Raw genomic sequence first — 54,278 nt, 5'->3', positions numbered from 1 at the left:
CGTGAGGGTGTGGGAGAGTAGGACACCGCCGGACAATCTTCCAGAAAAGGCCACCCCAATGGGGTGGTCTTTTCTGCATTCCCCGATCCGGTGTCGGCCGCCGGTGAACGGGTGCCTGGCCGACAACTCCAACGTCAATTGGCCTCGGCGTGGACGCGGCTGGGGCGGATCGCGGTGCGATACGTGGTGACGGTGCAGTTGTGGACCGGACCCGACATCATGAGGAGCGTGGACTCTTCCCTCGGCACCCTGCCCAAGATCGGTGCACCAGCGACGCGGGCCTTGAACAACGTTGGTTACACGGCTCTGAGTGAGCTTGCCGGGGTGCCGCGTACTGAGCTGGCCAAGCTACATGGCATGGGGCCGAAAGCCCTCGAGATCATCCAGAGTGCGCTTGAGGAGCACAACCTGAGTCTGGGTTAGCAGTCCACCGTCACCTGGCTCCGGCGTCGGGCGTGGTGTGGGCGTGCAGACGGCCACTAGGCTCGGTCGCGTGGATGACCTCCTGATCCTCCTGGTCTTCGCCTGCTGCGTTGCCGCGGTACTGGGTGCGTTGGCGTGGCTGGGCGTCCGTGGTCGTCGCCGCGGTGTCGGTGGCGAGGTCATGGGGCCGTTCGAGGAGATGTGGCACCCGGCCGCGACCCGGTACCGGGCCGAGATCCGAGTACAGGAAGAGCGCTTGGTCCCGCTGCCGTCCGCCGATGCGAAGGGTCAGACCGCGTGACCGGAGATGTCGATGCGGGGACGCCCCCGAAGCGACCGATGCCCACTCAGGACGACGTGCTCGGATACTTCGACACGCTGTCGAACTGGGGACGGTGGGGTGACGACGACGAACTCGGCACCCTGAACCACATCACCGACGACGTCCGGCTGGCAGCGGCGCGGGCCGTACGCCATGGCCGGAGCGTGTCCTGCGCGTGGGAGGTCGCCGTACCGGAGGAGATGGAGCGGGCGACGATGTCGTGCCCGTGCGCCGCCGACATGCCGGGCGCGGAGAACATGCCGGTCGCCGCCTTCCACGCCGACCGGCGGTGGGGCTTCTCGTCCGAGCGACTCGGCATGACCTTCCACGGCAACACCATCACCCACCTCGACTCGCCGTGCCACCTCTTCTGGGACGGCACGATGTACAACGGTCGTTCGCACTCGCTGGTCGACGCCGCGACGGGATCGGCGTGGGCGGCCGTCACCGCCGCGGCGGACGGGATCGTCACGCGTGGCGTGCTGCTGGACGTCGCGGGGGCCCGCGGTGTGCGGTGGTTGGAGCCGGGCCAGGGCGTCGTTCCCGAGGACCTGGAGGAGGCCGAGCGCCGCCAGGGTGTCCAGGTGCGTCCCGGCGATGCGGTACTCCTGCGGACCGGCTACGGCCGCTTCCGGCACGAATCCGGTGCGGCCGGCGGTTTCACCCAGGCCGGCTGGCACGCGTCCTGTCTGCCGTGGCTGCACGAACGGCAGGTCGCGCTGATCGGCGCCGACAGTCCGCAGGACGTTCAGCCGTCGGGGTACGACGACGTGCTGATGCCGGTGCACGCCGTGAGTCTTGTCGCGATGGGTCTGTGGCTGCTCGACAACTGCGACCTTGAGGCGTGCACGGCGACGGCCGCCGAGCTGGGCCAGTGGGACTTCCAGCTCGCCGTCGCGCCGGTCCGCTTCGCCGGCACATCCGGCAGCCCGGTCAACCCGATCGCCACATTCTGACCACGGGGTGCGGACGGCCGCCCAGGCTCAGGAGGGCTTGGGACCGCAGACGTAGCGGGGCTCCGCGTCGTAGCGCCAGGTGAACTTCTCCCGCTTGACGACCACGCCGCCCTTCTTGATGACCCGGAAGGCGTCCTGGGCGAAACCGTTGATGCCGTTGCTCGGAATGCACGTCGGGCCGGGTTCGAGGTGGATGACCTTCGGCGTGGTGATGTTGCGCCGAGGGCCGTACTCGGTCTTGACGCTGTCGTAGATCTTCGTGCTCCAGATCGAGACGGTCACCGAACTCGACGTGTACGAGGTGTCGATGAGCAGGCCGTACTCGGTGTTGTTGCGGAACTTGAAGTCCAGACTGGGCCAGAAGATTGTCGACTCGATGACGGCCGGGTACCTGTCGAACCAGTACGAGTGCGGCTTGTGCTCGACGTCCTCCAGGCCCGCGTAGTAGGTGGCGTTGAACAGGGTGGTGGTGAACTGCGAGGTGCCGCCGCCGACGCCCGGCACCAGCTTGCCGTCCAGGATGACCGGCGCGTCCCGGTAGCCCTGCTCGTAGCCGCGTTCGCCGGTGTGCCCGTTCAGGGAGAACGTCTTGCCCGGCAGCACGACAGTGCCGTCCACCTCCTTGGCGATGGTGGCGATGTTCTGGCTGCGGGACGACGCCATGCCGCCGGTGAACCGCGTGGTGAAGGTGGAGACCCGCTCCTTGATGCCCAGGCCGGCCAGCTTCTCCGCGGTCAGCTCCGGCGGGGTGGCCTTCAGCTCGCCGGTCACCTCGCGTCCGTTTGACTTCGGCAGCACTGCCAACAGGTCACGGCCCAGGGCCGCGCTGTCGAGCTGCTGGCCGGGACGACCGTCGGTGGCCTTGGGGCGGCCACCGGAGATGGTCATCGACGCGTTCTTCGGCGGCACCTCGATCGCGAGCAGGTCGTCGCCGAGGGCTGCGCGCAGCCGCTTGACGTCGACCGCCGGGGTGAGCTTGCCGGCCTTGTCGGCGGTGAACCGGAGGCTCTTCGCGATGGCCGCCGGTGGCACCCGCACGGAGCCCTTGCCGGTGCGCAGGGTGACCGGCGCGGCGACCGCCGGCCTGGCCAGCTCGGCGACGAGCCGGTCCAGCTCCTCGGCGGTGGTCGCCGGCTGGCTCTCCACGAGCGGCACGGTGACCGGGGTGCCGGCCAGCCATCCGGTGCGGACGGCGTCGGCGGAGCGCTGCGGGTCGAACGCCAGGCCCGGCTTGGGGCGTACGACCTTCGGGGTGGTGCCCTGGTAGGTGATCGCCGGCATCGTCATCGGGCGGACCTGGTCGCCGAGCACCTTGCGCAGGGCCGCGTCCAGCCGGGCGGTGTCGATGGTGACCACCGGGTCGACGGTGCGAGAGCCGACCAGCCGGCTGACCGGGTGCGCGTCGGCCTCGGCCGCTGCGGCCACGCTGGCCGCCACGTCGACGCCCAGCCCCACATCGGCCGGGTTGATCTCGGCGGTGCGCTCCCCGACCGTGACCCGCAGTGGCGCGGCGAGGGCCGCCGCCCGCCGGGCCAGCTCGGCCCGCAACTCCCGGTCGGCGGCGCTGCGGCTGCGGCCGCCCAGCTCGGCGCCGAGCACGCTGGTGCCCCGGGGCACGTCCCCGGCGTACGCCCAGGCGCCGGCGCCCGCCACGGCGGCGAGGACGCCGCCGGTGACACCGGCCGCGAGCAGCATCCGCACCCGGCGCGGACGGCGTCCACCGGTGTCCGGCTCGCCGGTGACCGTGGGCGGCGTGACCGCCTCCGGTCCGTCGTCCGGCCAGGTGACCGCGGTGACCTGCACGGTGGGTCGGTCGTCGGCGGGTGGACGTTTGTCGCCGTACAGCGTCACTGCAACCTCGATCGCCAGGTGCCACGGGAGGTCCCCCCTCCCGGAGGACACCACGGTAACCAATGCTCGGCCGTCCGTGCCGGCTGCGCCCGCTCTGCGCTGCCACCGCGTGTCGTTCGGCGTGTCGCTTGGGTCGGGAGGGACCCGGAGCCGGGGTCGGTGCCGACGCCGGGTCGCCGCCGTGGCACGGTGGCGGGGTGGACGCTGCGGAGCGGGTGTTGGCGTACGGCGGCGGTTGGTTGGACCGGGCGGGCGCGGTGCGCACCGACGCGGCGCGACTGGACGCGTTGCTGACCGATCCGACGACTGTGGTGCTGCCGCTGTGGCGCGACCGCTGCCTGGTCGACGGGGTCGGGCCGGTCCGGTTGACGGCCGAGCGCGCGTCGCTCGTCCGGTCGGCCGCCGCCGAGACCGTCTTCCTGGGGCTCGACAACGACGTCGCGGTGTTCGCCGTGGACCTCTCCGGGCTCAGCGAGCCCGCCGCCGTCGAGATGGCCGGCGCGACGCGGGCGGTCGACGTACGGGCCCTGGTCGGGCGGCTCGACCCGGCGGGCGCGGCGGTCCAGGCGTACGCCCGGGGGTTGCTGCACTGGCACCGGCAGCAGCGGTATTGCGGCACCTGCGGCGCGGCGGCCGTCGCCGGCGGCGGCGGGCACGTGCGGACCTGTTCCGGTGCGGATTGTGGTCGGCTGCTGTTTCCCCGGATCGAGCCGGCGATCATCGTGCTGGTCGAGGCGCCCGGCTCGCCGGAGCGCTGCCTGCTGGCCCGGCACGCCGGCGCTGCCCAGGACTCCTACTCGACGCTGGCGGGCTTCGTCGAGGTCGGCGAGAGCCTGGAGGACGCGGTCCGCCGGGAGATGGCCGAGGAGGCGGGGATCACCGTCACGGACGTGACCTACCAGGGGTCGCAGGCGTGGCCGTTCCCCGCCGGGCTGATGGTGGGCTTCCGGGCCACCGCGACGTCCGACGAGGTGTGCGTGGACGGCGTGGAGTTGCTGGAGGCGCGCTGGTTCACGCGGGCGGAGCTGCGGGAGCGGGTCGCGGCAGGTCGTCGGCTCGGCCGGGTGGACTCGATCGATCACCACCTGCTGGGCCGGTGGCTGACGGCAGGCTGAGGATCATCACCAGCGCGGTCGCCGCGGCGGTGCCGAGAGCGCACCACATGATCCCCTGGAACGTGCGGGGTGCGACGGCCATGGTCAGGACGGCCAGGACGGCCGCCGCGACCCACAGTGGCGCGGACGGCCACCGCGCACCGGCCGCGATCTTCGCGTTGACGACCGCGAAGACCAGCGCGTAGAGCGCGCCGGTGGCGGCGAAGAACGGGGCGTACTCGCCCAGGGAGGCGTAGTTCTCGCCGCCCACCAGGCGGAACGCGAGGCCGCCGGCCAGGGCCGAGGCTGCGACGAGCACGGCGCCGCAGGCCGCGACGATCGCGAGCACAGCCGTGCGGACGCGGTTGTCCCCGACGGCCAGGCGGGGAAGGGCGAGCACCACGATCACCTGCGGCGCCCAGAGAGCCCCCTTGGTGAGCACGGTGCCGACGGCGTACGCGCCGGAGTCGGCCGGCGACAGCAGTTGGCGCGCGAAGATCAGGTCCGCGTACGACACGGCGAGCATCGCGAGCGCGGCCGTGCCGGCGCTGGTCACCTGCCGGATCCGTAGGGCGGCACCGATGGCGGCGGCCCCGTCCGGGCTGGCGTTGCGGGCCGGTCGGGCGATCCAGACCAGCGCGGGCAGCACCAGGTATGCGGTCACCATGCCGGCGACCAGGGTGTCGACGACATCGGCGCCGAGGACCAGCGCGACGATCATGCCGCCGTACCGCCCGGCGGCGACCACGCCCATCGCCCACGCGAGACGGAGGAAGCGCTGCTCCCCCTGCAACTCGCCGAGCCACCGGGCGGACAGGACGACCGCGACCGTGGTGCCGGCGACCAGCGCCACGACCGTCAGCGACAGCCGCAGGGCGGTCATCATCAGCGGCGCGGCCACGACGACTGCGCCCGCGGCGACGGCGGTCGTGACGAGGGTGACCCGGTTGGTCGGTGCGCCGGGATGCCGGGCCCGGTGCACCGCGACCGCCATCTGCAGGCCGACACCCGCGACGCCGGCGATCGCGACGAGGGCCGCGACCGTGGCCAGGACGCTCAGGCCCTCGGCCGCCAGGTGCCGGGCACCGAGCATCGGGAGCAGGTAGGCCAGCCCGTTCGTCACCATCGCGGCACCGGCCACCGCCGCGCCCGCCGCGGAAAGTCGGCCCGCGCCGGGGCCGGCCGTCGTCTCTGTCATCGCGCCTCATGTCGGTTCCGCCGGGGACCGGTGCACGCCCCGAGCTTCGCGTCGTCGTCACGGAGTCGCGCGTCGACGTAGTCAGGCAAGCTACCGCCCGCGCCCGCCTGTGCCTAGAGTGCTGTCCGGAGCCCCGGGAGCGACGTCGGGCCCGCTTCCCGTCCAGGTCTGTGGGGGTCCGTGTGCGCCGAGGATCACCGGAGTTCCGACCGGCGCCGCCGCGGGCCGTGATCGTGCTCCGTCGGTGGTGGCCGGAGGTGGCGCTCGGCGTCGGGGTGGTCCTCGCGATCCTCGCGCCGGTGCTGGGCCGGGGTTACGTGCTGCGGTACGACCTGGTGTTCGTGCCGGACCCGCCGTTCGGCGCGATGGTCTGGGGCAGCGGCACGGAGCTGCCCCGGGCGGTGCCCAGCGAACTGCTCGCGGTCGGTCTGGCCCAGCTGCTGCCCGCCGACGTGGCGGAGAAGATGCTGCTGGTCGGTTGCCTGGCCCTGGCCGCGCTGGGCGCGGCCCGGCTGGCGCCCGTCAGCCACCCGGTGGCGCGGGTCGCGGCCGGGCTCGCGTACGTCTGGAATCCCTGGGTGTACGGGCGGCTGCATCTCGGTCAGTGGGCGGTGATCGCCGGGTACGCGGCCCTGCCGTGGGCGTACGCCTGGGTGCTCGGGGTGCTGCGGCCGCCGGGTGGCGGCATCAGTCCGGGTCGGCGGTGGTCCGTCGCCGGTGGGCTGGCGGTGGTGCTGGGCGGTCCGGCGCTGGTGCTGGCGGCGGTGGTCTCCTGCGCTCCGGCGTTGGCCCTGGCGCGGCGGTGGCGGGCGTTGGTCGCGGGGGCGGCGACGCTCGCCGGCCTCACCGCGCCGTGGCTGGTGGCGTTGACGAACCGGGGTGGTGTCGTCGATCTCGACGAGCGGGGCGTCGCCGCTTTCGCCGTCCGCGCGGACACACCGCTCGGTGTGCTCGGCAGCGTCGCCACCCTCGGTGGGGTCTGGAGCCGCCATGCCGCAGCCATCGGGCGGGACCGGTGGCCGGTCGCCCTGCTCGCGCTGGTGCTGGCCGCGGCGGCGGTCTGGGGGTACGCGCTGGTCCGTCGCCGGTGGCCGTCGGCCGCGTGGTGGGGCCTGCTCGTCGGAGCGGCCGTGGGCACCGCGATCGCCGTTCTGCCGGCCTGGCCGGTGAGCGCCCAGTGGATGGTCGCGCTGGTCGAGCACGTTCCGCTGGCCGGCGCCGTCCGGGACGGTGCCCGACTGCTCGCCCCGCTGGCGCTGGTGCAGGCGGTCGGCCTCGGCATGCTGGTGGAGTCGCTCGTGGCGGCTGGTGCCCGGCCGCTGGCCCCGCTGGTGATGATCGCTCCGGTGGCGTTGCTGCCCGGCCTGGCCTGGGGGCTCGGCGGCCAGCTCGACACGGTCCGGTACCCCGCCGAGTGGTCGGACGTCCGCGAGGTGGTGAACACCGATCCGGCCGGCGGCAGCCTGGTCTCACTGCCGTGGGCGTCGTTCCGCGCCTACCGCTGGGCGGGCAACGTCCCGATGCTCGACCCGGCGCCGCGGGCGTTCCGCCGGCCGGTCATCGGGGACCAGGACGTGCTGGTCGGCCGCGACCGGATCCGTGGGGAGAGCCGGGACGCCGACCGGGTGGCGCAGGCGCTGGCGGTGCCCGGTGACCCGGTCCCGGGCCTGCGTCGGCTCGGCGTGCGGTACGTCCTCATCCAGACCGATCAGCCCGGCGCGGCCGAGGTCGAGGGGCGTTTCGCAGGTGCCGAGGTGGTCCAGCGGGACGGGACGCTGATCCTGCTTCGCCTGCCTGGTGCCGGTTCTACCGGCTCGACGGGGAGTGTCGGTATTGGTCCGGCGTTGGGGTATTCGATACTCGGGGCCACCCTGTTGATCACCCTTTCGCACACGGCCGCACGCCGACGACGCATGTTACTGTGCGGTCACTTAAGACGAAGGGACCGTCAATGAAGGCAACCTTCAATCCCCTCCTGATCGCGGTCGTCGCCGCGGCGGTGGGTGCCGTGCTGGGCATTGCGGCCGTCTCGATCGGGACGTCCACCATTGCCAACACCAACACCAAGCCGGCGAACGTCGAACAGCCCATCATCGTGTACGGCGAGCGCTGACGGCCTTTCATGGAGGTCCTCCCTCCTGACGTGTCGTCAGATGCGGTAGTACTCGACGTCGTGGTGCCCGCGTACAACGAGGCACTGCGGCTGCCCGAAACCCTGGTCCTGCTCCGGGCGGCGCTGGCCGACCTCGGTGTGCCCTGCCGGGTCACCGTTGTCGACAACGCCAGCACCGACGGAACCGCCGAGGTGGTGACGGGCGCCCCTTGCGGCCCGGTCCCCGTCCGGCTGCTCTGGTGCGCGGAACCGGGCAAGGGCTTCGCGGTACGTACCGGTGTGCTGGCGAGCGACGCGCGCTTCGTCGGCTTCTGTGACGCGGACCTGGCCACCGCGCCGGACACCCTCGGCCAGGTGCTCAGCCTCCTGGTCGAGGGCGCCGACGCGGTGGTCGGTTCGCGGGCGCACCCCGAGTCGGTGGTGCAGGAGCGGCACAGCCTGCTCCGGCGCTGGGGAGCGGTGGCGTTCCGCGGTGCCGTGCGGCAGGTGGTGCGCGGCGTGGGCGAGACGCAGTGCGGGTTCAAGTTCTTCCGCAACGACGTCGCGCGGCGGTCGTTCGCACCCCTGCGGTGCGGCGGCTTCGCGTTCGACGTGGAGGTGCTGGGCCGTGCCGAGCGGGCGGGCGCCCGGTTGGTGGAGATCCCCGTCAACTGGGTGGACGTGCCCGGCTCGCGCTTCTCCCCGGCCCGCCACGGCTGGCAGAGCTTCGTGGACGTCGCGAAGATCAGTTGGCGGCTGCGCCGGGCGGAGGTCGCCCCCGCGATGCCGCTGCCGGTCGTCGCCCTGCCGGTCGGCACGGACGTGACCGGGGGCGCTGCCGTTGGATTGCGGCCGTGAGTGTCGGACACTCTCCGGCGGCTGCGGCTCCCACCACCGACGCGGTGGTCGCGGGTCGACGGATCGCGGTGCTCAACTGGAAGGACCCGTGGCATCCGGACGCCGGCGGCGCCGAGGTCTACGCCTGGCAGGTCGCCCGCGACCTGGTGACCGCCGGCGCGGAGGTCACCTTCGTCACCGCGCGCCCGGACGGCCAGCCCGGCGACGAGACCCGCGATGGCATCCGGATCGTCCGGGTCGGTGGGCGGTGGAGCATCTACCCCCGGGTGCTGGGCTGGCTCGCGCGACGCCGCCGTCAGTTCGACGCCGTCGTGGACTGCCAGAACGGCATTCCGTTCTTCAGCCCGGCGGTCCTGCCGGCTGACGTACCGGTCGTCTGCGTGATCCACCACGTGCACGACCGCCAGTTCCGGCTCTATTTCGGCCCGCTCGTTGGTCGCTTCGGGGCGTGGTTGGAGGGGCCGGTCGCCCGACGGGTCTACCGCCGGGGGGTGACGCTCGCCGTCTCACCGTCGACGGCAGTGGCCGTACGGGACCGGCTCCGCTGGGCCGGCCCGGTGGTGGTCGTACCCAACGGCGCGGACGCGGCGACACCGCCGGTCGTCGGCAGTGGCGTTCGCGACCCGCGACCCCGGGTCGTCTGCGTCGGCCGGGTGACCCGGCACAAGCGGGTGGATCTGGTGCTCGACGCCGTCGACCAGCTCCGGGCGCAGCGGCCCGACCTGCGCCTGGACGTCGTCGGTGGCGGGCCGGACGTGGCGACGATCCGTCGGCAGGTCGCCGAGCGTGGGCTCGCCGACGTCGTCACGGTGCACGGTCACCTGCCCTCCACCGAGCGGGACGCGCTGCTGGCCAGCGCGTGGTTGCACGTCTCGGCCTCGTGGGGTGAGGGCTGGGGTCTGGTGGTCGTGGAGGCGGCCGCCGCCGGACTGCCCACCGTCGCCTTCGACGTCGACGGGCTGCGCGACGCCGTACGGCCGGGCCGGACCGGATGGCTGGTCGGTGAGGGCGACGACCCGGCGGGCAACCTCGCCGTCGGCCTCGACCGGGCGTTGGACTCCCTCGCGGCTCCGGGCGAGGCCGAGCGGATGGCCGCCGAGTGTCGACAGTGGAGCGGGGCGTTCCGCTGGGCGGACACCGGACGGCGGGTCCGCGCGGTCCTCGGCGACCTGCTCGCGCCGCGCCGAATGCCGTGGGCGGCGCGTAACGCGTCCCTCCTGGTCCGGACGGACGAGCCGGAGAGCCTCCTGGCCCGGGTGTCCCCCCTCCTTCCTTACACCCGACACGTGGCGACCGACGAGCACGGCCTGTGGATCCTGGTGCCGGCCGCCGCTCCGGCGGCGGTCCGGCAGGTGCTCGTCGAGGCGGGCGTCGCGCCCGAGCACATCAGCGAGCGGGACGCCAGCGGCGACGAACTGCTCACCGGAGTTCCGGTACGGCAGTGCTGACCGCCTGGTCGACCGCTCGCCGCACCGCCGGTATACCGTCCGCGACGGTGTCCCTGGCGGTGTGGCGCCTGCGTGAGCTGCTGGTCTGCCTCGCGCTGATCGGTCTGTGCGTCACCCAGGAGCCCGGGCTCATCGTGCCGGACACGAAGCTGGACATGGCCCTGGACCCGGGCGGCTTCCTCGCGCGGGCGGCGCACCTCTGGACGGCGGACTGGCAGTTCGGCACGCTCCAGAACCAGGCGGTCGGCTACTTCTTTCCGATGGGGCCGTTCTTTCTCCTCGGCGAGGCGATGGGCCTGCCGGCCTGGCTCGTGCAGCGGCTCTGGATGGCCACCCTGCTCTGCGTGGCGCTCACCGGTGTGGTGCGCCTGGCGCGTGCCCTGGACCTGGGCGGCCCGGCGTCACGGCTGATGGCCGGCGTGGTGTTCGCGCTCTCGCCCCGCGCGCTGTCCCTGGTCGGCACGGTCTCGCTGGAGCTGCTGCCGTACTGCGTCGCGCCGTGGGTGCTGCTGCCTCTGGTCAAGGGGGCGGCGGGTGGCTCGCTGCGGCGGGCGGCGGCGCTCAGCGGGCTGGCCGTGCTCTGCATGGGCGGGGCGAACGGGGCGGCCGCCGCCTGCGCCGTGCTGCCGGCGTTCCTCTTCGTGGTGACGCGTGCGCCCGGCTGGCGACGGATCCGCCTGCTGGCCGCGTGGACTGTCGCGGTGGTCGCGGCCACCTTCTGGTGGCTGGTGCCGTTGCTGCTCCTGCAGCGCTACGGGTTCCCGTTCCTGCCGTACACCGAGAGCGCGGCGGTCACGACGAGCGTGACGTCGCTCCCCTCGGCCGTGCGCGGCGCGACCCACTGGGTGGGTTACCTGGCCGTCGACGGTGTGCCCTGGTGGCGCTCCGGGTGGGCGCTGGTCACGACGTCCTGGATGGTCGTGCTCACCGGCCTGATCGCCTGCCTCGGGTTGGCCGGGCTGGCCCGTCGGGACCTGCCGGAGCGTCGCTTCCTGCTCGTCGGCGCACTGGTCGGGCTGCTGACCCTGACCGCCGGGAACCTGTCCGACGGCGGCGCGGCCTTCGCCACGACGGTCCGGGAGGCCCTCGACGGCCCGCTCGCCGCGCTGCGCAACCTGCACAAGTTCGACGTCGTGCTCCGCCTGCCGCTGGCCCTGGCCACCGCGCACATGCTGGACACCGTCGGCCGGATCGCGATCATCCGTCGGTTCACGCGACCCACCAACATGGCACCCCGGCGGGTGGCGCTGGGCGCCACCGCCGTCGCGCTCCTCGCGGTCACCAGCGGCGCGGCAAGCGCGGGCCTCCCGGCCGGCGGCGGCTTCTGGGGGTTGCCCGAGCACTGGCGGCAGGCGACCGGTTGGCTCGACCGGCACGCCGGACCCGGTACGACGTTGCTCGTGCCCGGCAGCAACTTCGCCGAGTACGACTGGGGGCGCTCGCTGGACGAGCCGGTCCAGCCTCTGCTGGATTCGCCGTGGGCGGTGCGGTCACTGGTGCCGGCCGGATCGGCGGGCAACGCCCGTCTGCTCTCCGCGATCGACGAGCGGCTCGCCGCCGGTACCGCCTCCCCCGGGTTGGCGGACGTGCTCGGTCGGCTCGGTGTGCGGTACCTGCTCGTCCGCAACGACCTCCGCCAGCCGGTCGGAGGCTTCGCCTGGCCGGTCCTCGTGCACCGGACGCTGAACAGCGCGCCCGGACTGTTCCGGGTCGCCGCGTTCGGCCCGAGCAGCGGCGTGCGGCCGGACCTCGCCGGAGCGTGGGACTACGGGCTGCACGAGCCGTACCGGGCGGTGGAGATCTACCAGGTGGACCGGCCGACCCCCAGGGCCACGCTCGCCGACGCGGCGCAGCCGCTCAACCTGGTCGGCGCACCGGAGACCCTGCTGGACCTCAGCGACGCCGGCGTGCTCGGCGACCGGCCGGTGATCCTCGACGGGGACGCTCCGGAGGCCGAGACCGGAGGCACTGTCCTCGCCGACAGCCTGCGCAACCGGGAGGTCGACTTCGGGCTGGTCCGGGGCAACACCTCGCGGACGTTGACCACCGAGGAACGACCGGCCTCGGCCCGGACGGCCCACGACATCCTCGACCCGGCATGGCGCTCGGCGATCACCTCGTCGGGCTACGCCGGGATCGCCGACGTCCGGGCGTCCACAAGCGCGGCGGACGTCACCGGCCCGGCCGGGCTGCGCGACCCCTCCGCCACGCCGTTCGCGGCAGTGGACGGCGACAGCGGCACCTTCTGGCTCTCCGACGGCGCGCGCAAACCCGTGGGCCAGTGGATGGAGGTCCGCTTCGCCGAGAAGATCCAAGCCGGGTCGGTGGAGGTGCAGGTGGTCGACGACGAGGTCGTGGGCGCCCCGGTCACCAGGATCCAGGTCAGCACCGCGGGCGGGACGTACGTGCACTCGGTGGTCGACGCCGGGCGGACGCCGCTGCGGTTGGCGCTGCCGTCGGGGCGTACCAGCTGGGTTCGGGTGACCATCGACGGCGTCGCGGGTTTCGACGTTCCGGGACGCCGCGCGGGCATCCGGGAGTTGCGCGTGCCCGGGGTGAGTCCCCAGCGGTACCTGCGGCTGCCGGCGCTGCCCGACGCCACCGCGACCCCGGAGGTCGTCGCCCTCGCCCGCAAGGCCGTGGACCGGCCGGCCTGCGTCGTCGTCGACGACCACTACCTGTGCGCTCCCGACCTGATCCGGCAGGGCGAGGAGACCGGCCTGGTGCCCCGCCGCTTCGACCTGCCGGCCGCCTCCGCCCCCCGCCTCACCGGCCTGGCGCGCGCCACGCCCGCCACCGCACTCGCCGTGTACGACGAGACGGTGGGCGGCGAAACGGTCAGCACGTCGAGTTCGTGGTTCGCCGACCCGGTCGCCTCGTCGAGGGCGCTGTCGGACGGGAACGACGGCACGGCCTGGTGGGCGGACCCGAACGACCCGCAGCCCACGATACGACTGCGCTGGCCCGAGGTGCGGAACGTGAGCTGGGTGCGGCTGCGGTTCGCGCCGAGCCTCGTCGCGGCGCCACCCAGGACGGTCCGGATCACCGGCGACAACGGCATCCGGGAGGTGACTGTCGGCCTGGACGGCGTCGCCCGCTTCCCCGCCCTGCGGACCCGCAGCCTCGTCGTGGCCGTGACCTTGACGGTGCCGCGGGTCAGCCGGTCGACGGCGATGTTCGAGCCGCAGCCGCTGCCCGTCGGCCTCAGCGGGGTGGACGTGGAGGGCGGGCCCGAGGTCAACCAGCCGCGTGACCTCTCCCAGACCGTGACGTTGCCCTGCGGTGCGGGACCGACGATCGTGATCAACGGCGCGACGGTGCCGACGACGGCCACCGGCACGTTGCGGGATCTGCGGGATCTGCGGCCGCTGCGCTACCGCGCCTGCGTCCCCGCCCCGAAGCCCGGGGCGAAGACCACGGCGAGGGCGGACGAGGACCGCGTCGCTCTGCGCGCCGGCCCGAACGAGGTCTCGGCTCCGTTGGACCGGTTCGTCGTCGACAGCGTGATCCTGACCGGTGAACCGCCGCAGCGCCCCGCCGCCGCCGAGCCGCCCCGCCGGGCCCTGACCGTGCTCGGTTGGAACGACCAACGCCGGTCGGTGGAGGTCGGGGCGGGCGGCGGCAGTTACCTGGTCGTACCGGAGAACGCCAACCCGGGCTGGCGGGCCACCCTCGACGGGGTCCGGCTCGTACCGACCCGGCTGGACGGGTGGAAGCAGGCGTGGTTCGTGCCGGCCGGCGCGGCTGGCCGGGTGGAGCTGGACTTCACCCCCGGGGAGCGGTACGCCCTCGTCCTGCGCGTCGGCGGGGGACTGCTGCTGCTGTTGGTCGTCGCAGCCCTGCTCCCCGCGCGTCGCCACCGACAGTCGTACCCGATCGTCCCGGCGACGATGCCCACCGCTCCGGTGCTCGCACTGGGGGTGCCGGCGCTGCTGGGGGGCCTGGTCGGGTTCTGCTGCGCCGCAGTGGTCGTGGTGCTGCACCGACGCCGGATGCCCAGCCCCAGCTGGATCTGGGTGCCGGCAGCGGTGGGGCTGGCGGCCTACGGGACCCAGCGCTGGTGGCAGCCCCGGATCTCCTCGGACCGGCTGGCCGACCTACTGGTCACGGTTCCGACCGGCCTGCTCCTCGTCGCGATCGCCGCCCTGGTGCTGCGCTTCCGCCGGGTCCGCGGGCGCTACGAGTCGCGCCGGGAGGACCGGGCGCTCGGCTGGACCCGCCGCCTGCAACGCCGGCACCGGCGTCTGGAGCGGGGTGTCGGCCGCGACGATTCCGGGCCTGCGTCGGTTGTGCCGCCGCGCAAGGAATCTGCGCAGGCGCTGCGTCGGCCGCTCGATGAGGTAGTAGGTGGCCGCCGCGGCGGGGATGGTGAGGGCCAGCGTGAGCACGAGGAGCACCCAGAACGAGCTGTTCATCCGGGTGAACCCGATCAGGCGGAAGCAGACCTCGAGGGCGAGGAGGTGCCAGAGGAAGATGCCGTAGGAGATCCGACCGACGAACCTGATCACCGGCTGGTCGAGGAACGCCCGCGGCACCCCGCCCGCGCCCGGGCCGACGAGGGGGGCGATCAGGAACCAGGCGACGAGCAGGAACACCAGGTGCTCGATGGTCGACTCGATCGGCCTGGTGGGCTCGACCCCGCGTGGGCCGGCGATCGGCGTACTGGCGATCCACAGCAGCGCGCCGGCGATGAGCCACGACGTACCCGGGGCGAACGTGAAGACGCGCAGCCCGCGAGGCGTGGCGGACCACAGGTCCTCGTCGCCTCGCCCGGGCCCGCTCCCGGTCAGTCCGGCAAGGAGCACCGGGGAGGTCGTGCTCGGGGGCCAGGAGGCGAGCACGGCCAGCATGATGCCGATGCCGAACCAGTCGAGGAAGGCGGGTAGCCAGAGCACCGCGAGCCCCGGCAGTGGCGAGTCGGGGTTGTGCGCGTACGCGTTCCAGGTGAGGCCGGCGAGGACGAGCACGGCGCCGAGCGCCAGTTGGCGTCGGGCTCGCTGAAGCGGGGTCCGACCGCCCATTCGGCGACCGAGCACCGCTATCACCGGCAGCGCCAGGTAAAAAGTCGCCTCCGTAGCCAGGCTCCAGGTCTGTTCCATCCCGACCGGAAGTCGCAATGGCTGATAAATCTGTGCCAGAAGGAGGGGAACTGCCCAGTCCCAGACCGACCTGAGGTAATCGATGTTGAGCCACAGCAGTGCGACAACCGCCATTGCCCAGTAGCCGGGCAAAATACGCAGCGCGCGATGCCAGAGGTATCGCCGAACTGGCGGGTGCGCCTGCGAATGAATGGCGGCGTGCGCGAATGGCCGGTAGAGGAGGAAGCCCGACAGCGCGAAGAAGATCGCCACCCCGACATCCAGTCTGGCCAGCACACCTCCGAGGCGGGCGAACGAGTTGGTCAACCCGCTGAGAAAAGAGACGTGGTGGATGACGACGCACAGTACCGCTACCGCGCGAAGTCCTTCCAATGCCGGCAACCAACCATCCGAACGGACGGTATTTGACGCGGACTCGCCTACCTGTCCGTTGCTCGCGTCGGGTCTGACGGGTTGGCTCACAGTTCCTCAACATCCCATTTGGTGGGGTGGCCCCACGGCCACGTGCCACCGGAGTCGGTACGTCTTCCGAAGGCCGCGTCGGACCATATCCGAAATCGGCCCCGTCATGTACTGTCAGCCGCCAGTCGAGTCTTTACAAGGGGAGGAGTTACATGCGACCTACGTCGGGTGCCGTCTTGGTGGCGGCGGGCGCGTTCCTGATCGCCGGGGCGGTGGCGACGCCGTTGACCGTCGCGCCCGCTCTCGTCAAGGTGCCCCTTGATCAGAGTTCGGTGACGGTGTCGAAGGCCGAGAACGCGACAGTCTTCGACTTCCCCACCCTGTCGGAGCGCAGCGGGGTCAACCTCACAGCCCACCGCGCGGTGCGGGGCGATGTCGGGGCCGGCAACGATGACCGCGCGGTCTTCAACGTCGGCGTCCGGGTGATCGACGACGCCAGCAAGGCCGAGATCACTGTCAACACGGACCGGGTTGCCGTCGACCGGCGGACCGCCGAGGCGGTGGCCTGCTGCGCCGAGGACATCAACGGAACAGCCTTCAAGCACGAGGGGCTGACCTACACCTTCCCGTTCGGCACCGAGAAGAAGACCTACCAGTACTTCGACAACACCGCGCGCAAGGCGTACCCCGCCAAGTACGTGAGCACCGAGAAGTTGCAGGGCCTGACCGTCTACAAGTTCGAGATGACGGCCGAGCCGATCCAGATCAAGCAGATCGATGTCCCGGGCCGGCTGGTCGGCTCGACCGAGCCCACCGTGACCGCCGGTCTCTTCTACACCAACACCCGCACCCTGTGGGTGGAGCCGGCGAGCGGCGTCATCGTCAAGGGCCAGGAGAAGCAGGCTCAGACCCTGCGGGACGCGGCCGGCGCGGACAAGGTCAAGATGATCGACGCGACCCTCGCCTTCACCGAGGACACCCAGAAGCAGCAGGCCAAGGTTGCCAAGGATGCGCGTGACCAGATCAACCTGCTGACCACTGTGGTGCCGATCGTCCTCGGACTCGTCGGCCTCGCCCTGGTCCTGCTCGGTCTGTTCATCATCATCCGGGCTACCCGCCGCAGGTCCGACGCGTCGCCGGTGGCCGCCGACGACCGACCGACGACCGACCTGCCGGCGCAGGCGTCCTCGGAGCCGGTCGAGGAGACCACGGCGCCGACCGGGGGCCGGCACGCCGTGGAGCGCAGCGAGCCGTAACAACCACACCACCGCACCACCGCACGCCGACCTGAAGGGCCGGCCGACCTCCGGGTCGGCCGGCCCTCGCGTCTCAGGCCTGCTGGTCGCGCCGCACGGCGTAGCGGGTGCACACCCAGTCTTCGGTGTACGGCAGGTCGGGGCGCTGCCCGACGATGTGCCCACCGTGCGCCGCCACCAGCCGCACCATGTCGGCGTCCGGCACGGCGGTCATGCTCATCGGCGCCGGATAGCCCAGCAGCCGGCGCTGCGCCCAGCTGATCAGCCGGAACGGCACGACCTGCCAGATGAGGGCCTTGGCCGTACGCGCCGGCTCCGTCGGCAGCCCCACGACGGCGATCCCTCCGGGTCGCAGGACGCGCAGGAACTCGGCGAGGTAGCTGTCGATGGCGGGCCGCGGCAGGTGTTGCAGGACCAGGGCGCTGTAGACGAGATCGAAGTGGCCGTCGGGGAACTGGCTCAGGTCCGGTGCGTCGTTGAGGACGAAGCGGATGTTCCCGGCACTCCGGTCCAGTTGTCGGGCGGTCTCCAGCATGGGTGGCGCGATGTCGACGCCGACGACCTCGTCGGCGTGCGGGGCGAGCCCCTGCGACAGCCGCCCGGCGCCGCAGCCGAAGTCGAGTACCCGTTCCCAGCGGGTGGGCAGCCCAAGCTGGCCGAGCCAGGTGGCCGTCTCCTCGACGTCGGCGCGACCCGTGGCCAGGAACTCGTCCACGTCCCACCGGCCGCCCCGCTTGCCGGGTTGAACGAGCACGGCCCAGAGCGGATCCTCGGCGCCCAGCTTGGTCCAGTCGCGTCGTACGTCGTTCAGATTCACGCCGAAACCCTAGGGCATCCGGGCGTCCTGTCGGCGGGGATGTTCGGACCGGGAGGCCCCAGCCGAACGGCTCGCCTGACCTGGGAACTTTACATCCGTTACCTGATTGTAATCCGTCGATGCATTGCTCACTCTGGGTCGCGCTGACTAGTCCTTATGCGACATCTGACAGGCTTGTGGATATTTTGCGACGCCCTCGACGAGAACGCTTCGTGACATCGCTCTACCTCTGGGTCGCCCTCGTGTTACCACCGAGTAATCGGGGGGTTGTGAGCTGTGCCGCGCCGGGTGCACGATCAAGCTCGATCGTTACCCGCCGGTAATAGATGGCGGGCGCTGCGTGGGCCGCCGCGAACGGCCGCCGCGCCCATCCACCCGCAGGAGGAACCCGTGCAGGATCGGTTAGACAACCAGGGTCGTGTCCGGTGGCGTCGATTCGCCGCCATGATGGTGCCCGCCACGGCCGCTGCCGGAGCCATCCTCTTCGGCATGTCGACAGGCGCGATCGCGTCCGACATCACGGTCTCGGGTCAGACCTTCAAGATCGGCGCCGAGCGGCTGGAGGGCGACGGCTTCAAGCAGTACGGCGGCATCGTCCGGGAGAAGGGCGAGGACGGAAAGGCCGGCCAGGTCCGCCCCGTCGCCCTCTCCGAGATCAGCAGCGCCGAGCTGTACAAGCTCTGCCAGTCCGTCCGCGCCGACCTCCCCGGTCTGCCGGTGGTGCTCACCATCAACGCCGGCGACGGCAAGGAGCCCGCCCGGGCGAAGGACCTGCTCATCGCGATGGACTCGCTGGGCGGCAACGCGACCTTCACCAACATCAAGATCGGCCGGGACGCGACAGACCTGAACCCGACGGCGCAGGCCGGATCGTTCGGTCAGAACTCCGATCACGTCACCATCACCAACCTTGAGCAGGTGTCCCGCTACACCACGGCGGCCACCTTCAACCTGGTGGGGCTGAAGCTGAAGGTCAACGTGGGCGACGACGCCAAGGGCAAAGAGTGCTTCTGAGGTGAGGCCCGCGGTGGTCAACCACCGCGGGCCAGCCCGTGTCCCCGTCCCCGCTCCGCCAGGAGGAGTACGTGACAACCACCAACCCGGCTCACGCCCGGCCCGGCGGTACGACGGCTCAGGTCTGGCGGAGCTTTCGCCGCTGGCAACGGAGTCGCCCGTTCTGGGGTGGCCTTCTCACCGCCCTGGCCGGGGTGGAGATGTTCGCCTCCACCCGGATGACGCTCAACGGGCTGAGCTTCCACAGTGGCGCCACCGGTCTGCTCTCCCTGCTCATCCCGGTCATCCTGGTGGCCTGTGGTCTGCTGCTCTGGTTCACTCCGGCGCAGCGGCTGTTCTACTCGATCGTCGCGGCGGTCACCGCGGTCTACTCGCTGATCGGGCTCAACCTCGGCGGCTTCTTCGTCGGCCTGCTGCTCGGCATCGTCGGTAGCGCGCTGGCCTTCGCCTGGACGCCGACCAACCCGCCCCCGCCGGCGACGGCCGTAAAAGACGAGCCCACCGCCGAGCAGCCCACCGCCGAGCAGCCCACCGCCGAGCAGGTCGATGCAGAGCAGGACGTCCCCGAGCAGGACGTCCCCGAGCCGGTCACTTCTGAGCCCGTCGCTTCCGAGCGCGCCGTCCCCGAGCAGGTCGCTCCTGAACAGGTCGTCCCCGAGCGGGTCGTCCGGGAGCGGCAGCCCATTCCGGAGAGGGGGTTGGCCGACGCGGGCCCGCCCCCGAAGTGGCCGGGACGGTCGACCGATCCGCGGGCGCTCGGCATCATCCTGGTGGTGCTGGGCCTCGCCGCCGTCGGTCTGGCCGTCCAGCCTCGAGCGGTGCAGGCCGCGCCGAGCCGCCCCACCACCACCGCCTGTCCCACGCCGTCCCGGACGGCCACCCCGTCGCCCAGCCGCAGCGCGGCCACGCCGACACCCACGCCCAGTCCGGAGCAGCGTCGGGGCCTGATCGGCGACATCCTGCACGGGATCGGGGACCTGTTCACCGGCGGGGGCCGTCAGGAGAGCCCCTCGCCGTCGCCGAGCCCAAGCGTCCAGCCGAGCGGAACACCGACCACCCGCCCCGACCCCGGCACCTGCCCACCGTCGCCCCCTGCCAAGCCGGGTTTACCCGGCAAGCCGGGTAAACCCGGCACGCCGGACAAGCCAGGCAAGGCGGAACCTGGCAAACTGCTGCCGCGCATCGCCGCCGACCCGAGCCTGCCGAAGGTCGCGCAGACGCCGTCCAAGCTCACCGGGTCCTCGGTCAAGATGACCGGTCTACGGTTCGACGGGATCACCGAACTGCGCACCGAGAACGGCAACCTCAAGGTGCTGAAGTTCAGCATGAAGCAGGCGGTCACCAAGAAATTCGTCCTGCAAGCCGACGGCCCATCGGGGCGCACCCAGCGGTACGCGACCGACACGCTTACCGTCAGCGGTGACGTGGCCTTCTACTCCACCCGGTTCGTCGGCAAGCTGCTCGGCCTCAAGCTCACCTTGACTCCGGAGCTGCCGTTGCCGGACGGCATCCCTGTCACGTTGCCCTTCGAGGTCACGTTCACCGACCCGGTGATCGACCTGGCGTACGTCACGAGCAACACACTTACCGCCGAGCCGGCGTTGGCGCTGAGTCTGACCTGAGCGGCGCGGTGACAGGGCTCCGGACGCCAACGGCTGGTCGTACCGCCGGCACCCGGAGCCCTCGCAGCCTCAGAGCCGGGCCAGCGCCTTGCGCAGCGGGTCGAGGCCCAGCGCGCCGAGGTCCAACGCCTGCCGGTGGAACTCCCGCAGGTCGAAGTCGGCGCCCTTGCGGGCCTTGGCGTCCTCGCGGGCCTGCAACCAGATCCGCTCACCCACCTTGTACGACGGCGCCTGCCCCGGCCAGCCCAGGTAGCGGTTCAGCTCGAAGCGCAGGTTCTCGTCCGGCACCCGGCAGTGCGCCCGCATGAACTCCCAGCCCAGCTCGGGCGTCCACCGCTCGCCCGGGTGGAAGCCGAACGGGTTGTGCTTCGGGATCTCCAACTCCAGGTGCATGCCGATGTCGACGATCACCCGGGCGGCGCGCATCGCCTGGCCGTCGAGCATGCCCAGCTTGTCGCCCGGATCCTCCAGGTAACCCAGCTCGTCCATCAGCCGCTCCGAGTAGAGCGCCCAGCCCTCACCGTGTCCGGAGACCCAGCAGAGCAGCCGCTGCCAGCGGTTGAGCAGGTCGGCCCGGACGGCGGTCTGCGCCACCTGAAGGTGGTGACCGGGCACGCCCTCGTGGTAGACCGTCGTCACCTCCCGCCAGGTGGAGAAGTCGGTGATGCCCTGCGGCACCGCCCACCACATCCGGCCCGGCCGGGAGAAGTCCTCGCTCGGGCCGGTGTAGTAGATGGCCCCGTCACTTGTGGGTGCGAGGCAGCACTCGATCCGGCGGACCTGCTCCGGGATGTCGAAGTGGGTGCCGTTCAGCTCGTCGATCGCCTTGTCGGCGAGCGTCTGCATCCAGTCGCGGAACGCCTCCTTGCCCTGGATGGTCCGCGCCGGGTCGGCGTCCAGCGTGGCCACGGCCTCGTCGACAGTCGCGCCCGAGCCGGCGATGCGCCCGGCCACGACCCGCATCTCCGCCTCCAGGCGGGCCAGCTCCGCGAAGCCCCAGGCGTACGTCTCGTCCAGGTCGACCTTCGCGCCGAGGAAGTACTGCGAGGCGAGTTCGTAGCGCTCCCGGCCGGCGGCCTGCTTGTCCCGCCCGTGCGGGGCCAACTCGGCGCGCAGGAACTGCCCGAACTCGGCGGTCGCCGCGGTGGCCGCCGCCGCGCCCCGGCGCAGCTCGGCGCCGAGCGTGCCGTCCGCGCCCAGCCGTTCGACGAGGCCGTGGAAGAAGTTGTCCCCGGTCGGGTCGGTCCAGGTGTCGCACTGCTTGGCCACCTCGGCGAGCTGCACCTTCGAGCTGACCCGCCCGTCGGCGAGCGCCTCGCGCAGCGTGGTCTTGTAACCCTCCAGCGCGCTGGCGAGGCCGTTGAGCCGGGCGGCGATGTTGGCCTGGTCGTCGGCCGTCGCGGTCGGCATCAGGTCGAACACCATGCGGACCTCGTGCAGCCCGCTTTCGATCACGCTGATCTCGCTCGTCGTCTCGCCGGCCTCGTAGCGGGCCAGGTCGAGGCCGAGTCGTTCCTGCATGGCCTCCTTGGCGGTGCGTTCCGCCTCGGTGTCCGGCTCGGTCACCTCAAGTTCGGAGAGTGTGCGGCGGGTGAGGTCCGCCTTGGCCCGGTAACCCTCGGGCGAGAGGTCGTCGAGCTTGTCGTCATGGCCGGCGATGCCGACGTAGGTCGCGCCGGTGGGGCTCAACGGCGCCCACTCGGCCACGTAGCGGTTGGCGAGTTCATCAATTCGTCCCACGGTGCGACACTACGTGACCACCCCGCCTGGATGTCGACGACGTTTGTCGTGTTCAGGCAGCAGATCCAGAGTGCGGAAAGTCGCGGGACTTTGTCGTACCCGTCCGGCAGAGTGTCAGGGGTGACCACCGACATCGCTCCTGACAAGGCGCCGTTGCGTGCCTGGCTGCCGGGCTTCTTCGCCCTCGCCGCCATCTGGGGTTCCAGCTTCCTGTTCATCAAGGTCGGCGTGGCCGAGCTGCACCCCGTCGAGCTGACTCTCTACCGCGTCGTCGCCGGCGCGCTGACCCTGCTGGTCGTCCTCGCGGTGCTGCGCGACCGGCTGCCGCGCGAGCCCCGCGTGTGGGCGCACCTGTTCGTCGTCGCCGCGTTCGGCGTGGCCGTCCCGTTCACCCTCTTCGGTTACGGTGAGCAGCGGGTCGAGTCGATGCTGGCCGGCATCTGGAACGCGACGACGCCGTTGATCGTGCTGCCGCTCGCGGTGCTGGTGTTCCGCACCGAGCGGTTGACCGTGCGCCGCGCGATCGGCCTCGGGCTGGGCTTCCTCGGCGTGCTCGTGGTGCTCGGGGTCTGGGAGGGCATCGGCGGGGCACACTTCGTCGGGCAGTTGATGTGCTTCGGCGCGGCCGCCTGCTACGGCGTCGCCATTCCGTACCAGAAGCGGTTCATCGCGGGCAGCTCGCACTCCGGCCTGTCGCTGTCCACTGCGCAGTTGCTCCTCGCCGCCGTCCAGCTCGCCGTCGTCACCCCGTTCGTCGCGGGTGCGCCGCCGCTGCCCACCGAGCTGTCGCCGAAGGTGGTGGCCAGTGTGCTGACCCTCGGGGCACTCGGCACCGGGCTCGCCTTCGTCATCAACATGCGCAACATCCGGGTGGCCGGCGCGAGCACCGCCTCCACCGTCACGTACCTGATTCCGATCTTCGCGGTGCTGATCGGCGCGGTGGTGCTCGACGAGCGGCTCAACTGGCACCAGCCGGTCGGCGCGCTCATCGTGCTGCTGGGGGTCGCGGTCGCGCAGGGCCTGTTCGGCAGTCGCAAGCCGCGCCCGGTGGTCGGCGTCGGCGCACCCGCCACGCCCGCCGCCGAACCCGCCCGCAGGTGACCCCGACCGGGCCGCTGGTCAGGCCCGGTCGCGTGTCCACTTCACCAGTTGCTCGGCCGACCAGGTGTTGACCACCCGGTCGGCCGGGACGCCGCAGCGGGCCGCCCGCTCGCAGCCGAACCGCTGCCAGTCGAGCTGACCGGGCGCGTGCGCGTCCGTGTTGATCGCGAAGCGGCAGCCCGCCTCCAGGGCGCGGCGGATCAGCCGCTTCGGCGGGTCCTGCCGCTCCGGCCGAGAGTTGATCTCAACGGCGGTGTCGTGCTCGGCGCAGGCTGCGAAGACCGCGTCCGCGTCGAAGTCGCTCTCGTTCCTGGTCCGCGCCCGGTGCCCCCGATCACCCGGGCCGGTCACCCCCGCCGGCCGGGACGACACCATCCGCCCGGTGACGTGACCGAGAATGTCCAGGTGCGGGTTGGCGACCGCCGCCAGCATCCGGCGGGTCATCTTCGCCCGCTCGTCCTTGAGGCCGCTGTGCACCGAGCCGACCACCACGTCCAGCCGGGCCAGCAGGTCGTCGTCCTGATCGAGTGAGCCGTCGGCGAGGATGTCCACCTCGATCCCCGTCAGGATCCGGAAGCCCTCCGGCAGCGCCGCGTTGACCTGCGCCACGTGGTCGAGCTGCCGGCGCAGCCGCTCGGCGGTCAGCCCTCGTGCCACAGTGAGACGGGGCGAATGGTCGGTGAGCACCAGGTACTCGTGGCCCAGCTCCACCGCTGCCAGCGCCATCTCCTCGATCGGGGAGCCGCCGTCGGACCAGTCCGAGTGGGTGTGGCAGTCGCCGCGCAGGGCGGCGCGCAGCGCCGTGGCCTCGGCGTCCAGGTCGCTGCCCTCGGTCGCCACCAGCCGGCGCAGATAGACCGGTTCCTCGCCGGCCAGGGATTCCGCCACACAGCGGGCCGTCACGTCCCCCACGCCCGCCAGCTCGGTGAGCGTGCCGTTGCCGGCCCGCTCGGCCACCTCGGCCGCCGGCAGGCCGGCCAGCGCCTTCGCCGCCGAACGGAACGCCCGCACCCGGTAGGTGGCCTCGTTCGCACGCTCCAGCAGGAACGCGATCCGGCGCAGGTCGGCAATGGGGTCCCGGGCGCTCATCCCACCGAACCTAGTGCGTACGAGCCGCGTCAGGGAGCCTTCGGACAGCCGTGTTCGCGCTGCCACGCGGTCACCTCGGCGGCGGGCTCCCGGTTGCCGCCGCGCCGCCACGAGTCCAGATAGCGCGCCGGCCAGAGCACACCGCGCCGGATCCACCACCCGTCCTTGCCCGTGCACGGCGGCGAGATGCCGAAGTGCACGTGACAGACGTTGTTGGCGTTGCCGGTGCGGCCCACCTTGCCGAGCTGCTGGCCGGCACGGACCCGAACCCCCGCCTCGACGCCGGCGCCGACCACACTCAGGTGCGAGCCGTAGTAGCGCACGCCGTCGTCGCCGAGCAGCGACACCGACAGGCCGCCGTTGTTCGGGCCCTGCGGCCCACTCTTGGAGTACCTGTCGACACGACTCACCTCCAGGACCTTGCCGTCGGTCACCGCCACGAACGGCTCACCGCAGTCGGCGAACACGTCAGTCGCCGGGTACGCCCCGTGCGTCGTGTGGTAATCCACGTTGTCGGCGCGTACCGGAAAAACGTGCCGGAGCCCGGCGCGGGGTGCGGTCGGCGACGGTCTGGCCGACGACGGCGTCGGGCTGGCCGGGCGTGTCGTCGGTGTGGCCGTCGGCGCCGCCGGCTGCTCACCGGTCTCCCAGACCGCCGACGACGACGGCGCGGCGCCGGTCGGCGGCACACCCGGCCGGGTGGTCGCGCAGCCGGCGGCCAGCACCGGGGCGAGCAGCAACAGGATCGGGTACGCCGGACGCACGCGGCGACCGATCGTCGGCGAGGGCATTCGGTCATCCTGACAGACCGGTACCGTGGGCACGAGCGACGCGCGTGAGGGGAGGGCAGCCGATGACCATCGCCCGACCCGACCCCGTCCCGGATCCCGGTCCCGCCCGCCCGGTGCCGCGTACCCCGTCCGGGCTCTTTCCGGCCGGGCCGCCGACCAGACCCACCTACCGCGAACCGCACCCGGTGACCGGCGGCGGTGTCGCCGCCGGAGGTGGCGCGGCGGCTGCCTGGCTGCTGCTGTTCGGGCTGCTGGGCACCGACGTCGCCAGGTACGCGTGGTGGACTGTGGTGGCCGGCCTGCTGGCCTGGCTGACGGCTCTGGTGCTGGTCCGCTACGGCGATCGCGGCGTGGCCACCGGGGTGGCCATCGTCACCGCTGGTGGTTGGAGCATCGCCGCCGCCGTGGTGGCGGTCCGCTGGGCGACCAGCGGTGACTGGCCGATGTGGTGAACGTGTTCCGACCGGCCCGGATCCGGCGCCCGACGACTGCGGCGCGTGCCCGGTTGGCTGCGTAGCGAACGCCGTCTTGACGTGGCTGTCGATACTCGGCACCCTCGGCACTATGGCCTGGACCACCCCGCGGCAGGACCCGGATCGCAACCGCCGCCGCCTCCAGTTGCTCGCCGAGTTGGCGGGCGCTCGGGCGGTACGCCAGCGCAGCCGGCCGCAGCGACAGCGCACCGAGCGTCTGCGCCAGCTCATCGCCACCCGCCGTCGGGTAGCCGGCTGATCCGACTTTGTCAGGTTTGGCCGGCGTCTCGGGGCGTTGACCGGTCGCCTGCCGACCCGACCGGCTAACGTGCACCCTTGACGAGTCGGCGCTGTGCCGAGGGCTTTTGGGGGAACCGTGTCGTACTTCGCTGCGGCCGTGGTGCGTGACGACAGTGGCTGGACCGCCGCCGAGGTCAGCCTGCGGGGCGCCACCGACATCGATGAGGTCGCCGACCGGCTGCGCGACGTCGACCAGGAAGCCGACGTGTCGCTGCTGTTCGTCGAGGCCGACGACGCGTACCTGGTGATCCTGCGTCTCGACGAGGGCGAGGATCTGCGGGTGTTCGGCTCGGACTCGGCGTTCGCCGAGGAGTCCCGGCTCGGTCAGCTGCTGGTCGGTGACCTGAAGACGTCCGTGACCGGGCTCGACGGCGACGACGAGCCCCGCCCTGCCGCCGGCGGCGACGACGAGAGCGAGCAGCCCGCCGTCGATCCGGAGGCCGATCCGGTGGGCGACGCCGACCTGCTGGCCAACCTGGGCATCTCCGCGCAGAAGCTGCTGACGCTCTGCGCCACCGAGGGGATGCTGCCGGCGGACGTCACCGCCGAGATCTGCGAGGTGCTCGGCTGCGCCGACGAGGTCGAGGAGCTGCGTGAGGTCTGACCCCGCCGGGTCGGCAGCACACGGTGGGTTCGTCCCCGCGGGCGGCGCGGAGCCGGCCGACGCCACCGATCCGCTGTTGGAGACGATGCGCCCGGGGCAGCCGACGCCCGGCGCGGTGGGTCGGGCCGGCCCGGGCGCGCACGAGGAGCTGGCCGACCCGGGTGACCTCGGGCGGCGGCAGCGGCACGAGCTGTGGATGCGCCGGGCCCTGGAGGTCGCCGTCACCGGCCCGACGGCCGACGACGACGCAGGCCCGGCCGACGTGGACGACGTGCCGGTGGGTGCGGTGCTCTACGGCCCGGACGGCACCGAGCTGGCGATCGGGCGCAACGAGCGGGAGTTGACCGGCGACCCCACCGCCCACGCCGAGGTGCTTGCCCTGCGCCGTGCGGCCGAGCGCACCGGCCGGTGGCGACTGGACGGCTGCACCCTGGTGGTCACCCTGGAGCCGTGCACCATGTGCGCGGGCGCGCTGGTGCTGGCCCGGATCTCCACAGTCGTCTTCGGCGCCTGGGAGCCCAAGACCGGCGCGGCCGGCTCCCTCTGGGACGTCCTGCGCGACCGCCGGCTCAACCACCGCCCCGAGGTCTACGGCGGCGTGTTGGGGACCGAGACCGCAGCCGTCCTGCGCGCCTTCTTCCGCTGAGGCCGCGCGGCCTCTCCCGGCCGCCGCTGGCGGTCGCGTGGCCGGGAGAGGCGGCTCACGCAGTCAGTGTCCCCGGCCGCCGAACCGCGGGCTGCCAGGCCACGCGCGGCTGTGTCGGGTGGTCACGGTGGGGGCAGGGTCACCGTGACGGTCAGGCCACCGCCCGCGCGGGGCTGCGCGTCGACGCTGCCGCCGTGGGCACGCGTCACGGCCCGGACGATCGACAACCCCAGGCCGAAACCCCTGGCGCCCGCGACCCGCTCCCGGGACAGCCTGCGGAACGGCTGGAACATGGTCTCCACGTCGTAGCCGGCGATCACCGGGCCGGTGTTCGTCACCGTGAGCGTGGGCCGGCCTCCGACGAGCCCGGTGCGCACCTCGACCCAGCCGTCGGTGGCCAGGTTGTGCCGCAGCGCGTTCTCCACCAGGTTGAACGTGAGCCGTTCCAACAGCACCGGGTCGCCGCTGGCCGGAGCCGGCGCGAGTGACAGGTGCACGGGCAGGTCGGGCGCCTGCCTGCCGGCCTGGTCGGTCACGTGCGCGCAGACCTCGGCCAGGTCGACAGGCGTACGGTCGGTCAGCTCGTTCTCCGAGTCGGCCAGGGTCAGCAGGCCGTCGATCAGCCGCTCGTGCCGCTCGTTGACCGCCAGCAGTGACTCGCCCAGCCGGCGGGTCTCCGCCGACGCGTCCGGACGGGTGATGGCCAGCTCCACCAGCGCGCGGTTGAGCGCCAACGGCGTACGCAGCTCGTGCGACGCGTTCGCCACGAACCGCCGCTGCCCGTCGAACGAACGGTCCAACCGTTCCAGCATCTCGTCGAACGTGTCGGCGAGTTCGCGGACCTCGTCGCGGGGGCCGACGAGGGCGATCCGCTCGTGCAGGCCCCGACCGGCGGTGTCCGCGCCGGCGATCCGCCGCGCGGTGTCGGTGACCTGGTGCAGTGGCTGCAACGCCCGGCCCGCCAGCAGCCAGCCGAACGCGATCGCCGCCGCCGAGACCACGACCAGCGCGATGCCGCCCTGGGTGAGCAGCGACTCCAGCGCGCTGCGTTTCGCCTCGTCCTGCGCCTGTTCCACCAGGGACCGCAGCATCTCGATGTTCTGTCCGCTACCCGAGCTGGGAGTGGTCACCCCGACCTTCGGCAGGTCGCGCAGGCTCACCCCGAACGGCTGCGGCATCCGCTGGTCCACCAGCACGTACGTGACCGCGAGCAGGACGATGCCGGCCAGCAGGAACAGGCCGCCGTAGATGAGGGTGAGGCGGGCACGGATCGTGAGGCGTTTCATCGGATCCGGTACCCCGCTCCCGGCACCGTCTCGATCACCGGTGGGTCGCCGAGCTTGCGGCGCAGCTTCATCACCGTCACCCGGACCACATTGGTGAACGGGTCGATGTGCTCGTCCCAGGCACGTTCCAGCAGGTCCTCGGCCGAGACCACCGCGCCGTCGGCGCGCAGCAGCTCGACAAGTACGGCGAACTCCTTGCGGGACAGGGCCACGTGCCGGTCGTCGCGGCGTACCTCGTGGCGGGCCGGGTCGAGTTGGATGCCGGCGCGGCGCAGGGTCGGAGGCGCGGCCGGGCGGGCTCGGCGCGTCAGCGCGTGCACCCGTGCCGACAGCTCGACCAGGGCGAACGGCTTCGTCAGGTAGTCGTCCGCCCCGAGCGCGAGCCCCGCCACCCGCTCCCGTACCGCCGCCGCGGCGGTCAGCATCAACACCCGGGTCTCGCCGCCCGCATCCACGATCGCCCGGCACACGTCGTCGCCGTGCACCACCGGCAGGTCCCGGTCCAGGACCACGACGGCGTACTCGTTGACACCGAGCCGTTCCAACGCCGCGTCGCCGTCGTACGCCACGTCGACCGCGAACGACTCCCGGCGCAGCCACTCGGCGATGGCGTCCGCCAGCACGCTCTCGTCCTCGACCACCAGCACTCTCACGTGTCCATGGTCCCCGGGGCGCGGTAACTGCGGCATAACCGCGCACGGTTACGCCCGGGATACGCGCTCTGCCGTGCACTGGGTCCGACGTCCGGCGAGCCACGCCGGACACCAGCGGAGGTGAACACCATGCGACGACAGGTGCTCGTGGTGCCCGTCCTGCTCGCCCTGGCGCTGGCCGGGTGCCGTGCGGGAGGCGACGACGGTGGCGGGGTCGCGACGGCCGGCGGCGCGAAGACCGGCGCCTCGGCGAGCGCCGCCGGGGTCGGCGACTCGGAGCGGCAGCTCGACTTCGCCCGGTGCATGCGCGAGAACGGGGTGGACATGCCCGACCCGGAGCCGGGCGGTCGCCCGGGGTTCCGCTTCGGCGCGGACGTCGACCAGCAGAAGGTCCAGGCGGCCATGGAGAAGTGTCGCGACAAGCTGCCCAACGGTGGGCAGGGCCCACAGCTCAACCCGGAGCAGGCCGAGCAGATGCGCACCCTGGCCAAGTGCATGCGGGAGAACGGCGTACCGGACTTCCCGGACCCGGACGCCGACGGCCGGATCCAAATTCCGAAGGCCGGCAAGGCGTTCGACATCGGTGATCCGACGATGAAGGCCGCGCTGGAGAAGTGCCGGCAGTACGCGCCGCAGTTCGGAGGCGGACGGTGACCCGTGGCGTCCGGCGTTCCCGGCTGCGTGCCGCCGTCGCCGGCGGCGTCGTCCTGCTGGTCGCCGCCGTGGGCGCGGTCGCCGCGATCGGCTTCGGTGGCGGTTCCACCGGAGACGCCGCCGAGGCCAGCGCGCCGACGGCCACCGCCGTGATCACCCGACAGACCCTCGCCGACGCGCAGACCGCCGACGGCGAACTGGGGTACGGCACGACCCGCACCGCCACCAGTCGACTCGGCGGCACGATCACCGGGGTGCCGGCGACCGGGTCGACGGTGCGGCGCGGCAAGGCGCTCTACCTCGTCGACAACGAGGAGGTGGTGCTCCTCTACGGCGGGTTGCCCGCGTACCGGACGCTCACGCCCGGCGTGGAGGGTCCGGACGTCACCCAGTTCGAGCGGAACCTCAAGGCGCTGGGCTACACCGGGTTCACGGTCGACGACGAGTACACCGGCGACACCGCCGACGCGGTCCGTGACTGGCAGGAGGACCTCGGCCTGCCCGAGACCGGCCGGGTCGAGCCGGGGCGCGTCGTGTACGCCGACGGCGAGGTCCGGGTGGAGAGCCACCAGGCCGACGTCGGTGCCGTCGCCCAGCCCGGTCAGGCGGTGCTGACCTACACCGGCACCAGCCGGGTGGTCACCGTCGACCTGGACGTGGACGACCAGCGGCTGGCCAAGCCGAAGGCGAAGGTGACGGTGAAGCTGCCGGACGGCCGGTCGGTCGGCGGCACGGTCAGCACTGTCGAGACGGTCGTCCAGGCCGGTGCCACAGGTGCCAACGGGCAGTCCGGCGAGGCCGAGACGAAGATCGAGGTGACGGTCGCCGTCACCGACCCGAAGGCTCTCGCCGGCTTCGACCAGGCCAGCGCCGACGTGACGTTCACCGCCTCCGAGCGACGTGACGTGCTCACCGTCCCGGTGGCGGCGCTGCTCGCGCTCGCCGAGGGCGGGTACGGCGTCGAGGTCGTCGACGGCGACGCGAGCCGGATCGTCGCGGTGACCACCGGACTGTTCGCCGACGGTCGTGTCGAGGTCAGCGGCTCGGAGATCACCGGGGGCATGACCGTGGTGATGCCGAAATGAGCGGTGACGTGATCCTCCTCGACCGGGTCAGCAAGCGCTACGCCGGCGGTGTGGTGGCGTTGGACGACGTCTCGTTGCGGGTCGGCCACGGCGAACTGGTGGCCATCGTCGGCCCGTCCGGGTCGGGCAAATCGACGATGCTGCACCTGATCGGCACCCTGGACCGGCCGTCGTCGGGCAGCGTACTCATCGACGGGTACGACGCGGCGAAGCTGACCGACCGTGAGCTGTCGGCGCTGCGGGCCACCCGGATCGGCTTCGTGTTCCAGCAGTTCCACCTGGCCCACGGCGTCCCGGTCGTGGACAACGTGGCCGACGGTCTGCTCTACGCCGGCGTACCCCTGCGGAGGCGGCGCGAACGCGCGGAGGCCGCGTTGGTCCGGGTCGGTCTGGGCCACCGACTCGGGCACCGGCCGCACGAGCTGTCCGGCGGCGAACGGCAACGGGTGGCGGTGGCCCGGGCGGTGGTCGGCGAGCCGGCGGTGCTGCTGGCCGACGAGCCGACCGGCAACCTGGACTCCGCCTCGGGCGCCGGGGTGCTGGACCTGCTGCACGAGCTGCACCGGGCCGGCACCACTGTGGTGGTCATCACGCACGACCGGGAGATCGCGGAGAGCCTGCCCCGGCAGGTACGGATGCGGGACGGCTCGGTGCGGCACGATTCGGCCGCCGCGACGGCCCTCGCCACGGGCGGAGGCGTCCGATGACGACGGCCACGCCGGCGCGGCTCGTCCCGGCCCGGATGGGTCCGGCGGACGTTCTGCGGGTGGGCGGGGTTGGCCTGCGGACCCGCCCACTGCGGGCGTTCCTCTCCGCGCTGGGCATCGCGATCGGCATCGCCGCGATGATCGCTGTCGTCGGCATCTCCTCGTCGTCCCGGGCCGAGCTGGACCGCGCGCTCGACGCCCTCGGCACCAACCTGCTCACCGTCGAGCCGGGCAACACCCTGTTCGGCGCGGACGCGCAGCTGCCCGAGGAGTCGATCGCCATGATCGGCCGGATCGGCCCGGTCACGCAGGTGTCCGCCACCGGGCAGGTCTCCGACGCCAAGGTCTACCGCTCCGACCGGATCCCGGAGGCGGAGACCGGAGGCATCGCCACCCGGGCGGCACGACTGGACCTGCTCGGCACCGTCGGAGCCGAGCTGACCAGCGGCACCTGGCTGAACGAGGCCACCGCCCGCTATCCGGCGGTGGTCCTGGGTGCCACCGCCGCGCAGCGGCTCGGCATCACCACTGCCGATCCGCAGGTGCAGGTGTGGCTGGGCGGACGGTGGTTCACCGTCGTCGGCGTGCTCGCGGCCGCACCGCTCGCCCCGGAGCTGGACACGTCGGCGCTGGTCGGGTGGTCCGCCGCGACCGGTTACCTGGGGTTCGACGGGCACCCCACCACCGTTTACACCAGGGCGCGGGAGTCGCAGGTCGAGGCGGTGCGGTCGGTGCTCGGCGCGACCGCCAACCCGGAGGCGCCGAACGAGGTGGAGGTGTCCCGCCCCTCCGACGCGCTGGCCGCCGCCGAGGCGACCGACGCCGCGTTCACCGGGCTGCTGCTGGGCCTCGGGGCGGTCGCCCTGCTGGTCGGAGGGGTCGGCGTGGCGAACACCATGGTGATCTCGGTGCTGGAGCGACGGGCCGAGATCGGCCTCCGCCGGTCACTGGGGGCGACCCGCGGTCAGGTACGCACCCAGTTCCTCGCCGAGTCGCTGCTGCTCTCCGCGCTCGGCGGGATCGGCGGGGTGCTGCTGGGCATCCTGGTCACCTCGGGATACGCCCTGTCGCAGGGCTGGCCGACAGTGGTGCCGGCGTGGGCGATGCTCGGCGGGGTGGCCGCGACCCTGGTCATCGGTGGCTTCGCCGGCCTCTACCCGGCGGTGCGCGCCGCCCGCCTCGCGCCGACCGAGGCACTCGCGGCCGTCTGACCGCTGTGGCGGGGTCTGGGCTGGCGTGGCGTGGCTCGGGATGGCGTGGCGCGGTTTGAGCTGGCGTGGCGGCTCGGCCCTGGCGTGATGCCGAAGAGCGGTATGACTCAGAGGAATAAATATTCCTCTGAGTCATACCGCTCTCGGCAGTGACACCGCCCGCCGGGACGGGTCAGGCGATGATCGTGTCGAGCGCGATCTCGACCATCTGGCTGAACGTCTGCTCGCGCTCCTCCGAGGTGGTCTTCTCGCCGGTCTTGATGTGGTCGCTGACGGTCAGCACGGTCAGCGCGCGGGCCTTGAAGCGGGCGGCGATCGTGTAGAGCGCCGCCGACTCCATCTCCACCGCCAGCACGCCGTAGTCGGCGAGCGTGTCGTAGAGGTCCGGCCGGTCGGTGTAGAAGGCGTCCGCCGCCAGGATCGGGCCGACGTGCATGCTGATGCCGCGCCGCTCGGCCACCTCGACCGAGGTACGCAGCAGACCGAAGTCGGCCACCGGGGCGTAGTCGATCAGCCCGTCGAAGCGCATCCGGTTCATGTTCGAGTCGGTGGACGACCCGATCGCCGCGACCACGTCGCGCAGTTGCAGGTCGGTGCTGAGGGCACCGCAGGAACCGACGCGGATCAGCGTCTTCACGCCGTACTCGTTGATCAGTTCGTGGGCGTAGATGGAGGCCGACGGCATGCCCATGCCGGAGCCCTGGACCGAGACCTCGACGCCGTTCCAGCGGCCGGTGAAGCCCAGCATGCCCCGAACCGTCGAGTAGCAGGTCGCGCCCTCGAGGTAGGTCTCCGCGATCCACTTGGCCCGCAGGGGGTCACCCGGCATCAGGACCCGCTCGGCGATCTCGCCCGGCTTCGCGCCGATGTGCGTACTCATGGCAAAGATCCTGCCAGGCCGGCCCGGGCGATACCGGTTCGGCGTCCGAACCGGCGGTCCTGTACCCTCGTCGGCGGTGGCGTGTCCGAGCGGCCTAAGGAGCACGCCTCGAAAGCGTGTGAGGGTTAACGCCCTCCGAGGGTTCAAATCCCTCCGCCACCGCTCTGTAGTGCAGAAACGCCCGGTCGATCCGCGAGGATCGACCGGGCGTTTTCGCGTCAGAGCTGCTGTTCGCCGCCGTCGACGAAGAGCTCGCCGCCGGTCATGAAGCTGCTCTGGTCGGAGGCGAGGAAGAGCGCGGCGTTGGCGATCTCGTCGGGGTGGGCCATGCGCTGCATGGGCACGCCCGAGGCGATGGCCTGGAGCAGCCCGGGAGCCTCCGCGGGGCTGGGCGCGAGGCCCGCGAGCCCCGGTGTCTCGGTCGAGCCGGGCACCAGGGTGTTGACCCGGATCTTCCGGCCGATCAGCTCGGCGGCCCAGGTCCGCCCGAACGAGCGGATGGCCGCCTTGGACGCGGCGTAGACGCTGAACGCCGGGGTGCCGTTGCTGGCGGCCGTCGAACCGGTGAGCACGATCGACGCACCCTCGTTGAGCAGGGGCAGGGCCTTCTGCACCGTGAAGATGGTGCCGTAGATGTTGGTGTCGAAGGTGGTGGCGACGTGCTCGACCGTGATCGAGTCGAGCGAACGGAACTCCCCACCGCCGGCGTTGGCGAACACCACGTCCAGCCCGGCGCCCCGCTCCTCAATCGCCCGCATGACCCGGTCCAGGTCGTCGAGCTTGCTGACATCGCTGGCGATGCCGGTGACGTTGGCGCCGATGCTGGCCACGGCCTCGTCCACCGGGCCCTTACGGCGGCCGGTGATGAAGACGTACGCGCCTTCGGCGGCGAAGCGGCGGGCGGTGGCCAGGCCGATGCCCGTGGTGCCCCCGGTGACGAGGGCGGTCTTGCCGTCGAGCTGTCCCACGATTGATCTCCTTCACGAATTGTGTACCGAGCGGTACTGATCCGACCGTAGCAACCGCTGACCTGCGCCGCAAATTTCTGTACCGATCGGTTCAGGCGCGGGTAGGATAAGTCGCGGGAGGTGGTGGTTCGTGCCACAACGAGGGCGACCGCGCGGCTTCGACGCCGACGAGGCGCTGGAGCGCGCGCTGGAGGTGTTCTGGCGCCAGGGGTACGAGGGCGCCTCGATGAGCGACCTCACCGCCGCCATGGGCATCAACAAGCCCAGCCTCTACGCCGCCTTCGGCAGCAAGGAGGAGTTGTTCCGCAAGGCCGTGACCCGCTACGCCGAACAGGACATGGAGTACGCGCGGCACGCTTTCGCCCAACCCACCGCGTACGAGGTCGTCGCCACTCTGCTGCGCGAGAACGTGCTCGCCGTGACCCGGCCCGACCGGCCGGCCGGCTGCCTGTCGATCCAGGGCGGCACCGCCTGCTCCAGCGAGAACGCGGCCGTCGTCGGGTTCCTCGCCAGCAGCCGCCTGGCCGGTGAGCTGGCTCTCGCCGACCGGTTCACCCGCGCCGTCGCCGAGGGCGACCTACCCGCCGACGCCGATCCGGCCGCGCTCGCCCGCTTCGTCATGAGCGTCACCGAGGGGCAGGCGATACACGCCGCCGCCGGGGTGGCTCGGGAGGACCTGCGTCAGACGGCGGAGATCGCGCTCGCCGGGTTCGCCGCCGTGTCCGGGGCGCGGAGTCCCGCGCCCGCGGACAGCCCGGCCTGACCGCTCACGGTCGGACGAGCGCCGCCATCCCGTCGAGGAGCCGTTGCAGCCCGAACTCGAAGAGGCTGTCGACGGTGAGGTCGATCGCCGACCGGGAGAGCCGGGCCAGGTACGGAAACTCGCCAGCCGCGAGCAGCCGGCCCAACACGTCGGCCTGAGCCACCATCCATTCGTCATCGGTCAGGCCGGTGTCCTGTTCCGCCTCGGCCCCCTGCTGGAGGGTCACCGCCGCGCCCCGTACGTGGTTGGCCAGGGCGGCCACCAGGTGTAGCTGGGTATGCGGGTCCAGGCCACATCCGGCGAGGGCGCGCAGGGCGCATTCCGTGTGCGCGACGGCGTGCGGTGCCATCAGCGGGCGGGTCAGCGAGATGACCTGGGCCAGCCAGGGGTGTCGACAGTAGATCGACCACTGCAGCCGGCAGAGCAGCTCCAGTTGGGCCCGCCACCCGGGCGGGAGCGTGCCGGGCACCCGATGCGCGGCGAAGGCAGCGTCCGCCATCAGCAACAGCAGGTGCTCCTTGCCGCGGACCTGCCGGTACAGCGACATGGTCGGCACGTCCAGGTCGGTCGCGATGCGCCGCATGCTCAGCCCCGCCAGCCCCTCGGAGTCGGCGATCCCGATGGCCGTGCGCACCACCTGGTCCCGGGTCACCCCGTGGGCGGGGCCGCGGCGCACCTCGGCCCGGCCGCCCCGGCCGGGCGGCGCGGGCCCCGAGCCGGCGACCACCATGCCCACGCCGGGCACCGCTCGGAGCAGGCCTTCCTGCCGGAGCGCGGTGAGGGCGCGGCTCGCGGTCGCCATGGCGACACCCCACTCCCGGACCAACTGGCGGGTGGACGGCACCCGGTCACCGGGACCCAGCTCACCGGACGCGATGCGCTGCCGTAGCTCCGCGACGATGCGCAGGTACGGAGGTGTGGACTCGTCGATCTCCGGCACGGCCGTCCTTCCGTCGGCCGGAGCCTAGCGCACTAGAGCACCTGGCCCCGTCCGTCGACCCTTCCCGAGGGCGGCCTGTGGGTGCACTAGAGCTGTCTGGTCGAGCCCTCACCGAGTCGCGATGCTCGACGCGTACGCCGTACAGCATTCGATGATGGGGGACTTTCATGACCAGCATCCCGTACCGCCGGTGGGTCGTCGCGACGGCGATCTTCGTGGCAGCGACGGTGGGGACGGCGGCCGGTCCGGCCGCCGGGGCCGCCGACCGACACGGCGCGGCCGTGGTGCGGACCGACCAGGGCGCCCTCCGGGGGACCGTCGCGGGGGATCACCTGACGTTCGAGGGCATCCCGTACGCGCGTCCGCCGCTGGGCGCGCTGCGCTGGGCCCCGCCGCGACCGGGCCCACAGTGGACAGGCGTACGCGACGCGACGCGACCCGGCCCCGCCTGCGCGCAACTGAAGGGACTGCCGATGGACGACGCGTCGGCGTCCGAGGACTGCCTCTACCTCAACGTCACCATGCCCCGCACCTCCGCTCGAACGCCGCGCCCGGTGCTGGTGTGGCTGCACGGCGGCGACTTCCGGTTCGGCCAGGGTGACGCCTACGGCGGGGAGCGGCTGGCCGCCGATGGGGATCTCATCGTCGTCACGGTGAACTACCGGCTCGGTGCGCTCGGCTTTCTGGCGCATCCGGCGCTGGCTGGCCCGGACGGGTCCACCGGCAACTACGGGTTGCAGGACCAGCAGGCGGCGCTGCGCTGGGTGCGGCGCAACGCGGCGGCCTTCGGCGGGGACCCGGGCAGCGTCACCCTCGCCGGCCAGTCGGCCGGCGCGACAAGTGTCTGCGCCCACCTCGCCGCGCCCGGCTCCGCCGGCCTGTTCCACCGCGCGATCATGCAGAGCAACTCGTGCGCCAACCCCGTTCAGACCCGGGCGGAGGCGGTCGAGGCGGCGCGGGAGTTCACCCGGCGGGTGGGTTGCACCGATCCCGGTGTGCTCGCCGCCTGCCTGCGGGCGCGGGACGCCGCCACGCTCGTCGACGCGGTCGGCTACCCGGGCGCGGGTGTCGACCTGGGCCCGGTGGTCGACGGTCGTACCCTGCCGGTGGATCCGGCGAACGCGCTGGTCAACGGCCGGTTGCACCCGGTGCCGGTGTTGACCGGTACGAACCGCGACGAGTCCACGCTCCAGGTGTGGGGGATGGAACGCAGCGGGATGAACTGCCCCCGGCCGCCCGCGCCCGGGCAGGAGCCCGAGTCGTGCCCGCTCACCGACGACAGGTACCGCGAGCAGGTACGCGCGATGTTCGGCGAGCGGGCCCAGGAGGTGCTGGCCCGCTATCCGAGCGACGACACACGCTCCGCCAGCGAGGCGTTGGGGGCCGTGTGGACCGATCAGGCGTACGCGGAGCCGATCTTCACGGCCGCGCTTGCGTTCGCCCGGACGGTCCCGACGTACGTGTACGAGTTCGCCGACGAGGATGCGCCGTTCTTCGCCGAGGGACCGGAGCCGACCTTCCCGACCGGCGCGTACCACTGCGCCGAACTGCCGTACCTGTTCGACGTCGACTACGCCGAGGCGCTCACACCCACCCAGCGGCGGCTCTCCGGCGAGATGGTCCGGGCCTGGAGCGACTTCGCCCGGACGGGTCGGCCCGGGTGGCCCCGGCTGCGCGACCGCGGCGGGTACGTGCGGGTCCTGGCCGGCGGTGGGTCGGGCGCGACGGACTTCGCGGCAGCGCACTCGTACGACTTTTGGCGGTCGCTGCGCGGCTGACATCGCGCCGGGCGGTCGGTCCTACGTGGACCGACCGCCCGTCGCGCCGCCGCGGGCGGCCGGTCAGCAGGGGGCGGCGCCCTCGTCGAAGAGGCGGCGGGCCCAGTCGGCGTACCCGGCGATGGTCTTTCGGACCGTGCGCCCGTCGTGCAGGAACAGGTACGCGCGGTCGCCGCTGCGGGCGAGCAGCCCGTCGAGCCGGTGCGTCCCCTGTGGAGCGGGCAACCGCGTGACGGACGGGTAGCGGGCCCAGACCTCGTCGATCGGCGAGCCGGCGGTGATGCCCTCCGGTGTGCGCATCGGGTCACCTACCCACAGCAGCACCAGCCTGTCCTCGATGAAGACCGGGCTGACCGTGTCGTGGCCGGTGAGCACCGGCCCACAGGCGTCCTGGTCGGTACGCAGGACGCCCCGGCGGGTCAGCTCGGCCTCGGTGTCGCCGAACTCGATGTTGCGCAGGCCGTTCAGGTCGATGACCTCGACGTTGCCGGCGGGCCGGTTCGGTGGCATCGGGCCGGGCGGTGGCGGGCCGCTGCCCGCGATCAAGGCAGCCGTCAGCAGCATGGCAATAAACGCGAATTGTCGCAATTTCATGGAATCCCCCAGTCCCCCAACGGGACGGGGCCGCTCAGGTTGCTGCCCGTCGCCGGATTACTGGTTTTCCCACTGCTCGACAAGCTCGTCCCAGTAGTCGGCGCTGAGTCGCCGCCGTCCGTGCGCCAGCCAGCCGTCGGTGTTGCGCTCCAGGTGCAACCCCACCTCGGCGAACGGGTCGATCCACGCTCCCCGCTCGACGCCGAGCTGGACCAACGCCGCGTTGATCGGCCACTCCTCGCGCGGCGCGTCGAGGACGTCGTCGAAGCGCGGTCCCCAGGACAGCGCGCCGCCCAGCCACACCGCGGCCGACTGGTGGCCGATGCCACCGCCGAACTCGGCCTCCACGTACGCCACCGGGCCCGACCGCGACCAGCGGGCCACCAGGTCGGCCAGCGCCGGCGACAGCACCAGCTCGAACGGGTGCGCGGCGCTGCGGTCGTCGGTCGCGTAATCCGGCAGCGAACCGGTCAGCTCCACCACCAACTGCGGCGTGATCGGCAGCAGCGCGAAATCCTGCCGCAGCTCGCCGAGGACCGCGTGATCCAGCTCGGCGGTCTGCTCGCGGAGCAGGTCCGCGTCCGCGACCACCGCGCTGAGCTGGTAACCCATCGAACCCTCCGCCGTCCACAGCCTGTGGATAGAACATGTGTACGACGGGCTCCGGGTGCCGCCGGTTTCTGGAACGGTACCGGTGTAGCTTCCTATGGCATGGCTGATCAACTGACCGTGCCGGGTATGCCGACGCCACTCGTGCCCTCGTCCGCAGCGCTGTGGCGGGTCGATGAGGCGACCGGTGCGGTCACGGTGTCGGCGCAGCCACGCACGGACCTCTTCATCGACCCGAGCGGCGGCGGTGCGGGCGAGAGTACCGCGCCGAGCCCGGCACCCGTGCTCAACGCGGCAACGCTGCTCGGCGACCTGCCGCCGGAGGGCGACTTCCAGTTCAGCGCCCGGGTCAGCGTGGCCTTCGGAGCGACCTTCGACGCCGGGGTGCTCCTGCTCTGGCGCGACGAACGGTGCTGGGGAAAGTTGTGCTTCGAGTTCTCACCCGAGGCTGAGCCCATGATCGTGTCGGTCATCTGTCGGGGCGTTGCCGACGACGCGAACGCCTTCGTCGTTCCCGACCGGTCGGTGTGGCTGCGGGTCTCCCGGATCGGCCGGGTCTACGCGTACCACGCCGCACTCGACGGCCGGACCTGGCAGTTGATCCGCGTGTTCGGTTTCGACGGAGCCACGTCCCGCGACCGGATCGGGTTCGCGGGCCAGTCACCGACCGGCGACGGGTGCAGCGTGACGTTCGACGAGATCCAGTTCCGGCCCGAACGTCTCGCCGATCTCCGCGACGGTTCCTGACGCCTTCACGCCTCCCGGGCGAGCTGGGTGACGAACGCCCGCCAGGCCGTCGGCGCGAAGGTGAGCGCCGGACCGCTCGGGTCCTTGGAATCCCGTACGCCGATCACGCCGGGCAGGTTGTCGGCGACCTCGACACACGCGCCGCCGTTGCCGCTGCTGCGGCTGCTCTTGCGCCAAACGGCGCCGTTCAGCTCCATGTCTCCGCCACTTCCGTCATCAGATCGACCGACTGCCAGTGCGACAGCGCCTCGCCGCGCACGTTCTCCCATGCCGCCATCATGGCCGCGATGTCGTCGGGGTCGCTAGCCACTTGTCCCTGGAGTTGGTTGTCCAGGTAGCCGGCGACCCGGTGATCGTGGCTGTGCGCGATCACGAACGGCCCGTTGAGGCCGGCGTACGCGCCGACCGCGCTGGGCACCACGTGCACCCGGATGTGTGGCTCCGCGCAGGCGGCGACCACGGCCAGCAGTTGCTCGCGCATGGCCGCCCGGCCGCCCACCGGTCGGCGGAGGATCGCCTCGTCGATGACGGCCGTGAACTGCGGCGGGTCGTCCCGCTTCAGCACGCCCTGCCGGTTGAGCCGCACGGTGAGGTGCCGCTCGATCTCGCTCGGCGGGATCAGGCCCGCGCCGCCGAGGACCGCGCGGGCGTACGCCTCGGTCTGGAGCAGCCCCGGCAGGACCGTCGATTCGAACCAGCGCAGCGACACCGCCTCGCGCTCGATTTCCTGCCACGGACGAAACCAGATGGGGTCACGACGTCTTGAAGTGTCCGGCCAGATGTCCGACACGTCCTTGTGGAGGGCTTCCGCTGCCGCGAACCGATGCCGAGGATGCGGGATGCGGCCCTCGGTCAGCCAACGCGCCACGGTCTTCGGGTCGACGCCGACGGTATCGGCGAGGGATTCGGTGGTGTGCCCGGTGTCGTTCAGTGCCACCCGCAGCGCGTCGTTCACGGCCCCTCCATCGGATGTCTCGAATATCTGGAAACCATATCGCTACGCGGTGTACTTGTCCGATTACGCGGCCGAGGGTGGTCCACAGAAGACGGCGTGGCCGGTGGAGGTGTGAGAGCCCGGCGGCCTGCGTCAGTCAGGGGGTCGCCCCGGCGGGGAGGGCGGGGCGACTCCCTTCCACCGCCAAGGAGGCTCGACCATGCCCCGCCGCCGGGACCACCTACCGACCCGACCCACCTGGCGCTGCGCGGCGTGCGGCATCGCCTGGCCCTGCTCGGCGGCGAAGCTGCGGCTGCTCGGCGAGTACCGCAACGACCGGTTGGCGCTGGCCGTCTACCTCGCGACGCTCCAGGCCGAGGCCGGTGAACAACTCCGGGACGTGGAACCGGCCCGGCTCACCGAACGCTTCCTCTCCTGGGCCCGCGCCCGCGGGTGACCGACGGCCTTCACCTGGCCTCAGGGTCGCCAGATGGCAATGCCCACGTCCTGGCGGCGCTCGGCGAAGAGGCCATCTCGCGCCGTCGTCGTCAGAAGGTCGCGCAGATCGGCCTCGAAGGTGGGGAGCCGGTCGCCGAACAGGTGCGGCGCCGAACTGGACAGCGAGAACACCGCCGAGGCCACCTCGGCCACCGACCGTTCCACGACCATCCCCTGCTCGATGGTCAGTCGGGTGGGGCCGGCGAAGCCCGCCGCCAGCATGATCTCCGCTTCGCCCCCGGGGGTGCCGGCGGGCAGTGCTCCCTGACCGGCCCGGCGGATCGGCCCCAGGTAACGCGCGACCAGCTCGGTGATCTGCGGCCAGGGCGGTCGCGGGTAGGGCAACCCGTCGTCGCCGTTCACGCCCTGGTGGGTGTTGGCGCTGACATGGACCCAGGCCCCGTCGGGCGCGAGCATGTCGCGGACCCGCCGGGCCACCAACGGCCGGTCCATCCAGTGGTACGACTGGGCGAACGTGGCCACCCGGAACGTACCCAGGTCGGCCGGCAGGTCCTCGGCGCGCAGGTGCCGCCACTCGACGGTGGTGACCCCGGCCTCGCTGGCCCGCCGCTGCGCCTCGGTGAGCATGTCCCGGTCGGCGTCCACCCCGACCGCCGCCTCGAACAGGGGCGCCAGCAGCAACGTCAACGACCCCGGGCCGCAACCGACGTCCAGGAGGCGGCCGGTGCAGTCCAGGTCGAGCGCGCTGCCGATGGTCTCGGCGAGTTCCGGCGGGTACGGCCACCGGCCCACGCTGTAGTGGCGGGCGCTGCCCGCGTACAACGTCTCGTCCCACTCCCACGCGGTCTCCGCCATGGCGTCGATGACACCACAACAAAAACGCCCAGCCGACCGGTTATCGGTCTGCTGGGCGTTGCTGCTGCTCAGGCGAGCGGAGGATACGAGATTCGAACTCGTGAGGGTGTAAACCCAACACGCTTTCCAAGCGTGCGCCCTAGGCCTCTAGGCGAATCCTCCGCGAGCCAGGATACAGGCCCCCGTCGGTCGGGCCACCCCACCACCCCCTGAAGATCGACGGGCCGTCGGGTAGGGTTGGCGTCACCTCCCGTGCGGCGGTATCTCGTGAACCTCCCCAGGGCCGGAAGGCAGCAAGGATAAGCGAGCTCTGCCGGGTGCACGGGAGGCCTTTTTGTCTCCGGGGCCTTGATCCACTCCAGGTCGCCGAGGTGGGGCTGTTCTGGGCCGTGGATACCGCCACGTCGCCGAGATGGAGTCGATCAATCGCGGCAACCCGGGGTAACCCAAGCTGCCCGGCGGGGTGGGTGGTCACCCGCGCCCGACCGGCGCAGAATGGCTCGGTCGAGAGGAGGCGGGACGAGTGACGCTGGCGCTCTACCGCAAGTACCGGCCACGTACCTTCGCCGAGGTCATCGGGCAGGAACACGTCACCGAGCCGTTGTCGCAGGCGCTGCGCAGCGGCCGGCTCAACCACGCCTACCTCTTCTCCGGCCCCCGTGGCTGCGGCAAGACCTCCAGCGCCCGGATCCTGGCCCGCTCGCTCAACTGTGAGCAGGGCCCCACCCCCGAGCCGTGCGGCAAGTGTGAGTCGTGCCGCTCGCTGGCCATTGACGGCGCCGGCTCCATCGACGTGATCGAGATCGACGCGGCCAGCCACGGTGGTGTCGACGACGCCCGTGAGCTGCGCGAGCGCGCGTTCTTCGCGCCCGCCAGCAGCCGCTTCAAGATCTACGTGATCGACGAGGCGCACATGGTCTCGACCCAGGGCTTCAACGCCCTGCTCAAGCTCGTCGAGGAGCCCCCGGAGTACGTCAAGTTCATCTTCGCCACCACCGAGCCGGAGAAGGTCCTCGGCACGATCCGGTCGCGGACCCACCACTACCCGTTCCGGCTGATCCCGCCGAAGATCCTCCGCCCGTACCTGGAGCAGCTCACCCAGGCCGAGGGCGTCGCCGTCGAACCGGCGGTCTTCCCGCTTGTGGTCCGCGCCGGTGGGGGCAGTGCCCGGGACAGCCTCTCCGTGCTCGACCAGCTCATCGCCGGCGCCGGTCCGGAGGGCGTCAGCTACGCCCGCGCCGCCGCGCTGCTCGGGGTCACCGACGCCGCGCTGATCGACGAGATGTGCGACGCGCTGGCCGCCGGTGACGGCGCCGCCGCGTACGCCACCGTCGACCGGGTCGCCGAGGCCGGGCACGACCCGCGCCGATTCGCCTCCGACCTGCTGGAACGGCTGCGCGACCTCATCGTGCTCCAGCAGGTGCCGGACGCCGCCGCGAAGGGCCTGATCGACGGCCCCGCCGACCAGATCGAGCGGATGGCCGCCCAGGCGTCCCAGCTCGGCCCGGCCACGCTCTCCCGCTGCGCCGACATCGTGCACGACGGCCTGGTGGAGATGCGCGGCACCACCGCGCCCCGCCTGCTGCTGGAGCTGATCTGCGCCCGGATGCTGCTGCCCGGCGTGGACGACTCCGCAGGCGGCCTCCTCCAGCGCCTCGAACGGATGGAACGCCGGCTCACCCTGGGCGGCACCGACGCACCGTCGGCCACCGCCGGCTCCGCGTCAGCAGCCCCCCAAGGAGTACGCCCACAGCACGCCCCTCCGGTCCCGGCTGCCGCCACCCCGGCGCCAGTGAACGCCCCGACCTCCGCACCGCCGTGGGACGTCGACCCGACCGCGTCCCCGACCCCTGGCGCTCGGGCTGCCGACGTCGCCGGCTCGGGCGTGGTGGGTTCGGGTGCCACCGGCTCGGGCGCTCGCGTTTCCGGCGCACCGGCCTCGTACACGCCCTCGGGCGCCGACTCACCGATTCCGGCCTCACCCGGTGCGTCGGCCGTCGCTGACCCGGCCACCGCACCCGTCTCGCCCGCCGGACCGGGCACGCCCCCGCGTCGCGTGGTGCCGCCGTCGGCCGTGCTGCCCGACCCGGCGACACCCGTGCCGCCTCGCCCCGGTGCGCCGGCCGCCGCACTGGACGCGGTGGCCGTCCGCCGGGTCTGGCCCGACGTGGTCGGCAAGGTCAACCGGACCAACAAGCGGATCGCCGCCCTCATGCGCGACGCGGTAGTGCGCGAACTCGACGGCGACATGCTGGTGCTGACGGTGAAGTCCACGGTGCTGGCCAAGATGATGGCCGACCACGCGGCGGTGCTCACCGACGCGCTCTACGAGGAGCTGGGCGGACGCTGGCAGATCCGCTGCGAGGTGGCCGGCGAGCGGGGTGGCGTGTCGCTGTCCGGTCCGCCGCGCTCCCAGCCGGCCGCGCCACCCCGCCCGACCGCTACCACGCAGCCAACCGCGCCGACCGCTGCCGCGCAGCCAACCGCGCCAACCGCGCCGACCGCTGCCGCGCAGCCGAGCGCGCCGACCTCGACCGTGCCGACCGCTGCCCCGCACTCGACTGCGCCGACCCCGGCCGCGCCGACCCCGGCCGCGCCGACCGCTGCCCCGCAGCCGACCGCGCCGACCTCGAACGCGCCGATGGCTGCCCCGCAGTCGACTGCACCGACCTCGACCGTGCCGACCGCTGCCGCGCAGCCGTCCATGCCGACCCCGGGCACGCCGACCCAGACCCCGGCCGCGCCGGCTGCCGCCGCGCCGACTGCTCCGGCGGATGTCCGATCTGCCCCCACGAACACGTCGCCCACCGTGTCTCCGGCCTCGGCGAACACGGCCGCCCCGGCTGGCGCGACGAACACCCCGGCGGCTGCTGACGACGAGGACGACTGGCCGGAGGCTGCGCGCCCCGGTGGCAGTGCTCCCGCCGCCCCGGCGACCGATGACGAGGACTGGCCGGAGGCCGCCCGACCGGGCGGCACCGCGGTGGACGACAGCGACTCCGCCTCCGTACCCGCGTCGACAAGCGTGAACGGTGCCGACGCGGCCCACACCCGATCGAACGGCGCCGCGAACGGTTCCGGCCCGGGGGCGAACGGTGGTGGCCCCGGCGGCTCCGGCTCGGTGACCGGTAAGCCGGACGCGCGGGCGGCCCACCCGACGCCGGGGGCCCGGCAGCCGGCGTCAGCCGGTGGCGCACCGGTGAGCAGCGCCATCGCCGCCGCCCGAGCGGCGGCGGCGGGGCGCGGCGCGCGTACCGCATCGGCGGCCCGGCCCGTCGCGGACGCCGAATGGGCCGGCGAACCGCCTTACGACCCGGACTTCGACGGCCCGCAGCGCGGTAGGCGCGCGGGTGGCGGGGCGCCGGCGGCGGTACCGACCTATGAGGGGTTCGACCCGGGCGACGAACCGTTGGACGAGGTCATCGACGAGAAGACGGCCCGGGAGTCCAGCGAGGAACAGGCGGTACGGCTGCTCCGGGAGACCTTCGGCGCCGAGAAGATCGACGAGGTGGACGCCCGCTGACACCCGGCCCGCCGATCATGAAGCGATGTGGCTCGCGGGTTCCTGGGCGACGTTGACGGGCGGGGTTTCCGCGAGCAGGGCGCCCAGGCAGCAGGCCCACACCGGAAAGGGCAGCACCGCCACGCGTTCCATGCCGCCCACGCCGATCCCGAGGCCCTGCTGGGCGAAGAACAGCACGGTCCCCGCCAGCGCGGTCAGCCCAGCGGCAACTGTGAGCGCCCGCCACCGGCCGAGCACCGTGGTGGGCGGCGCGAAGCCGGCGATGAGCAGCCCGATGTTGCCCATCCCCATGATCAGGAACGCGCCGAGGACGTGCAGGTTCTCGTCGACGTCCGCCGGGTAGAGGGCCACCAGGGCGTACCCGCCGGCCGCCAGCAGCAGCAGCGTCTGCGCGGAGCGCACCACCGCGCCGCGACCGAGTGTCCGCCAGCTCAGCAGGAGCCCGGCGGCGAGCAGCACGGCGGTGGCCAGCGTCGCGGCGTTCATCACCGGGTGCCAGGGGGAGCAGACGTACCGGGGCCGGGTCGTGTCCCAGCTGCCGCAGTGGACGTTGCCGAGGTCGCTGATGTTGTGGCTGGCCCAGCTGTAGGCCGGCTCGCGCCAGCGCAGGCCGGTGACCAGGCTGGCGACGAGGAAGACAGGTGCGGCGATCACCCAGCACAGTGCGCCGACCCGGCCCGTGGGGTTGAGGTTCATGCTGTCGAGCAGACCAGCGCGGGGGGTGCCGACGCACTACCCGCAGATGGCCGGTTCCCGGTGGTGCCAGCCATACCTCGCAGGTCGTCCGAGCGGGCGGCGGTAAAGCCCCGGCACGGCCCGGCGTGGGCGGACGCACCGGGCGGGGCGGGGTCGGTCCCAGCGGTTAGGCTGGTCGGCGGCCGAGCAGACGAGTGCGAGAAGGAGCCATCCGTGCGCCCAGGTGGACAGCCGAACATGCAGCAGATGCTGAAGCAGGCGCAGAAGATGCAGCAGCAGATCGCCGCCGCCCAGGCCGAGCTGGCCGAGGCCGAGCTGACCGGCACCGCCGGCGGAGGGCTGGTCACCGCTACCGTCTCCGGCTCCGGTGATCTGAAGTCCATCAAGATCGACCCGAAGGCCGTCGACCCGGACGACGTGGAGACGCTTGAGGACCTGGTGGTCGCGGCCGTGCACAACGCCGCCGAGGCCGCGCGCGAGTTGACCGAGCGCAAGATGGGTCCGGTCGCCGGCGGCATGGGCGGCCTCGGCCTGCCCGGTTTCTGAGCCGGCAGATGTACGAAGGCGCCATCCAGGATCTGATCGACGAGCTGGGACGACTGCCGGGCGTGGGCCCGAAGAGCGCCCAGCGGATCGCGTTCCACGTCCTGTCGGCCGACCCGGCCGACGTCAACCGGCTGGCCGGCGCGCTGCGCAAGGTCAAGGAGCTGGTGCGCTTCTGCACGACCTGTTACAACGTGGCCGAGTCCGAGCAGTGCCGGATCTGCCGCGATCAGCGCCGCACCGACGAGGTGCTGTGCGTGGTGGAGGAGCCCAAGGACGTGGTGGCCATCGAGCGGACCGGCGAGTTCCGCGGTCGCTACCACGTGCTCGGCGGCGCGATCAATCCGCTGGAGGGGATCGGCCCGGACAATCTGCGCATCCGGGAGCTGATGACCCGGCTGAGCGGCGGGGCGGTCCGGGAGTTGATCCTGGCCACCGACCCGAACACGGAGGGCGAGGCGACCGCCACCTATCTGGCGCTGATGGTGAAGCCGATGGGGATCGCGGTGACCCGGCTGGCCAGCGGGCTGCCCGTCGGCGGCGATCTGGAGTACGCCGACGAGATCACCCTGGGCCGGGCCTTCGAGGGGCGCCGAGCCGTCTGACCCCGTACGCCGTCGGGGTTGTCGGCGGCCGGTACAACTGAGGTGACTCCGGTGGGTCCGTGCGACGAGCGCGGGCCCACCGGCGTACCTCAGGGAGGTGGCGAGTGGCGAGGCAGCGGCCGGCCCGGCGGTCCTGGGCCCCGGCGGTGCTGGTGGCCGTGCTGGCGCTTGCCTTCGCCGGCGTCCTCGTGGCGATCGAGGTGGGGAGCCGGCGAACCGCCGCGGACACCCGTGCCGGGGAAGCCGGGGCCGAAGCCGCGGTGACCCGGAACGCCCAGGCGTACGGCGCGGCGGTGGTCGCCACCGGTGATCCGGCGCCGACCGACGAACGGTTGGCGGCGGTCGCGGAGGGCACCCAGGTCGAGGTGCAGGAGGTCCGCCGGGCGCCTGACCTGGTGGTGACCGTGTACGGTTCCGCCCCTTTCGGCGTGGTGTTCGGAGTGAGTCACGTGAACGCCTGCCACCGCGTGACCTTCCACGACCTGGGCACGGCCACGGCGGGTTCGACCGTCGAGCGGTTGGCCGACTGCCCACCGCCGGTGGCCTGGCCGTCGCCCTCCTGACGCACCCCGGGGTCGTCGACGACAGGCGTCGACGGCTGGCGTCGTGGCGTCGAATTCATGTGTCGCTCGATGTATTCCCCGTGCCGTCGACTGTCAGACGTCCGCGCAAGGTGTCGGCTTGGTAGCGATTGCCTGACGGCCGTTCCGCTTCCGGTGTTACATGTCATAGCCTCCCGCACACGGACCGAGCCACAGCTCGGCGTGGTCATGCGCATGACAGAGGTGAGAGATGCAGGCGAGAAGGCTTAAATCGGCCATGGCCATCGCGGCCGTTGCCGCTCTGGCGGTCGGCGCGGCCGGCTGCGCGAAGAGCGATCGCGACGGCGACAGTGGCGAGGCCAAGACTGGCGGCACCTTCATCTTCGCGGGTGCCGGTGACCCGAAGAACTTCGATCCGATCTTCAACGATGACGGTGAGTCGTTCCGGCCGGTCCGGCAGATGTTCGACACCCTGGTGAGCCACAAGCCGGGCACCGCGGAGCTGCAGGGCGGCCTGGCCGAGAGCTGGGAGCACGACCCCGACGGCAAGGTCTGGACGTTCAAGCTCCGCCAGGGTGTGAAGTTCCACGACGGCACCCCGTTCGACGCCGCGGCGGTCTGCTTCAACTTCGACCGCTGGTACAACATGAAGGGCGCTGCCGCCCAGTCCCAGATGATCTACTACATGGACGTCTTCGGGGGCTTCGCCAACAACGAGAGCCCGGACGCCGGCAAGCCGATCTACAACAAGTGCGAGGCGAAGGACGGCGGCACCGCCGTCGTCACCCTCAACCAGTACAAGGGTGCGTTCCCCGGCGCGTTCGCGCTGACCTCGCTCTCGATCGCCAGCCCCGAGGCGCTGAAGAAGTACGACGCCAACACGGTGAAGCAGAACGGCGACTCGTTCGAGTACAGCGCGTTCGCCACCACCAACCCGGTCGGCACCGGGCCGTTCACCTTCGGTGGCTGGGACAAGGCCAAGAACGAGATCACCCTGAACCGCAACGCGGACTACTGGGGTGACAAGGCCAAGGTCGACAAGGTGATCATCAAGGTCATCAAGGACGAGAGCACCCGCAAGCAGGAGCTCCGCGCCGGCACCGTCCAGGGCATCGACTTCCCGGCCCCGGCCGACCGTAAGGCGCTGGAGGGTGAGGGCTTCCAGGTCATCAACCGTCCGGCGTTCAACGTCCTCTACCTGGGCCTCAACCAGAAGAACCCGAAGCTCAAGGACCTGCGGGTGCGCCAGGCGATCGCCTACGCCCTCAACCGCCAGCAGCTGGTGCAGACCAAGGGCCCGGGTGGCGCCAAGGTCGCCGACGAGTTCATGCCGGACACCGTGCTCGGCTACGCCCCGGACGTGCAGAAGTACGAGTACAACCCGGACAAGGCCAAGCAGCTGCTCAAGGAGGCCGGCGCCGAGGGTCTGACGCTGAACTTCTACTACCCGCCGGACGTCTCCCGGCCGTACATGCCGAACCCGCAGGAGATCTTCACCGTCCTCGCCAACGACCTCCAGGCCGTGGGCATCAAGGTCAACGGTGTGCCTCGCCCGTGGAACGGTGGCTTCAAGGACGACGTGCAGCAGTTCGGTAAGCAGGACCTGCACATCCTCGGCTGGACCGGTGACTACAACGACCCGGGCAACTTCGTCGGCACGTTCTTCGGACGGGCCAAGGTCGAGTTCGGCGACCAGTCGATGACCGAGATGTTCGACGCGATCGCCAAGGCCGACGGCACCGTCGACGAGGCCGGCAAGAAGGCGGCCTGGGAGCAGGTCAACCGGGACATCGCCACCAAGTGGCTGCCGGCCGTGCCGCTCTGGCACGCCCCGCCGGCCATCGTCGTCACCAAGGACGTCAAGGGCATGGTGGCCAGCCCGTTGACCGACGAGCGATTCAACACGGTCAGCGTCAGCAAGTGACGTCCCTCGGCTGAGGCCGTAGGCGTGATCGGCCCGGGTCCGGGGTTCCTCCCGGCCCGGGCCGATCCGCGATTCATCGAGAGTCTGGTGTGTGAGAGATGTTGCGAGTCATAGTCCGCCGCCTGTTGCAGCTGGTGGTGACCCTCATAGCGCTGTCGGCGCTGATCTTCATCTGGCTGCGGAACCTGCCCGGTGGCCCGGTCGAGGCGCTGCTCGGCGAGCGGGCCACACCCGAGCGCCGCGTGCTGCTGACCAAGGCGCTCGGCTACGACCAGCCGATCCTGGTGCAGTACGGCAAGTTCATGCAGCGAGTCGTCACCGGCGACTTCGGCAACTCGATCCGGACCGGTGACCCGGTCACCGAGGTCATCAGCCGCGCCTTCCCGGCCACCGTCGAACTGGCCCTCGCCGCGATGATCATCGCGGTCGGACTCGGCGTGCCGCTCGGCTACCTCGCCGCTCGCTGGCGCGGACGATCGCTGGACAACCTCACCATCGCCGGCACCCTGCTCGGCATCTCGATCCCGATCTTCTTCCTGGGCTACCTGCTCAAGGACGTCTTCACCCAGAACATCCACTGGTTCCCGCCGTCCGGACGGCTCACCACGGGTCTGGACAACACCCACGTCACCGGCTTCTTCGTGCTCGACGGCCTGTTGACCCGGGAGTTCGACGCCAGCGCGGACGCGCTGTGGCACCTGATCCTGCCGGCGATCACGCTCGCCACCATCCCGCTGGCGGTGATCGTGCGGATCACCCGGGCCAGCGTGCTCGACGTCCTCAACGAGGACTACGTGCGGACCGCCGAGGCCAAGGGCCTGCGGCACCGCACCATCCGCGGCCGGCACATCCTGCGCAACGCGCTGCTCCCGGTGGTCACCACCATCGGCCTGCAGACCGGCGCGCTCCTCTCCGGCGCGGTGCTCACCGAGAAGGTCTACAACTGGGGCGGCATCGGCACGCTGATCACCGACTCGATCAGCGGCGGCCGGGACTACCCGGTGCTCCAGGCGATCATCCTGCTCGCGGCGCTGGTCTTCGTGGTGGTCAACCTGCTGGTCGACCTCTCCTACGCCTTCATCGACCCCAGGGTGCGTGTGCGATGAGTGACCCCATCACCCAGGCCGGAGCGCCGACGCCCCGCAGCGGGGACGACAAGCCCCGCCCCGGCATGAGCGAGCGCAGCATCGGCGTGCTCGGCGACCGCAAGAAGGCACGACTGGACGAGTTGGCCCGGGCCAGCGCGTCCGACCGGGGCGGCATCAGCCTCGTCCGCGACGCCGTACGCCGGCTGCGACGCAACCCCGTCGCCATCGTCGGCGCCAGCATCGTCGGCCTGTTCGTCCTGGTGGCGATCTTCGCCCCGCTCATCGCGCCGCACGACCCGGTGCAGCGCTTTGAGGAGCTGACGAAGAACCTCACGGTGGACAGCATCCCGGGCGCCAGCGGTGACTTCCCGTTCGGCTCCGACCCGCTCGGCCGGGACTTCCTGTCCCGGATGATCTACGGTGCCCGGCAGACGCTGTTCGTGGGTGTGCTCGCCACCCTCATCGGTCTGGCGCTCGGCGTGCTGATCGGCGCGATCGCCGGCGCCTTCGGCGGCTGGGTCGACGTCGTCCTGATGCGACTCACCGACGTGATGCTGGCCCTGCCGAGCCTGCTGCTCGCGATCACCCTGGTCGCGATGGCCAGCCGGTCGAGCCAGTGGACTGTCATCTTCGCGGTGGCCATCGTCAACGTGCCGATCTTCGCCCGGCTGCTGCGCGGCTCGATGCTGGCCCAGCGGGAGAGCGACCACGTGCTCGCCGCCCGCGCGCTCGGCGTCAAGCAGCGCAACATCGTGCTGCGGCACATGCTGCCCAACTCGCTGACCGCCGTGATCGTGCAGGCCACCCTGACCTTCGCGGTGGCCATCCTGGACGCCGCGGCGCTCTCGTTCCTGGGCCTCGGTGACCCGGACATCAACCGGGCCGAGTGGGGCCTGATGCTCGGCGTGGACGGTCAGCGCTACTTCGAGGTCCGTCCGGAGCTGGCGTACTACCCGGCGCTCGCGATCATCGTGGTCGCGCTCGGCTTCACCCTGCTGGGTGAGGCGATGCGCGAGGCGATCGACCCGAAGAACCGGCGGTGACCGCGGTGCGCGCAATCAGCACGGCCGGCCCGTGCCTCGGGCGAGCGCGAGGAGTGAGCTTGCGAGCCCCGCAGTCGCGAGTGAAGGACCACAGCAGTGAGGAAGTGACCCGATGAGCCTGCTCGACGTCCGTGACCTGAGCGTCGTGTTCCAGCGGCGGGGCGAGCGGCCCTTCACCGCTGTCGACAAGGTCAGCTTCACCGTGGAGCCGGGGCAGACCGTCGGCCTGGTCGGCGAATCCGGCTGCGGCAAGAGCGTGACCAGCCTGGCCATCATGGGCCTGCTGCCCAAGCGGGGCAACAAGGTGAGCGGCGAGGTGCACTTCGACGGCACCGACCTGCTGAAGCTGCGTCCCGACGACATGCGCGACCGGCGCGGCCGGGAGATCAGCATGATCTTCCAGGACCCGCTGTCGTCGTTGAACCCGGTCATCCCGATCGGCATCCAGGTGGCCGAGGTGCTCGAACGCCACCAGGGCCGGGACCGCAAGCAGGCGCTGCGGGAGGCACGGGACCTGCTCGACGCCGTCGGGATTCCCGACCCGCAACGGCGACTCAGCGAGTACCCGCACCAGATCTCCGGCGGGATGCGCCAGCGCGCGCTCATCGCCATCGCCCTGGCCTGCAAGCCGCGGCTGCTGATCGCCGACGAGCCGACCACCGCGCTCGACGTGACAATCCAGGCGCAGATCCTCACCCTGCTCAAGCAGTTGGTCGACGAGACCGGCACCGCGCTCGTGATGATCACGCACGACCTCGGCGTGGTGGCCGGGCTCTGCGACACCGTCAACGTGCTCTACGGCGGCAAGGTCGTGGAGCGGGCCCGCCGGCACGAGCTGTTCGCGCACGCCCGGCACCCGTACACCCACGGGCTGCTCAACTCGGTGCCGCGGCTGGACTCCCCGCGCGGTGAGCGGCTGCACGCCATCCGCGGGTCGGTCTCCGACAACATCCCGTGGACCGAGGGGTGCGCGTTCGCCCCGCGCTGCGACAACGTCGTGGACGCCTGCCTGGAGGGGCCTCCGCCGCTCGAACCCACCGCCACCGGCGGCGACCTGCGCTGCAACAACCCCGTCTCCGAGGAGGTGGCGGCCCGATGACCGAAGAGACCACCCCGCTGATCGAGCTGCGCGACGTCAAGGTCCACTTTCCGATCAAGAGCGGCCTGCTCTTCGACCGGACCGTCGGCTACGTCTACGCCGTCGACGGCGTGTCACTGAGCATCCGCAAGGGCGAGACGTACGGCCTGGTCGGCGAGTCGGGCTGCGGCAAGTCGACGCTGGGTCGTGGCCTGCTGCGGCTCGTCGAGCCCACCGACGGCGAGATCGTCTTCGACGGCACCGACGTCCGGGCCCTCAAGGGCGAGGCGATGCGGCACGCCCGTCGCCGCATGCAGATGATCTTCCAGGATCCGCTGTCCAGTCTCGACCCTCGACAGTCGGTGGAGTCGCTGCTGGTGGAGGGCCTGAAGGCGCACGGGCTGGCCGGCGACAAGGCCGAGACGAACCGGCGACTGCGCGAGACGCTGGAGGCGGTGGGCCTGCCCGCGTCCGCCCTCAGCAAGTACCCGCACGAGTTCTCCGGCGGTCAGCGCCAGCGCATCGGCATCGCCCGGGCCCTGGTGCTCGACCCGGACCTGATCGTCGCCGACGAGCCGGTCTCCGCACTGGACGTGTCGATCCAGGCGCAGGTGCTCAACCTGCTCGAGGACCTGCAGAACGAGCGGGGCCTGACCTACCTGATCATCGCGCACGACCTGGCTGTGGTCCGGCACATCGCCGACACGGTAGGCGTGATGTACCTGGGTGGTCTGGTGGAGGAGGCGTCCAGCGACGACCTCTACCGCGAGCCGATGCACCCGTACACCCGGGCGCTGATGTCCGCCGTGCCGGTGCCCGACCCGGTCGTCGAGGACCGCCGCGAGCGCATCCTGCTCGCCGGCGACCTGCCCTCGCCCACCAACCCGCCCTCGGGCTGCCGGTTCCACACCCGGTGC

At 71.9% G+C, this 54,278-nt stretch carries 51 protein-coding genes, 2 tRNA genes, 1 other RNA gene and 1 pseudogene (1 of these 55 running past the window's edge); 36 read left to right on the top strand and 19 right to left on the bottom strand.

What is annotated here, in order from left to right; genetic code table 11:
• Positions 1-63: 63 nt before the first annotated feature.
• From ACLQ27_RS12265 to ACLQ27_RS12255, 3 genes are all read left to right on the top strand, one after another.
• The gene (locus ACLQ27_RS12265) at positions 64-423 is read left to right on the top strand and encodes a hypothetical protein (protein ID WP_425866790.1); all 360 of its coding nucleotides are present in this window, start codon (positions 64-66) and stop codon (positions 421-423) included.
• A gap of 70 nt (positions 424-493) precedes the next feature.
• The gene (locus ACLQ27_RS12260) at positions 494-724 is read left to right on the top strand and encodes a hypothetical protein (protein WP_357498648.1); all 231 of its coding nucleotides are present in this window, start codon (positions 494-496) and stop codon (positions 722-724) included.
• A gap of 38 nt (positions 725-762) precedes the next feature.
• Positions 763-1,701, top strand: coding sequence for a cyclase family protein (locus ACLQ27_RS12255; protein ID WP_357498650.1), 939 nt, complete (start codon positions 763-765; stop codon positions 1,699-1,701).
• Positions 1,702-1,728: 27 nt separating this feature from the next.
• Here the strand turns inward: ACLQ27_RS12255 and ACLQ27_RS12250 are convergent, their stop codons facing one another.
• Positions 1,729-3,552: a VanW family protein gene (locus ACLQ27_RS12250; protein WP_425866787.1), complete on the bottom strand. Its 1,824-nt coding sequence runs from the start codon at positions 3,550-3,552 to the stop codon at positions 1,729-1,731.
• A 197-nt stretch (positions 3,553-3,749) separates the two neighbouring features.
• Here ACLQ27_RS12250 and nudC point away from each other — a divergent pair, with 197 nt between their 5' ends.
• The gene (gene nudC, locus ACLQ27_RS12245) at positions 3,750-4,667 is read left to right on the top strand and encodes an NAD(+) diphosphatase (RefSeq protein WP_357574912.1); all 918 of its coding nucleotides are present in this window, start codon (positions 3,750-3,752) and stop codon (positions 4,665-4,667) included.
• Here the strand turns inward: nudC and ACLQ27_RS12240 are convergent.
• Positions 4,564-5,844, bottom strand: coding sequence for a polysaccharide biosynthesis protein (locus ACLQ27_RS12240; protein WP_425866786.1), 1,281 nt, complete (start codon positions 5,842-5,844; stop codon positions 4,564-4,566). The two genes, nudC and ACLQ27_RS12240, sit on opposite strands and share 104 nt — an antisense overlap.
• Before the next feature lie 227 nt (positions 5,845-6,071).
• On the opposite strand from ACLQ27_RS12240, the gene ACLQ27_RS12235 reads away from it, so the two are divergent.
• The 5 genes and pseudogenes from ACLQ27_RS12235 to ACLQ27_RS12215 all read left to right on the top strand — a co-directional run.
• Positions 6,072-7,799, top strand: coding sequence for a hypothetical protein (locus tag ACLQ27_RS12235; protein ID WP_425866784.1), 1,728 nt, complete (start codon positions 6,072-6,074; stop codon positions 7,797-7,799).
• Positions 7,796-7,957, top strand: a complete 162-nt coding sequence (locus tag ACLQ27_RS12230; RefSeq protein WP_234583219.1) for a hypothetical protein — start codon at positions 7,796-7,798, stop codon at positions 7,955-7,957. Before ACLQ27_RS12235 ends, ACLQ27_RS12230 begins: the two co-directional genes overlap by 4 nt.
• A gap of 30 nt (positions 7,958-7,987) precedes the next feature.
• Entirely contained in the window at positions 7,988-8,794 is an 807-nt protein-coding gene (locus ACLQ27_RS12225) for a glycosyltransferase (RefSeq protein WP_357498660.1), read from the top strand.
• Complete coding sequence (locus tag ACLQ27_RS12220) at positions 8,791-10,242, top strand: glycosyltransferase family 4 protein (protein WP_425866782.1); 1,452 nt, start codon at positions 8,791-8,793, stop codon at positions 10,240-10,242. Before ACLQ27_RS12225 ends, ACLQ27_RS12220 begins: the two co-directional genes overlap by 4 nt.
• A pseudogene (locus tag ACLQ27_RS12215) lies at positions 10,236-13,460 on the top strand (alpha-(1->3)-arabinofuranosyltransferase domain-containing protein); the annotation flags it as partial. The gene ACLQ27_RS12220 and the pseudogene ACLQ27_RS12215, both read left to right, overlap by 7 nt.
• An 879-nt stretch (positions 13,461-14,339) precedes the next feature.
• Here the strand turns inward: ACLQ27_RS12215 and ACLQ27_RS12210 are convergent.
• Positions 14,340-15,803, bottom strand: a complete 1,464-nt coding sequence (locus ACLQ27_RS12210) for an acyltransferase family protein (protein WP_425866845.1) — start codon at positions 15,801-15,803, stop codon at positions 14,340-14,342.
• A 152-nt stretch (positions 15,804-15,955) separates the two neighbouring features.
• On the opposite strand from ACLQ27_RS12210, the gene ACLQ27_RS12205 reads away from it, so the two are divergent.
• On the top strand, positions 15,956-16,999 hold the full coding sequence (locus tag ACLQ27_RS12205; RefSeq protein ID WP_357498664.1) for a DUF3068 domain-containing protein: 1,044 nt from the start codon (positions 15,956-15,958) through the stop codon (positions 16,997-16,999).
• A 73-nt stretch (positions 17,000-17,072) separates the two neighbouring features.
• Here ACLQ27_RS12205 and ACLQ27_RS12200 read toward each other — a convergent pair whose 3' ends face one another.
• The gene (locus ACLQ27_RS12200; protein ID WP_234583225.1) at positions 17,073-17,816 is read right to left on the bottom strand and encodes a class I SAM-dependent methyltransferase; all 744 of its coding nucleotides are present in this window, start codon (positions 17,814-17,816) and stop codon (positions 17,073-17,075) included.
• A gap of 444 nt (positions 17,817-18,260) precedes the next feature.
• Here ACLQ27_RS12200 and ACLQ27_RS12195 point away from each other — a divergent pair, with 444 nt between their 5' ends.
• Together ACLQ27_RS12195 and ACLQ27_RS12190 are read left to right on the top strand one after the other, a co-directional pair.
• On the top strand, positions 18,261-18,830 hold the full coding sequence (locus ACLQ27_RS12195; protein WP_425866779.1) for a DUF6230 family protein: 570 nt from the start codon (positions 18,261-18,263) through the stop codon (positions 18,828-18,830).
• A gap of 71 nt (positions 18,831-18,901) precedes the next feature.
• Positions 18,902-20,452 carry a DUF6114 domain-containing protein gene (locus tag ACLQ27_RS12190; RefSeq protein ID WP_425866777.1) on the top strand — a complete coding sequence of 517 codons (1,551 nt, stop codon included), beginning with the start codon at positions 18,902-18,904 and terminating at the stop codon, positions 20,450-20,452.
• A gap of 69 nt (positions 20,453-20,521) precedes the next feature.
• Here ACLQ27_RS12190 and ACLQ27_RS12185 read toward each other — a convergent pair whose 3' ends face one another.
• Entirely contained in the window at positions 20,522-22,192 is a 1,671-nt protein-coding gene (locus tag ACLQ27_RS12185; RefSeq protein WP_425866775.1) for a DUF885 domain-containing protein, read from the bottom strand.
• 120 nt (positions 22,193-22,312) lie between these two features.
• Between ACLQ27_RS12185 and ACLQ27_RS12180 the strand changes: the two genes are divergently transcribed.
• Positions 22,313-23,293: a DMT family transporter gene (locus ACLQ27_RS12180; RefSeq protein WP_425866774.1), complete on the top strand. Its 981-nt coding sequence runs from the start codon at positions 22,313-22,315 to the stop codon at positions 23,291-23,293.
• Positions 23,294-23,311: 18 nt separating this feature from the next.
• Here ACLQ27_RS12180 and ACLQ27_RS12175 read toward each other — a convergent pair whose 3' ends face one another.
• Both ACLQ27_RS12175 and ACLQ27_RS12170 read right to left on the bottom strand, forming a co-directional pair.
• On the bottom strand, positions 23,312-24,382 hold the full coding sequence (locus ACLQ27_RS12175) for a PHP domain-containing protein (protein ID WP_234583230.1): 1,071 nt from the start codon (positions 24,380-24,382) through the stop codon (positions 23,312-23,314).
• A 29-nt stretch (positions 24,383-24,411) separates the two neighbouring features.
• Positions 24,412-25,173 (bottom strand): M23 family metallopeptidase, encoded by a 762-nt coding sequence (locus ACLQ27_RS12170; protein ID WP_357498673.1) that lies wholly within the window; start codon positions 25,171-25,173, stop codon positions 24,412-24,414.
• A 62-nt stretch (positions 25,174-25,235) separates the two neighbouring features.
• Between ACLQ27_RS12170 and ACLQ27_RS12165 the strand changes: the two genes are divergently transcribed.
• The 4 genes from ACLQ27_RS12165 to ACLQ27_RS12150 all read left to right on the top strand — a co-directional run bounded on the left by ACLQ27_RS12165 (position 25,236) and on the right by ACLQ27_RS12150 (position 27,196).
• Entirely contained in the window at positions 25,236-25,625 is a 390-nt protein-coding gene (locus tag ACLQ27_RS12165; protein WP_425866771.1) for a hypothetical protein, read from the top strand.
• A gap of 112 nt (positions 25,626-25,737) precedes the next feature.
• Entirely contained in the window at positions 25,738-25,905 is a 168-nt protein-coding gene (locus tag ACLQ27_RS12160) for a hypothetical protein (protein WP_167626078.1), read from the top strand.
• Positions 25,906-26,022: 117 nt separating this feature from the next.
• The gene (locus ACLQ27_RS12155) at positions 26,023-26,550 is read left to right on the top strand and encodes a tRNA adenosine deaminase-associated protein (protein ID WP_234583233.1); all 528 of its coding nucleotides are present in this window, start codon (positions 26,023-26,025) and stop codon (positions 26,548-26,550) included.
• Positions 26,551-26,635: 85 nt separating this feature from the next.
• On the top strand, positions 26,636-27,196 hold the full coding sequence (locus ACLQ27_RS12150) for a nucleoside deaminase (protein WP_425866844.1): 561 nt from the start codon (positions 26,636-26,638) through the stop codon (positions 27,194-27,196).
• 122 nt (positions 27,197-27,318) lie between these two features.
• Here ACLQ27_RS12150 and ACLQ27_RS12145 read toward each other — a convergent pair whose 3' ends face one another.
• Together ACLQ27_RS12145 and ACLQ27_RS12140 are read right to left on the bottom strand one after the other, a co-directional pair.
• Complete coding sequence (locus tag ACLQ27_RS12145; protein WP_425866769.1) at positions 27,319-28,482, bottom strand: sensor histidine kinase; 1,164 nt, start codon at positions 28,480-28,482, stop codon at positions 27,319-27,321.
• Positions 28,479-29,135 (bottom strand): response regulator transcription factor, encoded by a 657-nt coding sequence (locus ACLQ27_RS12140; RefSeq protein WP_357498680.1) that lies wholly within the window; start codon positions 29,133-29,135, stop codon positions 28,479-28,481. The genes ACLQ27_RS12145 and ACLQ27_RS12140 overlap by 4 nt, the downstream gene beginning before the upstream one ends.
• Before the next feature lie 129 nt (positions 29,136-29,264).
• On the opposite strand from ACLQ27_RS12140, the gene ACLQ27_RS12135 reads away from it, so the two are divergent.
• From ACLQ27_RS12135 to ACLQ27_RS12120, 4 genes are read left to right on the top strand one after another with little or no spacing between them, the layout of a single operon-like run.
• Positions 29,265-29,789, top strand: a complete 525-nt coding sequence (locus ACLQ27_RS12135; protein WP_357498682.1) for a hypothetical protein — start codon at positions 29,265-29,267, stop codon at positions 29,787-29,789.
• Positions 29,786-30,874 (top strand): peptidoglycan-binding protein, encoded by a 1,089-nt coding sequence (locus ACLQ27_RS12130; RefSeq protein WP_425866766.1) that lies wholly within the window; start codon positions 29,786-29,788, stop codon positions 30,872-30,874. Before ACLQ27_RS12135 ends, ACLQ27_RS12130 begins: the two co-directional genes overlap by 4 nt.
• On the top strand, positions 30,871-31,581 hold the full coding sequence (locus tag ACLQ27_RS12125) for an ABC transporter ATP-binding protein (protein ID WP_425866764.1): 711 nt from the start codon (positions 30,871-30,873) through the stop codon (positions 31,579-31,581). The genes ACLQ27_RS12130 and ACLQ27_RS12125 overlap by 4 nt, the downstream gene beginning before the upstream one ends.
• A complete protein-coding gene (locus ACLQ27_RS12120) occupies positions 31,578-32,792 on the top strand; it encodes an ABC transporter permease (RefSeq protein WP_357574921.1) in 1,215 nt (404 codons plus the stop codon). Before ACLQ27_RS12125 ends, ACLQ27_RS12120 begins: the two co-directional genes overlap by 4 nt.
• A gap of 172 nt (positions 32,793-32,964) precedes the next feature.
• On the opposite strand, the gene deoD is transcribed toward ACLQ27_RS12120, so the two are convergent.
• Entirely contained in the window at positions 32,965-33,672 is a 708-nt protein-coding gene (gene deoD / locus ACLQ27_RS12115; protein ID WP_030328147.1) for a purine-nucleoside phosphorylase, read from the bottom strand.
• A gap of 75 nt (positions 33,673-33,747) precedes the next feature.
• Here deoD and ACLQ27_RS12110 point away from each other — a divergent pair.
• Positions 33,748-33,834 (top strand) — tRNA-Ser (locus ACLQ27_RS12110).
• A gap of 56 nt (positions 33,835-33,890) precedes the next feature.
• On the opposite strand, the gene ACLQ27_RS12105 is transcribed toward ACLQ27_RS12110, so the two are convergent.
• Positions 33,891-34,640, bottom strand: a complete 750-nt coding sequence (locus tag ACLQ27_RS12105; RefSeq protein WP_357574922.1) for an SDR family oxidoreductase — start codon at positions 34,638-34,640, stop codon at positions 33,891-33,893.
• Positions 34,641-34,770: 130 nt separating this feature from the next.
• Here ACLQ27_RS12105 and ACLQ27_RS12100 point away from each other — a divergent pair, with 130 nt between their 5' ends.
• Positions 34,771-35,403 carry a TetR/AcrR family transcriptional regulator gene (locus ACLQ27_RS12100; protein ID WP_425866761.1) on the top strand — a complete coding sequence of 211 codons (633 nt, stop codon included), beginning with the start codon at positions 34,771-34,773 and terminating at the stop codon, positions 35,401-35,403.
• A gap of 4 nt (positions 35,404-35,407) precedes the next feature.
• On the opposite strand, the gene ACLQ27_RS12095 is transcribed toward ACLQ27_RS12100, so the two are convergent.
• Complete coding sequence (locus tag ACLQ27_RS12095) at positions 35,408-36,343, bottom strand: TetR/AcrR family transcriptional regulator C-terminal domain-containing protein (RefSeq protein WP_425866760.1); 936 nt, start codon at positions 36,341-36,343, stop codon at positions 35,408-35,410.
• Between the two features lie 167 nt (positions 36,344-36,510).
• On the opposite strand from ACLQ27_RS12095, the gene ACLQ27_RS12090 reads away from it, so the two are divergent.
• On the top strand, positions 36,511-38,121 hold the full coding sequence (locus tag ACLQ27_RS12090) for a carboxylesterase/lipase family protein (protein ID WP_425866758.1): 1,611 nt from the start codon (positions 36,511-36,513) through the stop codon (positions 38,119-38,121).
• Positions 38,122-38,184: 63 nt separating this feature from the next.
• Here ACLQ27_RS12090 and ACLQ27_RS12085 read toward each other — a convergent pair whose 3' ends face one another.
• Positions 38,185-38,679 carry a hypothetical protein gene (locus tag ACLQ27_RS12085; RefSeq protein ID WP_425866843.1) on the bottom strand — a complete coding sequence of 165 codons (495 nt, stop codon included), beginning with the start codon at positions 38,677-38,679 and terminating at the stop codon, positions 38,185-38,187.
• 93 nt (positions 38,680-38,772) lie between these two features.
• A complete protein-coding gene (locus ACLQ27_RS12080; protein WP_425866756.1) occupies positions 38,773-39,327 on the bottom strand; it encodes a hypothetical protein in 555 nt (184 codons plus the stop codon).
• A 99-nt stretch (positions 39,328-39,426) separates the two neighbouring features.
• Here ACLQ27_RS12080 and ACLQ27_RS12075 point away from each other — a divergent pair, with 99 nt between their 5' ends.
• Positions 39,427-40,071 carry a DUF1349 domain-containing protein gene (locus tag ACLQ27_RS12075; RefSeq protein WP_425866754.1) on the top strand — a complete coding sequence of 215 codons (645 nt, stop codon included), beginning with the start codon at positions 39,427-39,429 and terminating at the stop codon, positions 40,069-40,071.
• Positions 40,072-40,076: 5 nt separating this feature from the next.
• Here ACLQ27_RS12075 and ACLQ27_RS12070 read toward each other — a convergent pair whose 3' ends face one another.
• Positions 40,077-40,268: a DUF397 domain-containing protein gene (locus ACLQ27_RS12070; RefSeq protein WP_357574927.1), complete on the bottom strand. Its 192-nt coding sequence runs from the start codon at positions 40,266-40,268 to the stop codon at positions 40,077-40,079.
• Complete coding sequence (locus ACLQ27_RS12065) at positions 40,259-41,026, bottom strand: helix-turn-helix domain-containing protein (RefSeq protein ID WP_357574928.1); 768 nt, start codon at positions 41,024-41,026, stop codon at positions 40,259-40,261. The genes ACLQ27_RS12070 and ACLQ27_RS12065 overlap by 10 nt, the downstream gene beginning before the upstream one ends.
• Positions 41,027-41,225: 199 nt before the next feature.
• Between ACLQ27_RS12065 and ACLQ27_RS12060 the strand changes: the two genes are divergently transcribed.
• Entirely contained in the window at positions 41,226-41,462 is a 237-nt protein-coding gene (locus tag ACLQ27_RS12060) for a flavin reductase (RefSeq protein ID WP_357498706.1), read from the top strand.
• Positions 41,463-41,482: 20 nt separating this feature from the next.
• On the opposite strand, the gene ACLQ27_RS12055 is transcribed toward ACLQ27_RS12060, so the two are convergent.
• A complete protein-coding gene (locus tag ACLQ27_RS12055) occupies positions 41,483-42,319 on the bottom strand; it encodes a class I SAM-dependent methyltransferase (RefSeq protein WP_425866752.1) in 837 nt (278 codons plus the stop codon).
• Positions 42,320-42,396: 77 nt separating this feature from the next.
• Positions 42,397-42,481, bottom strand: a tRNA-Ser gene (locus tag ACLQ27_RS12050).
• An 82-nt stretch (positions 42,482-42,563) separates the two neighbouring features.
• On the opposite strand from ACLQ27_RS12050, the gene ffs reads away from it, so the two are divergent.
• Together ffs and ACLQ27_RS12040 are read left to right on the top strand one after the other, a co-directional pair.
• Positions 42,564-42,653, top strand: an RNA gene (gene ffs, locus ACLQ27_RS12045) — signal recognition particle sRNA small type.
• Positions 42,654-42,842: 189 nt separating this feature from the next.
• On the top strand, positions 42,843-45,842 hold the full coding sequence (locus tag ACLQ27_RS12040) for a DNA polymerase III subunit gamma and tau (RefSeq protein WP_425866750.1): 3,000 nt from the start codon (positions 42,843-42,845) through the stop codon (positions 45,840-45,842).
• 15 nt (positions 45,843-45,857) lie between these two features.
• On the opposite strand, the gene ACLQ27_RS12035 is transcribed toward ACLQ27_RS12040, so the two are convergent.
• Complete coding sequence (locus ACLQ27_RS12035) at positions 45,858-46,538, bottom strand: DUF998 domain-containing protein (RefSeq protein WP_425866748.1); 681 nt, start codon at positions 46,536-46,538, stop codon at positions 45,858-45,860.
• Positions 46,539-46,775: 237 nt separating this feature from the next.
• On the opposite strand from ACLQ27_RS12035, the gene ACLQ27_RS12030 reads away from it, so the two are divergent.
• The 8 genes from ACLQ27_RS12030 to ACLQ27_RS11995 all read left to right on the top strand — a co-directional run.
• Positions 46,776-47,084, top strand: a complete 309-nt coding sequence (locus tag ACLQ27_RS12030) for a YbaB/EbfC family nucleoid-associated protein (protein WP_234583305.1) — start codon at positions 46,776-46,778, stop codon at positions 47,082-47,084.
• An 8-nt stretch (positions 47,085-47,092) separates the two neighbouring features.
• Positions 47,093-47,686, top strand: a complete 594-nt coding sequence (gene recR, locus ACLQ27_RS12025) for a recombination mediator RecR (RefSeq protein WP_234583245.1) — start codon at positions 47,093-47,095, stop codon at positions 47,684-47,686.
• Between the two features lie 104 nt (positions 47,687-47,790).
• Entirely contained in the window at positions 47,791-48,249 is a 459-nt protein-coding gene (locus tag ACLQ27_RS12020; RefSeq protein WP_425866746.1) for a hypothetical protein, read from the top strand.
• Positions 48,250-48,478: 229 nt separating this feature from the next.
• Positions 48,479-50,152, top strand: a complete 1,674-nt coding sequence (locus ACLQ27_RS12015; protein WP_357498716.1) for an ABC transporter substrate-binding protein — start codon at positions 48,479-48,481, stop codon at positions 50,150-50,152.
• Positions 50,153-50,250: 98 nt separating this feature from the next.
• Positions 50,251-51,258 carry an ABC transporter permease gene (locus tag ACLQ27_RS12010; RefSeq protein WP_357498718.1) on the top strand — a complete coding sequence of 336 codons (1,008 nt, stop codon included), beginning with the start codon at positions 50,251-50,253 and terminating at the stop codon, positions 51,256-51,258.
• Positions 51,259-51,323: 65 nt separating this feature from the next.
• Positions 51,324-52,283 (top strand): ABC transporter permease, encoded by a 960-nt coding sequence (locus ACLQ27_RS12005; protein WP_357498759.1) that lies wholly within the window; start codon positions 51,324-51,326, stop codon positions 52,281-52,283.
• Positions 52,284-52,395: 112 nt separating this feature from the next.
• On the top strand, positions 52,396-53,382 hold the full coding sequence (locus ACLQ27_RS12000; protein WP_357498720.1) for an ABC transporter ATP-binding protein: 987 nt from the start codon (positions 52,396-52,398) through the stop codon (positions 53,380-53,382).
• Positions 53,379-54,278, top strand: partial view of an ABC transporter ATP-binding protein gene (locus tag ACLQ27_RS11995; RefSeq protein WP_357574932.1) — the 5' portion only. It continues 201 nt past the right edge of the window; only the first 900 of its 1,101 coding nucleotides appear in the window; its start codon is at positions 53,379-53,381; its stop codon lies beyond the right edge, outside the window. The genes ACLQ27_RS12000 and ACLQ27_RS11995 overlap by 4 nt, the downstream gene beginning before the upstream one ends.

It is taken from the genome of Micromonospora sp. DT63, assembly GCF_049841615.1.
Taxonomy (GTDB): Bacteria; Actinomycetota; Actinomycetes; order Mycobacteriales; family Micromonosporaceae; genus Micromonospora.
The sequence above is the reverse complement of the archived record's forward strand: the minus strand, read 5'-3'. Positions and strand labels throughout refer to the sequence as shown.

Excerpts from the sequence above, each read along its gene's own strand:
- ACLQ27_RS12255 (WP_357498650.1), top strand. The coding sequence starts at position 763 with ATGCCCACTCAGGACGACGTGCTCGGATACTTCGACACGCTGTCGAAC.
- ACLQ27_RS12240 (WP_425866786.1), bottom strand. The coding sequence starts at position 5,844 with ATGACAGAGACGACGGCCGGCCCCGGCGCGGGCCGACTTTCCGCGGCG.
- ACLQ27_RS12230 (WP_234583219.1), top strand. The coding sequence starts at position 7,796 with ATGAAGGCAACCTTCAATCCCCTCCTGATCGCGGTCGTCGCCGCGGCG.
- ACLQ27_RS12205 (WP_357498664.1), top strand. The coding sequence starts at position 15,956 with ATGCGACCTACGTCGGGTGCCGTCTTGGTGGCGGCGGGCGCGTTCCTG.
- ACLQ27_RS12195 (WP_425866779.1), top strand. The coding sequence starts at position 18,261 with ATGATGGTGCCCGCCACGGCCGCTGCCGGAGCCATCCTCTTCGGCATG.
- ACLQ27_RS12175 (WP_234583230.1), bottom strand. The coding sequence starts at position 24,382 with ATGAGCGCCCGGGACCCCATTGCCGACCTGCGCCGGATCGCGTTCCTG.
- ACLQ27_RS12170 (WP_357498673.1), bottom strand. The coding sequence starts at position 25,173 with ATGCCCTCGCCGACGATCGGTCGCCGCGTGCGTCCGGCGTACCCGATC.
- ACLQ27_RS12165 (WP_425866771.1), top strand. The coding sequence starts at position 25,236 with ATGACCATCGCCCGACCCGACCCCGTCCCGGATCCCGGTCCCGCCCGC.
- ACLQ27_RS12160 (WP_167626078.1), top strand. The coding sequence starts at position 25,738 with ATGGCCTGGACCACCCCGCGGCAGGACCCGGATCGCAACCGCCGCCGC.
- ACLQ27_RS12150 (WP_425866844.1), top strand. The coding sequence starts at position 26,636 with ATGCGCCCGGGGCAGCCGACGCCCGGCGCGGTGGGTCGGGCCGGCCCG.
- ACLQ27_RS12145 (WP_425866769.1), bottom strand. The coding sequence starts at position 28,482 with ATGAAACGCCTCACGATCCGTGCCCGCCTCACCCTCATCTACGGCGGC.
- ACLQ27_RS12135 (WP_357498682.1), top strand. The coding sequence starts at position 29,265 with ATGCGACGACAGGTGCTCGTGGTGCCCGTCCTGCTCGCCCTGGCGCTG.
- ACLQ27_RS12125 (WP_425866764.1), top strand. The coding sequence starts at position 30,871 with ATGAGCGGTGACGTGATCCTCCTCGACCGGGTCAGCAAGCGCTACGCC.
- ACLQ27_RS12120 (WP_357574921.1), top strand. The coding sequence starts at position 31,578 with ATGACGACGGCCACGCCGGCGCGGCTCGTCCCGGCCCGGATGGGTCCG.
- deoD (WP_030328147.1), bottom strand. The coding sequence starts at position 33,672 with ATGAGTACGCACATCGGCGCGAAGCCGGGCGAGATCGCCGAGCGGGTC.
- ACLQ27_RS12090 (WP_425866758.1), top strand. The coding sequence starts at position 36,511 with ATGACCAGCATCCCGTACCGCCGGTGGGTCGTCGCGACGGCGATCTTC.
- ACLQ27_RS12080 (WP_425866756.1), bottom strand. The coding sequence starts at position 39,327 with ATGGGTTACCAGCTCAGCGCGGTGGTCGCGGACGCGGACCTGCTCCGC.
- ACLQ27_RS12075 (WP_425866754.1), top strand. The coding sequence starts at position 39,427 with ATGGCTGATCAACTGACCGTGCCGGGTATGCCGACGCCACTCGTGCCC.
- ACLQ27_RS12070 (WP_357574927.1), bottom strand. The coding sequence starts at position 40,268 with ATGGAGCTGAACGGCGCCGTTTGGCGCAAGAGCAGCCGCAGCAGCGGC.
- ACLQ27_RS12060 (WP_357498706.1), top strand. The coding sequence starts at position 41,226 with ATGCCCCGCCGCCGGGACCACCTACCGACCCGACCCACCTGGCGCTGC.
- ACLQ27_RS12055 (WP_425866752.1), bottom strand. The coding sequence starts at position 42,319 with ATGGCGGAGACCGCGTGGGAGTGGGACGAGACGTTGTACGCGGGCAGC.
- ACLQ27_RS12035 (WP_425866748.1), bottom strand. The coding sequence starts at position 46,538 with ATGAACCTCAACCCCACGGGCCGGGTCGGCGCACTGTGCTGGGTGATC.
- ACLQ27_RS12030 (WP_234583305.1), top strand. The coding sequence starts at position 46,776 with ATGCAGCAGATGCTGAAGCAGGCGCAGAAGATGCAGCAGCAGATCGCC.
- recR (WP_234583245.1), top strand. The coding sequence starts at position 47,093 with ATGTACGAAGGCGCCATCCAGGATCTGATCGACGAGCTGGGACGACTG.
- ACLQ27_RS12015 (WP_357498716.1), top strand. The coding sequence starts at position 48,479 with ATGCAGGCGAGAAGGCTTAAATCGGCCATGGCCATCGCGGCCGTTGCC.
- ACLQ27_RS12010 (WP_357498718.1), top strand. The coding sequence starts at position 50,251 with ATGTTGCGAGTCATAGTCCGCCGCCTGTTGCAGCTGGTGGTGACCCTC.
- ACLQ27_RS12005 (WP_357498759.1), top strand. The coding sequence starts at position 51,324 with ATGAGCGAGCGCAGCATCGGCGTGCTCGGCGACCGCAAGAAGGCACGA.
- ACLQ27_RS12000 (WP_357498720.1), top strand. The coding sequence starts at position 52,396 with ATGAGCCTGCTCGACGTCCGTGACCTGAGCGTCGTGTTCCAGCGGCGG.